Genomic DNA, 57,671 nt, shown 5'->3' with positions numbered 1-57,671 from the left:
TTTGGAGTGGGAATCTACTTATCTACTAATTTGCCAAGAATGCCATATGATGGCACAATGGTGGCCATCAGCCAGAGATTTAAGTTGAGCCTGCGTGTATCCCGCTTGATTTTAGAAGGATCGGCGGTGATCTTAGGAATCTTATTTGGCGGAACTATGGGGATTGGTACAATTGTGATTGTGCTGCTCATCGGAAGCATCATTCAGTTTTTTAATAAAATAGCTAATCAGATAGTAGACAGCAAGCTGATGTTCCGCACTTAATAGAGTATACACTCTCTAGCATTAGCAGAAGTTCGAACAGTAACATCCTAAAATTTGTAAAAACAATGGCAGCGTCAATGCCATTGTTTTTTTATAACAAAGTCCAGGATTTTGAAGAATCCAGGCAAACAGTTCAAACTTGGAGTCCCTTGGCCGATAAAATATAGAGACCACTAGCTGAGAGAGGACGATCTTCATGACTTTAAAAGATCTTTTATCAAATATCCAGAAATCTGTTGAGGAATTAGACCTTGTCCAAGCAAGAAAATATATAGAAGAAAACCTTGATATTTTACAAGAAAAAAGAAGTTTGCTGCACGGCAATGCCAGAGAACTGCTAGATATACTGGCCAGTCGGAAAGAGTTAGATCTAGTTCTGATAACAAAAGCAGAAATGGCAACTCTTCATGCGCTGAATTCCTATTCATCCAGGTTTGATCTTAGATCAATCAAACTCACTATAAAAGGCAAAGAGCAGCTCCTGCTAAGGAAAGATATTAAAGACTACCTGAATTCGGATGCAAAAATAGTTTTACAGAGCATGGGTGCATTAAACGGCTGAAGAATTGTTTGGTTGAATAATTTGTCTAAAAATATATAGTGTGGTACCGCCTGTACAATGAAGAGGTACACATATCTTTGATAGGAGAGATGTTATGAAGAAAAAATTAGGAGTTTTAGGTGCATGTTCTTTACTTACTTTCTCGCTGCTCACAGGTGTCAGCACCCAGCCAGCAAAGGCTGCTGAAGAGACGACGCACTATATGCTGGCCTACAAAGGAAAGCTGCCTGCAAACTTTTCAGCAACTATTTCTAAAGCTGGTGGAAAAGTAGAAAGAGTAGTAGAAGAAATAGGGATCGTAGAAGTTGCTTCAAATGACCCAGCATTTTTAACAAATGTGAAGAAAGATACTAATATCCAGTCTGCCGAAAAAGAGCTGGAGGCTTATCTTGAGCTGCAGGATCCTAGCTTTACGCCTGGCACTCCGAATGGACAGAAAGTAACATTGGATCCCAATGCTGCCAGCTACTGGGACAAGCAGTGGGATATGCAGCGTCTTACTAAAGTCGGGAAATCCTACGAGCTTAATGATGGTAATCAGGATACTGTTGTAGCTGTTATCGATACAGGAATTGACTTCAGCCATCCTGATTTAAAAGAGAATGCAGATCTTGCCGGCTCAAAGACATTCGTTCCGGGCACTACTGACGCTTGGGATAAAAATGGCCATGGTACCCACGTAGCGGGTTCAATAGCCGCGGATGGCAAGGTCAAGGGTGTAGGACCTGACCTGACTGTACGGGCATACCGTGTGTTCGGGGCAACAGGCGGTGCCCAGCAGTCTTGGATTACAGATGCAATTGTCGCTGCTGCAAATGATGGTGTTGAAGTCATCAACATGTCCATCGGCGGCTGGCGCTGGATGGCACACAACTTAGGTGAGAAAGGCGATTCAGCATCCATGGTTGCTTATCACCGCGCTGTTCAGTATGCAATCCAAAAGGGGGTTACGGTTGTAGTCTCGTCCGGAAATGACTCTAAAAACCTAAATGATCTTCATGATATGCAGTTATATTGGAAAACAACTTATGGTTTAGATATTAAAGGTCCATCTCGAGTTGCACCTGCTCAAGTTCCTGGCGTAATCACTGTTTCATCTTCCAATCAATGGTCTACTAATAATATTGCGTTTTACTCCAACTACGGCAGCGCAATAGATGTGGCCGGACCAGGGGGAGATAACGGACCAGTATATGATGGTCTATATCGACAAAATCCTACAGGCGACTATTTAAATAAACGTGACTTCACATACCGTACTCTATCTACTTACCCTACTTATCCAGTCGGTGCAAATGCTACAACTCAATTCTCAGACGGCAAATGGCACGGATACTCTTATTTACACGGAACATCCATGGCAGCACCAAAAGTAGCCGGAGTAGCAGGTGTTATAAAAGCAGCCCATCCAGAATACTCTCCTGCCCAAGTCGCCGCTGCAATCAGACAAAGTGCAATCGATTTTGGTAAAACAGGAACGGATCCTCTATATGGGGCTGGCGAAGCGAATATCTATAATTTTTTAGAGTCAGATAAATAACTAGATTTAGTTGAGCTTCACTCCCATTTTTAGGAGTTGAAGCTCTTTTTAATAGATTCAATGTCTTTTAAGCTGTTTCAACTATAAGAATCATCTTCACTATAGCAAATTTATAGAATCAAACAACACAAAATAATTAATCTCTTCTTTTTCATTTTCATCTCTAAACAACTTCGTTTTTCTAGCATGTGGATATGTTGACGAGTAACACAGGGTCTATTTAACAACAACCTGCATTCTACTAAACAACTATCCCATATTAATTGCATACTACTCCCGCTTCACACCTGATTTTTTTCTGCCATTCTCCTTTTAATAGGCATATATAACAAGCGTTTTTTTGTTTGTTGAATAATTTGCCTATAGGTGCTAAACCAATTGTCTGTGTAAAAGAGTAAGACAAAAGCCGTCCTTGTGTATGGAAATGAGGATAGAGGAAGGGGAGTGTGTAAAGAGAATGTTAACGTATGAAACATGGAACAATAATGCTTCCCTAATGCTGAATGGGAAGGACTATTTTGATGTTCTTAGATGGGCCTACCATCAATATGGGGACGAAATTGTTTATGCGTGCAGTTTTGGAGCTGAGGGGATTGTCTTAATTGATCTCATCTCGAAAATTAACCGTAATGCCAGAGTTATTTTCCTCGATACAGAACTTCATTTTCAGGAAACGTATGATCTTATCGACAAGATGAAAGCTAAATACCCTGCTTTGAAAATTGACCTCGTAAAGCCTGACTTATCCCTGGAAAAACAGGAAGAACGCCATGGGAAAGAATTGTGGAAGCATAATTCTAATCGTTGCTGCCATTTGAGAAAAATAGAGCCCCTTGCAGGACAGCTCTCAGGAATGAAAGCCTGGATTTCAGGACTCAGGAGAGAGCAATCTGTTACACGGAACCATGTAGAGTATCTCAATAAAGATGAAAAATTTAAGCTTATTAAAATTTGCCCCCTGATTCACTGGACCTGGGATGATGTGTGGACATATATTAGGCTGAATAATCTGCCATACAATAAACTGCATGATCAGAACTACCCAAGCATCGGGTGCCGCATGTGCACTCTTCCTGTAACGGACGGCTCTCATTCGAGAGGCGGAAGGTGGATTCATAGTGAAAAAACGGAATGCGGGCTTCATACATCTTCGTAGGCAATTGCAGGAGTGCAACAATGTTCAGTATGTAAATAAAGGGGAGAATGGTAATTGAATTCTTATACAACGCAGGCAGCTGTTTCTATTCAAGGGATGAAGCAATCAATGAAATTTAGGGGTGCAGAACATTATGGATAACATTGTATGGCATACATCTGCGATAACGAGAGAAGACCGGCACCATTTAAATGGCCATAAAAGCGGTGTTCTCTGGTTTACCGGCCTTTCAGGGTCAGGAAAATCCACACTCGCAAATGCTGTTGATGCTCGGCTGTACGAATTAGGGGTAAGGAGCTATGTTCTTGATGGAGACAACATCCGCCACGGTCTGAATAAAGGATTGGGATTCGGCATCGAGGATCGAATAGAGAATATAAGGCGGATTGGTGAAGTGGCTAAATTGTTTGCGGATAGCGGCCAGATTGTCAGTACCGCGTTTATTTCACCATTTCGGGAGGACCGGGAACAGGCAAGAAGGTTGTTTCGAAAAGGAGAATTCATCGAAATTTTTGTAGACTGTCCGCTTACAATATGTGAAAAAAGAGATCCGAAAGGGTTGTACAAGAAAGCTCGGAGGGGGGAGATCCGGGACTTTACCGGCATTGATTCACCTTATGAAGCACCCTCTAATCCGGAGTTAATCATTGAAACGTACCGGCATTCCATTCATAAAGCAGCGGAACTTGTTATAGCTTATTTAAGAGAGAAGAAGTTCATCCCTTTAGAACGTTGATTTTTCAACGTTCTTTTAATAATAAATCTATTCTTTTTTTTAAGAGGTCTTCGATTAAGGCCGTATGAATATGTCAGTAAGAAAAATGATTGTTGATCAATAAAAGAATGTATTAGCTTTAACAGTTATTGTTCAACTAACAAGGAAAGAGATAATTTTACCGAGGATTTATTTATTTATGTTAAAATTTACAAGTAAAAGAGAATTATATTCTTATAGAGAGAAGTGTAAAAAATGAACACCAAAAAGAAAATTAGATTTTGGGTTATTACAAGAAACGTTTTTTTATTTATTGTGGCAGTAGTTCTTATTTGGTTCGTTTTCCATCACTCTATGACAGCATATGAACAAAAAAAATATCCACCATTAGGACAATTAGTTGAAGTAGATGGAAAGAAAATGCATGTGTATACAAAAGGCGATGGAGAAAACACCATTGTCTTATTAAGTGGTTTAGGCACAGCGGCACCTGTTTTAGATTTCGAACCCTTAATAAATGAGTTAGCAAAGAATAATAAAGTGGTCATAGTAGAGAGTTTTGGATATGGATGGAGTGATATAACCAAAAAGGAACGCACAGTGGAAAATATAGTGGAAGAAATCAGAACTGCTTTAAAAGCAGCAAACATCGAAGCTCCATATATTTTAATGCCCCACTCAATTTCTGGGATATATAGTTTGTATTATGCTAATACATATCCAGATGAAGTTAAAGCGGTAATAGGGATTGATTTTACTTTGCCACAGGCTTTAGAGTATTTCGGTGAGTCCGCTCCCACAATGCCTGAATATTTGAGCTATGTTGCACCAACTGGAATTGCAAGATTAGCATTATATATGATTCCAGATAATTTCCTTCCTATAGCTGAGAAAGGTACTTATTCCGTTGAGAACTTAAACTTAACGAAAGCCATTTCCGGTTGGAAAGGCTATAATAAGAATATAGTTGATGAAGCAAATGAAATAAAAAATAATGTTCAGAAAACAGTAGATTTGACATTCCCAGCTGATATGCCTGTCTTAATCTTTACTCCGGAGAAAGATAAATTAAATGAAGATGGTAAATCCAAATTAACTTTTTATCATACGCAATTAAATAATAGGTCTTCAAGTAAAATAACTACTTTAAAAGGACACCATTATCTTCATTGGACCCGTTATAAAGAAATGAGCAAACAGGTAAATGAATTCATAGAAACATTTGCATGGGAGAAAGAATAAAATCAGTTTCACATTGTTTAATCCTTTCTCGACAACAGGTGAGGAATTAATGAATCAACCTATAATAAGGACCTTTTCAAGGAGGTCCTTTTTTTAAAAAATGCTTATAAAACGTAATGATTTCGTTTTCCAAATAGAGTAATATCTTTAAGGTTAGTTGTTTGAACGTAAAATTCTCATCCCAATTCTATAGGGGGTGGGATTTTTTTCGTTGATAATTCAAAACGAGTTAGACTTTGGTCGGATAGTACATTATATAGATGACCTTTTTAACTTTCAAATTCTAATAATTCAAAAAACAATACAATTGTCATCCTCCTTTTTACACCCAAATAAATACATAAATGGGTTTTATAGGGCTAATGCGCCATGGACGGTTCAGACTAAATTGATATAGTCTTAACATATATTGTAAGCGCTGTCTGGTAATGTGCAATTACAAATGATTTTACATATCCAAAAGGAGGATGTATGAAAAAGAAAGCACTCATTATTTCTTCGGTTTGTTCCGTATTTTTTGGAAGTACAGCTGCATTTGCTGATGGGGATACCTTTGCAGAACCTTCAATCGAAAAGCCTGAAAAAAAGTTTACTGCAGGCACTCATCCGCATCCGATTTTTTCCTGGAATTCACCTATTATGCCTGTATCGAACGTTTTGCATCCGGGATCTGCCCGTGGAGCCGGCATGGTGGAGGCTCCTTTATTGGAAATTGATACCATTATGAACACAGCTATATCTGATAAGGTAATGCCTGGCGCTGTAGCATTTGCAGCCAGGGGGGGACACATTGTTAAAAACAAAGCTTATGGATATGCTGTTCGATATTTGGATGGCTCTTTTACGGAATCTCCCAACCCGATTCAAATGCAGGAAAATACGATTTTCGACCTTGCTTCCATCAGTAAAATTTTCACTTCTACTGCCTTTATGGTGCTATATGAAAAAGGGCTGATTAAACTGGACGATCCGGTTATGAACTATATCCCTGAGTTTGCTCAAAACGGTAAGGAACACGTGACAGTGAGACAGCTTTTAACGCATACTTCCGGCTTTGTGTCCTGGATTCCTTTATACAGCAAGGGAAGCTCAAGGGAGGATAGAATGCGGCTCGTGTTCAGTCAGGCTCTGCAAAACCAGCCTGGCACCAAATATACTTACAGTGATTTAAACATGATTACCCTCGGAGCTATAATCGAGAGAATATCTGGCATGCGCCAGGATGAATTTGTTAAAAAATACATTACCGACCCTCTAGAGATGAAAGATACGATGTATAACCCTCCTGCTTCTCTAAAGAACCGGATTGCTGCAACCGAGTACCAAAAAGTTCCAAACCGAGGCCTCGTCTGGGGACAGGTCCATGATGAAAACGCTTGGTCCCTTGATGGAGTAGCAGGCCATGCCGGCGTGTTTTCTACGGCCTCTGATCTCGCCAAATTAGCTCATATCTTCTTAAATGAAGGAAGATATGGCGGAAAAAGAATTCTTGATCCAGAAACAGTAAAACTTCTGCTCGAGAACCAGAACCAGGCGTTTCCAGGTAATGACCACGGGCTGGGCTGGGAATTGGGACAAGGCTGGTATATGGATGCACTGTCTGACGGCAGCTCATTTGGACATACTGGCTATACCGGGACATCTATTGTGGTCAATCCGAAACTTAAAACGATTGCGATACTCCTGACGAACAGGGTTCATCCTACACGAGCCACTGTTTCAACGAACCAGACCAGAAGATTATTTGCTAGACAGGTAGCAGATGCCATTCCGGTTGCCATTCCTGGTAAAAAATCGGCGTGGTTCTCCGGGTACGGAGACAATCAAACAAAAATCTTGGAAGCAGACCTGGCTCTTTCCGAAGACGCTTCATTAACATTTAAAAACTGGTACAGCCTCGAGAAAAATGCAGATTATGGCCGTATTGAGATTTTGAAAAATGGCAGCTGGCAGAAGATCGCCGATTATACAGGCGGCGCGGGAGGCTGGGAAACTCAGGAGCTGCTTTTGCCTAAGGAAGCTGAAAAAATCCGTTTTATATATAAAACAGATGGCTCTGTAAATGGACGAGGCTGGTATATTCAAGATTCCAGGATAAATGATAAAGAGCTTTTCTTTTCAATCAATCAGTGGGAATCAAGAGATTATTAAACACACAAACCGAGGAGGTAAAGCATGAATAAGAACATGAAAAAAAAGCTGGCTACGGCTCTAGCTGCAGGATTACTGGTCACACAGCTTCCTATGCTGGGAGGAAAAGCTGCAGCTGCAGTTACATCCTCTACAAAAAACTTAATCATTGATCAAAACATCCCGGAGGTTAATAAGCAATTTAAGGGCAATAAGTTAGACCTGAATGCTCTCCATATTTACCAGGATGGCCACTTTATGCAGACATCTCAGAACCTGAAGTGGATGTCTTCTAATAAAAATGTAGCCACTGTAAATGAAGAGGGCATCGTAACGCTTCTTGGGCACAATGGGAAAACGTTTATCACGGTATCCGATGGAAATGAAAGCGACCGGATTGCTATTCAATATAAAGGAAACGAAGACGTAAAGATTAAGATAGAAAAGGCAGATGGCAGCCAATACGACGTGATTGATAATGCCATCTCACAAATGACAATGGAAGAAAAAGTAGGTCAGATGTTAATGCCTGACTATAGAACGTGGAAAGGGAAAAATGTGACGGAAATGCTTCCTGAGATTGCCCAGCAGGTGAAAGACTATCACTTGGGCGGCGTCATATTATTCGCTGAAAATGTAGTTGCTACTGAGCAGACGGCCAAGCTTGTAAATGCTTATCAGGAAGCCTCTGAAAAATATGGTTTATTAATGACAATTGACCAGGAAGGCGGAATCGTAACCCGTCTTCAGTCTGGAACCCATATGCCAGGAAATATGGCTCTAGGTGCTGCGCGGTCAGAAGAAATTTCTGAGAAAGTAGGCAATGCAATCGGGGAAGAGCTCAATTCCCTGGGAATTAATATGAACCTTGCACCAGTGCTGGATACCAATAATAACCCTGATAATCCGGTGATTGGCGTTCGTTCCTTCGGGGAAGATCCGGAGCTTGTTGCAAAACTTGGCAATGCCTATATTAAAGGGATGCAAAACAGCGGAATTGCGGCCACTGCCAAGCATTTTCCGGGGCATGGCGATACGGCAGTGGATTCTCACCTAGGGCTACCAGAAGTACCGCATGATATTGACCGACTTAAGAAGGTCGAGTTATATCCATTCCAGCAGGCTATGGATGCAGGAATTGATGCAATCATGACTGCTCACGTAACCTTCCCGAAGATTGACAACTCAAAAGCCATCTCCAAAAAGGATGGAACTGAAATTTCAATCCCTGCGACACTTTCAGAAAAAGTATTAACAGGTCTGATGAGAAAAGAAATGGGTTACAAAGGTGTGATCATAACAGATGCCATGAACATGCAGGCAATCAGTGATCATTTCGGCCCAGTAGATGCAGCAATCCGCGCTGTAAAAGCTGGTACAGATATTGTCTTAATGCCGGTAGGACTAAAAGATGTAGCGAAAGGCCTCTACGAAGCAGTTGAAACGGGTGAGATTCCTGAAGAACGAATTGAAGCATCCGTGGAGCGCCTGTTAACTCTTAAATTAAACCGAGGCATTGTCAAGTCGGAAACAGAAAAGAGCATCGATGAAAAAGTAGAAAATGCCCTTTCTGTAGTAGGTTCCGCTGAACATAAACAGGTTGAAAAAGAAGCAGCGGAAAAATCCATTACACTTGTAAAAAATAATGGAATCCTGCCTGTGAAAGCGGCAAAAGAAGATAAAATTGTTGTAATCTCAAACGCCTATAATGCCGACTTTTCGGCTCAGGTCAGGAAGCACCATGAAAACGTAAAGTCTATTACAGCCACAAAACCCCTGACTTCAGCGCAGCTGGCTGAAATTCAAGATGCAAAGTATATATTCTTAGGAACTTCAACTTCAAGCGTTTCAGGAAGATCTCCAAATAGTGATCTCATGAAGCTTGCAAATCAGCTGATAGACTTAAGTATCCCAGTAATCAGTCTAGGAATCAGAAATCCTTATGACATTATGGCCTACCCAAATACAGACGCCTATTTAGTCCAATACGGTTTCAGGCCGGCAAGCTTTGAAGCATCTGTTAACACTATTTTTGGAAAGAACAATCCATCTGGCAAGCTTCCTGTTACGATCTACAATGGCACAGGCGGTGTATTATACGGATTTGGCCACGGCTTAAGCTACTAAAAGAAAAAGAAAAGGGAGAGGGTATTAAGTGAAAAAATGGCTAGTCAGCATTATAACACTCCTGCTCATGTTTTCAGTCTTTACTGCCGCAATCGCCGATAATGACAATAAGTATGATAAAAATAAAAAGCACTCCAAGTTCCGTCTTGGTGTGGATGTTCTCCTTCAGGATAAAATCGACCTGCTTAAAGGCAAGCGGGTGGGCTTAATTACAAATCCAACCGGGGTGGATCAGCAGGTTAACAGTATTGTAGATTTACTATCGAAACATCCCGATGTAAATTTAACAGCATTATATGGCCCTGAGCACGGAGTCCGGGGAAGTGCCCAGGCAGGACAATATGTCGAATATTATACAGATGAAAAAACTGGGCTTCCAGTATACAGCCTGTATGGAAAAACAAAAAAGCCTACTCCTGAAATGTTAGAAAACGTTGATGTTCTCTTATTCGACATCCAGGACGTCGGTACCCGTTTTTACACTTACATCTATACAATGGCATTAGCGATGGAAGCGGCGAAAGAAAATAAAAAACAAATTATTGTACTGGATCGTCCAAATCCACAAGGCGGCGAAAAAGTGGAAGGCCCTGTATTGGAAGATAAATATTCTTCCTTTATCGGGGAGTATGCTATCCCAGTAAGACACGGAATGACCGTCGGTGAACTGGCTCTGTTATTCAATAAAGAATTTAACATCGGGGCCGACCTGACAGTTGTAAAAATGGAAGGCTGGAAGCGGGATATGTACTATGATAACACTCCTCTTGAGTGGGTCCTTCCTTCTCCAAACATGCCGACACTTGAAACGGCATTGGTATACCCAGGCGCGGCCTTAATTGAGGGAACAAATGTCTCTGAAGGAAGAGGAACAACAAAACCATTTGAATTAATCGGAGCTCCGTTCATCAATGGTGACGATCTGGCTGCGAAGTTAAATTCATTAGATCTTCCTGGAGTTCAATTCAGGTCAGCATCCTTTATTCCGACTTTTTCTAAGCATGTAAATGTCCTTTCTCATGGTATTCAAATCCATGTAACAGACAGGGAATATTACAAACCATTTGAAACAGGACTTCATATCGTCAAAGCTATCCACGATATGTACCCGGACAAATTTGCTTTCAGAACTCCTTCGTCTAACGGAATTTCATTCTTTGACAATCTTGTAGGAAATGGTTCCATCAGACAAGGAATTGAAGAAGGCAAATCTGTTAATCAAATGAAAGCTGAATGGGAGATTGGCTTGGAAGATTTTATGGATGTTAGGAATAAGTACCTTCTGTACAAGTAATAGCGTGACGGCTCCTTTAGAGGAGGTCACTGAATTTTAAGCAAAAAGGTATAATCCTTCATTAGTGAAGAGGTTATACCTTTTTTGCTGATGATTGTATAATGCTGCGAGAATCATCTGTTATACATTTCAGGTTGTTTCAAAGGTAAATTTCTTCATCATAATGCAGTAAAAAATTATTCTACTGAAAAGCACTTTTCTCCGCTTTTTTGTTAAGTTGTTTCATCGTGACCCAAAGTTATAACTACATTTCCCTTTTTGTGTCCTTTTTCTACATATTTATGAGCCTCGGGAATTTCTTCAAGCGGATAGCGTTTATCTATTACCGATTTAATTTTTCCCGTCTCAAGAAGCTCTTTTAGGAAAATTAAATCTTCCATACGTACCTTTGCAATTCCTTGCCCTTCAACTGAGATGTATGTCCCGTTTGACGTAAGTGCTTTCTTGCAATTTGTTTTCGAGCTTTTCCCAACTGCATCAAAAATGATATCATAACGATCTTCTCTTTTCGTAAAATCCTCTTTCGTATAATCAATTACCTGATCGGCTCCCAGCGATTTCACTAAATCAAAGTTTGCTGCGCTGCATACCCCGGTGACTTCTGTCCCAAAGTACTTGGCAAGCTGTACCGCAGAAGTCCCTACCGCACCGGATGCTCCATAGATAAGAACTTTTTGCCCACTTTTAATTTTTCCTTTTCTAAGAAAATGCAGTGCTGAAGTTCCACCAAAAGAAACGGCAGCGGCTTCTTCATAAGTCAGATTGGCAGGTTTTATTGCTTGTGCACCGTTTTCAGGCAAACAGGTATACTCGGCATAAGCCCCGAAATTCATTCCAGTCATAGCGAAAATTTGGTCGCCTTTTTTAAATTTTTTTACATTTTTTCCTATTTCCTCTATTTCCCCGGCTAACTCCACGCCAAGTATTGATTTTCTCGGTTTCCTAAGCCCCAAGAAGATTCGCATGGGAATCCATAACAAGAAAGGGCTATTGAAACTCCTAACTCTTAAGTCTCCTGAAGCTACTGTAGTCGCATGAACTTTTACGAGTATTTCATTGTCTTTAGGAGTAGGTTTTTCTACATCTTTGAGTTCTAAAACATCGGGAGATCCATATTTTGTGCATACAATTGCTTTCATAACTATCCTCCTTCAAATTTGATTCTCTTTTTAATCTTATGATGGAAGCTGCTAGATAAAACTACTTTGATAACGAAACTAGACCTTTAAAGAATTTACAGGGCCTTATCTGCTTTAGGAAAAAAGATCATTTTGACAAACTGATGGTCCATAAAAATTTTAAAGAGATGTTTCAATGTATCTTCAAATTAGCTCTAGGCTGTTGTTCTTTTATCAGGGTTAGTAAACATTGCCACCCACGAAAAAAGTCCCGCATATGTCCGTCATCTCTTTTCTAAACTGCTACGTATTCATCTGAGCAGGTAGGAATGATTTTAGCCTGCTATGTGCTACTATAAGTTAACGAAGAAAAAATGAGGTGTAGATATGAAGATTGAGGTTTGGTCCGATTTTGTTTGTCCGTTTTGTTATATTGGAAAGCGCCGGCTGGAAGAGGCACTTGCCCAGTTTCCTAATAAAGATAAGGTTGAGGTAGAATTCAAAAGCTTTGAACTTGATCCCAATGCAGAAAAATTTGCCGGCAAAAATATTCATCAGGCACTGGCAGAAAAGTATGGAATGACTATTGAACAAGCGAGAAACGCCAATGAGGGCGTAGGCCAGCAGGCTGCAAGTGTAGGACTGGCTTTTAACTTTGATGATATGAAGCCAACGAATACATTTGATGCACACCGCCTTGCTAAATTTGCAAAAACACAGGGGAAAGAAGCACAAATTACAGAAAAACTTCTATATGCATACTTTACTGAGTCTAAGGACCTTGGCAATTTGGAAGTACTTGCGGATCTAGCCTCATCAGCAGGCTTAGACCGGCACGAGACAATGCAGGTTCTGGAAGACAAGAATGCCTACTCAAATGACGTCCGGATTGACGAAGCAATTGCACAGCAATACGGCGTAACCGGGGTACCTTTTTTCGTTATCAACCAAAAATATGCGATATCAGGTGCACAGCCAATAGAAACTTTTGTTAATGCTATACAAAAGGTATGGCTCGAAGAAAACCCGGCCCCTAAATTACAGGATTTATCAGGAAACTCAAGCTTGAAAGCTAGTTGCACTGACGGATCTTGTGCGGTACCGAATAGTAAAGAATAAGTATTAGGAGAGCAGAAGCTGCTCTCCTTTTTATGTGGGTAAATCAGGTGGGCGTGGAGTTTTGCAGGATTTCAGTGATTTATGCGGGACTTTAAAAATTATGAAATATTCATTATCAGAACTCACTAAATAATATGATTATCTGGGAAAGCTTTGAATGGGGAAAGATGCATGTTCCTAAATATATGCTGGATAATGGGTACAAAGGCAGACTTAGGGATAGGCTGCCTTTTTTATTGTGAAAAAAAGGGTATAATACTTGAGGATGCTAACGGTGTATAATAGAAAATTTTATATATAGAATGAGGGTATAACATGAATAAAAGCAGTTTTAGCGAATTTAACCTAAGTGATGAGATTCAAAGAGCTCTCATGGATCTCAACTATGAGAATCCAACAGAGGTTCAGCGTAAAGTCATTCCTGTCGCGCTGGAAGATAAGGATCTTGTGGTGAAGTCCCAGACAGGAAGCGGCAAAACGGCATCCTTTGGTATTCCTATTTGCGAACTGATCCGATGGGAAGAAAACAAACCGCAGGCGCTGGTGCTTACACCAACACGTGAACTGGCAGCACAGGTGAGAGAAGATATAACCAATATAGGAAGATTTAAAAGAATTAAAGCAGCGGCTGTATACGGTAAATCTCCTTTTGAGAGACAGAAGCTTGAGTTAAAGCAAAAAACACATGTAGTGGTAGGTACCCCAGGGAGGGTGCTTGATCATATCCAGAAAGGGACGCTTACTCTTGAACAAATTAAGTATCTTGTTATTGACGAAGCAGATGAAATGCTTAATATGGGTTTTATCGATCAGGTAGAAGCCATTATTCATGAGCTGCCGACTAAGAGAGTGACCATGCTTTTTTCCGCTACACTTCCGGAAGATGTCGAGAATTTAAGCCATAAGTATATGCAGAATCCTGTTCAGATCGAGATAAAAGCCAGCGGTGTAACTACAGATAAAATAGAGCATTCCATAATAGAAGTAATAGAGGAAGAAAAAATTTCTCTGCTTAAGAATGTTACGATCGTTGAAAATCCTGACAGCTGTATCATTTTCTGCAGGACTCAGGAGAATGTCGATCAGGTTTTCAAGCAGCTGGACCAAGCCCATTATCCTTCCGATAAAATTCATGGAGGAATGATACAGGAAGATCGATTCGCAGTAATGGATGATTTTAAACGCGGGCTGTTCCGTTACCTGGTTGCTACAGATGTAGCTGCAAGAGGGATCGATGTGGAAAATATCTCACATGTCATCAATTACGATCTTCCTATGGAAAAAGAGAGCTATGTTCATCGGACGGGCAGAACCGGGCGTGCCGGTAAAACCGGAAAAGCTATCACATTTATAACTCCTTATGAACAGAAGTACCTGTCAGAAATAGAAGAGTATATTGGATTTCATATAACAAAAAAACTTCCTCCCTCACAAGAGGAAGTGAATAACGGGAAGGCTGCGTTTGAAGAAAAAATTCATTCCCGGCCTGCGGTCAAACGAGATAAAAGTGAACAGTTAAATAAAGAAATCATGAAGCTCTACTTCAATGGAGGTAAGAAAAAGAAGCTCCGAGCGATCGATTTTGTTGGTACAATCGCCAAAATCAATGGAATTAATGCAGAGGATATCGGCATAATAACCATACAGGACAACGTAACATATGTAGATATCCTGAACGGAAAAGGACCTCTCGTATTGCAGGCCATGAAGCATACAACAATAAAAGGAAAGCAGCTGAAGGTCCATAAGGCAAAAAAATAGCAGATCAGTCTAATAGCGGATGTTTTTTAGGGCAACCTAACCATGAGGTGAGTTAGAATGATGCGTAATGAAAAAAGACCCGTTTCCTATCAACAGACTTTAGGAACCATGACCGAACGCGCCCAGCTGCCCGAAGGCTACGATATATCCGCCTTTGATGAAGATAAGCCTGAAAATCCAACAAGAGAATCTAATGAACATACGAAACAGTAGGAACAATCACAGCCTGGGATATTAAGTCGTTCCATTTCTGTGAAGAACCTATATTTTTCAGCAGACCAAATCGCATACTGATTTGGTCTTTTATTTATCTTATAAAAAGCGATAGCGACTATCATACGAAATAACAGCGTGACAATTGCTATTTGTCAGCTTGCTATTTGGGTTGTTACATGGATTACTAATTATGAGGCTATTCCTGCCTTCTATTGAATATTGGGAAGGTGAATTGTGATTATTAAAGAAATGTCCTTTAAATTAATGCAGTTTAGTTTAAGAACAGTTATTGGTACCCAATGTTCTATTTATTTGTATTATTCGTATGCTATTAATAAATGTAACGAAGATTTTTTATTCAGCCATTCCAATCAGACTAAAAGCCTTCCATCCCCGGTTGTATTGAATTGGAAGAATGAGTAAACTAGTGGAGTGAAAATAATGGATAAGGGGGCGGGAATCATTGTTTCAGCTTAATATAGACAGGGATGTTTCCATACGTTTATTTAATGATAGAGATGCGGATGAGTTATTTCAATTAGTTATGAACTCTAGAGAATATCTGAGAGAATGGCTCGGATGGCTGGATTTTACACAGCGGGTAGAGGACTCAGCTGCTTTCATTAATGAAACGCTCAAAGCACTTGTTGATACAGGAGGGTATCCGAAATCAGCGGCTATTACTTATAAAGATGCGATTGCAGGTACAATCGGTTTTAATGAAATTAATAAATTTCACAAAATCGGTATAATAGGCTACTGGCTCGGAGAAGGATTCCAGGGCAAAGGAATTATGACCAAAGCTTGCCGTGCGTTAACGAATTACGGCTTCAAAACTGCAGGATTAAACCGAATTGAAATTAGAGTGGCAGAAGGTAATTTAAAAAGCAAGGCAATCCCTAAGAGGCTAGGTTTTACTGAAGAGGGGAAAATTCGGCAGGCAGAATGGCTGTATGATCATTATGTAGACCATATCTTATATGGGATGCTGGCCGAAGAATGGGAAAATAAGTAATAACAAAAGGTTCTCCATCAAATGTTGGGGTGATGACTTGAGTCGTCACCCCTATCCAATGTGAACTCCAATTCCTTTATACTGATGTGTTAATAAGATTTTAGCCCTAAAACGGTCGAAACTTCTAAAACCAAAGGCATTCCGTTTCAGCACCTTAGTTGAATTATTTATACCTTCTAAAAAACCATTGGAATAGGAATAAATAAAGCTGTTTAAGATTTCAGTCTGCCAGTTTTGCAAGGTTTTTATCGCCTTATTCATTTCAGGAATTTCTGATCTTCTTACCAGTTCATAAAATTCGTGTAATTCCTCTTTTACTTCTCTCATTTGGGTCCCTTTTTCCTTGGCATGTGAAAACCATGCCTGATAAGCTTCTTTTAATTCATAGGCTCTTCTGAGCTCTTTAGACATCTCCAAATAACGCTGTAAATGCCATCGTTCCTTTTCGTTAAGCTTTGTACTAGATTTATGGAATACGTGCTTCATCCGTTTACATTTCTTACGATCATAATCGTGAAATGACTGCTGGCACCGTCTTCTTACTCCATCAAGTGCCTAATGGATATATCGGCAGAAGTGAAAACGGTCGGCAATGATAACCGGACGTCCTAGCGCGGACTGGACAGCTGCCTTGAAGGACTGGCTCATATCCATGACGACCATCTGTACCTGGCTGCCATGTTTTTGCAAATAGTGCTTAATCGTCTTTTTATAACGATTAGGAAGAATGTCAATCGGTTTTCGAGTAACAGCGTCCGCAATGATCAGCTGATACTTTCCTTCGCGCGTGTCCCCTTTGTACTCATCTATGGCAATGACCGAAGGTAAGTCTTCCACAGGTCGAATTTCACTGAGTGCCAACTGGTCAAACCGACGAACAATCGTGGTAGCTGATACGCCATAGTTTTCACCTGTTTCCTTAAAGGTCTTTCCTTTTACAGCCCGAATCAAGATAGCCTGATTCCATTCAATGGAAGTACGTTGGTAGCGCTGAACAATCGGATTCTTCTCAGAAAATCTTTTGCCGCAGCTGCACGCATAACGTCTTCGTTTGTAAAAGATCTGGGTCTGCCTTTCGAACCACTTGAGGTGATGTATTTTTTGAATACGATAATCGTGCACACTGCTTGTTCTATTTTGACAAACAGGGCATCTTTGTACCTTCCGTTCTATCTCTGCATAAATCCGGATTACTCCTCCCACATCTTCAAATCTAGTTGGTATAACCCCTTTTAATCCCGGAATATTCATGATAAAATTCATTTGCACGCAACTTCATTCCTTTACTTGTTTCTCGACAATTCAAGTATAAAAGAAATGGAAGTTTGCGTGTTTTTTTATGCCACAAATTTTCCCTCGACCCCAACAAATATTATAGAGCCTAACAAAAAAGGTATCCGACAATGTCTGGAAACCTTTTTTAATTGAGAATAAGTTTTGAAATTGAGAATGAAGGAAAATATTACACGTTTAGTTCGATAGAAATTCCAAGGCCTTGGGCAATTCGAGCTCCGTATTCAGGATCAGCCTTTAAGAAGTGCTGAATTTGTCTAATCTTAATTTCTTCCAAAGCAACTGGCTTCATTGCGTTCACAATGTTATTTACAAGACGGGTGCGTTCTTCTTCGCTCAATAAGCGGTATAAGTCACCAGCTTGAGTGTAATGGTCATTATGATCATAAGCTGCACTGTCAGCCACACCGGATACAGCGAATGGAGCTGGTTTGTTTTCAGGAGTTTCAGTCGGGCCTCCAAAGCTGTTTGGTTCATAATATACGGAACCTCCGCCATTGTTATCGAATCTCATTTGTCCATCACGCTGATAATTATTGACTTCGGTTTTTGGTCGGTTGATTGGAAGGGCGTTATGGTTAGCGCCAACACGGTAGCGGTGTGCATCAGAGTATGCAAACAAACGGCCTTGAAGCATTTTATCAGGGGATACATCTACACCAGGAACTAGAGTACCAGGAGAGAACGTGGCCTGCTCTACTTCAGCAAAATAGTTTTCAGGGTTTCTGTCTAGTACCATTCGGCCGACTTCCATTAATGGGTAGTCTTTTTGAGACCATACTTTTGTTACATCAAATGGATCGAAACGGTACGTATTTGCATCTTCTAACGGCATAATTTGAACATAAAGCTTCCAAGCAGGGAAGTCTCCAGCTTCAATCGCATTGAAAAGATCTTCCGTGTGATAATCAGGATTTTCGCCGGCAATCTGTGCAGCAAGATCCACATCAAGGTTCTTAACGCCTTGTTCGGTTTTGAAATGATATTTAATCCAAGCGCCTTCTCCTTGTTCATTCACCCATTTGAAGGTATGGCTGCCGAACCCGTGCATGTGACGGAGAGTAGCAGGAATGCCGCGGTCGGACATCAAGATTGAAACCTGATGAAGAGACTCGGGAGAATGCGACCAGAAATCCCAAACGGCTGTCGGGTTTTTAAGATGAGTTTTTGGATCTCTCTTTTGCGTATGTATGAAATCAGGGAATTTAATCGCATCTCGAATAAAGAAAACGGGTGTATTATTACCAACGATATCGTAATTGCCGTCTTCTGTGTAAAATTTAACAGCAAATCCTCGTGGATCACGGACCGTATCAGCAGAACCAAGCTCGCCGGCAACTGTTGAAAAACGGATAAATAAAGGAGTGCGTTTGCCAACTCCGTTGAATACTTTTGCTTTTGTATATTTAGATAGATCTTGTGTTACTTCAAAATAACCGTGCGCGCCTGCGCCTTTCGCATGAACTACACGTTCAGGAACACGTTCTCTATTAAAATGAGCTAGCTTCTCGAGAAGATGTACATCTTGGATTAATGTAGGACCTCTGTGGCCTGCAGTCTGAGAGTTTTGGTTGTCGCCGACTGGAGCACCCCAGCTGGTTGTAAGTCTATTATTTGTACTCAAATAAATCCCCACCTTTTAAACTTTATTTTATTGCTATAATTAAATGATAACACCTTTCAATTAAAAATCAATATTTATTTATAATAATTATAAATAAAAAAATTGAAGCTTTTTTTCAAGGTGGAGTCTTTATTAAATTCTAGTTTAATCCACATTTTTCCTGCCGCTGGAAAAAAACAAATGGATAAACTCAGGGCAGTTTTTTCGAGCTGCTCATTCTTTCAATGTATAATAGATATGAGAGAAATTTCGAATAAGAACCAAAAACTGAATGTGACTGGAGGAAGAACCGATGCGTTTAAAAGGAAAGAAAGTGATTAGTCTAGTGCATCACGAATTTGAAGACCTCGAGCTGTGGTATCCAATTTTAAGGCTGAAAGAAGAGGGGGCCATCGTTGATCTTGCAGGGGAAAAAGCAAATGAAAAGTATATCGGCAAATATGGAGTTCCAGCCGTATCAGATTATGCTTACAGCGATATTAACGCGGAAGAATATGATGCGATTCTGGTACCAGGTGGATGGGCTCCTGATAAAATCAGGCGTTTTCCAGAAGTAATTGCCCTTGTCCAGGAAATGGAGAAAAGCCGTAAGCCGATCGGCCAAATCTGTCATGCAGGATGGGTTTTAGTGTCAGCTAAAATTTTACAAGGCAAAAAAGTGACAAGCACGCCGGGGATTAAAGACGACATGGAAAATGCCGGGGCGGTCTGGATTGATGAGCCGGTCGTTACAGACGGGCATCTGGTGTCAAGCCGCCGGCCGCCAGATCTTCCGGATTATATGAGAGAGTTTATTAAAGTGTTAGAATCAAAATCTTAAAATAGCAGCCGTAACTGGTTCCTCTTTTCGAAGGAATCAGTTTTTTTATTTTCTATATTTAATAATCTATGTTATAGTATGAACTGGTTTAAAATTAATCCGACTAATTTTATATGAATAGGAGTGAATCTTTTGGCGCAGCCTTCATTAAATACATCCGTCGTATCAACCAAAAAAGCTACGACTATAGTGGCCGATCTGAGTCCTGTACAAAAGCCTTTAGTCATCATCGGCGCCCTTGCAGCCATATTATTATTTAGCGTAATTATTAACGTATCGAACGTAACACAGGGTGTCCTGTTTATCATAGGTTTGGCACTTGGAGCAACTTTGCTTCATGCTCGATTTGGGTTTACATCTGCATTCCGACGACTTATGTCGGTAGGGAATGTTCAGGGCCTTCAAGCGCATATGCTTATGCTTGCTATTGCTTCAACATTATTCGCGGTTATTTTAAGCACCGGCTTTAGCTTTTCAGGCATAACTCCAAAGGGATATGTATCCCCTGTAGGTATGAGTGTATTGTTTGGTGCATTCATCTTTGGAATCGGAATGCAGCTGGGTAATGGCTGTGCGTCTGGAACCTTATATTCTATAGGCGGCGGTTCCTCATCCATGATTTTAACCCTTGTTTCCTTTATAGGAGGATCTACATTAGGAGCTTATCACTTTAAATTTTGGATGGAGGATACGCCTTCACTGCCTCCGATTTCCCTGGCAGAATCAACGGGCCTGGGCTATTTTGGTGCATGGGCCGTCCAAATGGTCTTGTTTGCCGTTATTTATTGGATAACGCTTTTGATTGCTAAAAAGAAGAACCCGCCAATGATGAAGCCGCTTCCGACCATAACAGGGTGGAAGAAGATCATCCGCGGATCCTGGCCGCTTTTTGCAGCAGCGATTGTATTAGCGGTATTAAACGCCTTAACTCTTACAATCAGGGGAAATCCATGGGGCATCACATCAGCATTCGCCCTTTGGGGAGGAAAGGCCCTCATGGCAGCTGGAATAGATGTTTCCAGCTGGAGTTATTTTACAGGCTCAAATGGAGCTGCACTTACTCAGACCGTTTTAGCTGATTCCACAAGTGTCATGAATTTTGGAATTATCTTAGGTGCCTTTATCTCAGCTGCTTCTCAAGGAACTTTCAAGCCTGGCAAAATTAAGCCTGGTGTAGCTGGAGCAGCGATCGTAGGCGGAATTATGATGGGGTATGGAGCCCGATTAGCATTCGGCTGTAACATTGGTGCTTATTTCGGCGGTATTGCATCTTTTAGTCTTCATGGCTGGGTTTGGATGGTTATGGCGATGCTTGGTACTTTCCTGGCTCTATTCATTCGGCCTCTCTTTGGATTGAAAAACCCTAAGCCGACAGACTCTATATGTTAATAAGTTTAAGCCTGGTATCAATGAATGCCAGGCTTTTTTAAATAAAAATAAGCAACAGAAAAAATTGAAATTACTTCTTAAATAAGAGTCCTGCAAACGATAAAAACCATTGCTCCTGAAATAAGAGCAATGGTTTCGTTTTATAGTTTGTTTACTTAATAAGAAAGCCCGTATCCATATTTGTAAAGTCCTTCTATGCTAACCGGCAGTTTTCCGCCAGGCTGTGTACCGAAGATGACTTCTACAGCCGCATTCCATGAAGTAGGTACAGGAGAACCCCATCTTTCCACCGCATAAGAAGCGATATAGGCTCCAACCTCAGGGTAGCTCTGTATGTCATAAGGCAGGCCCAGGGAAACAGCCACTACTGGTTTACCGCTTTGCTGAAGCGCTTTGACCAGTTTTGCCTGGCCAGCTGGCAGTCCGCTGGCAGAGAAAGTTGGAACAATAATTCGATCTGCTTTGGAAGCAAGCTGAAGGGCTTGGCCAATTTCAGTATCTGTTGAATCTGTTGCTGTGACGAAACTTGTTATCGAACCAGCCGATTTATCATCAGCGGCTTTTGCTATGTCTTCAATATAGGAAGTAGAGCCATAAATCTTCGGCCCGACTACAAGAGTAGTTTTGTTGTCTGAAGCATTAAATGGCAGCACTTTGTTATTTTTTAAAAGAGTAATGGAATTTCTGGCGACTTCAGCAGCAGTCTGCTTGTATGCAGGTGTACTAACGATTTTTGCTGCTTTGTCAGGGTTCGTATATCGGTCTTTAAAGAGCTTATATTTAAATAGCTTGGCATCAAATATGCGTTTTAACGATTCGTCTACCCGTTTTTCAGATAGCTGTCCAGATTTTAGAGCCTTGTTTAAAGCATCAAATGTTTCAAGCTGTTCTGGTAGTGTGCCAGTTGCCATGACGATATCAGCGCCAGCATTTACAGCCATCACAGCTGCAGGACCTGATCCCCATTCTTCCGAGATGGCATGCATACTCATTGCATCTGTAACGATTAATCCTTTAAAGCCCATTTCTTCACGTAGAAGTCCGGTAAGAACCTTTTTCGAAAGAGTAGCTGGGAGCTCAGGGTCAATGGCATTGATAATAACATGAGCGGTCATAATAGAATCTACACCAGCAGCGATTGCTGCCTTAAATGGCGGAAGATGCACTTCTTCAAGAGTTTTTCGGTCATAAGTAACGGCTGCAAGTCCAAGGTGGGAATCAACGCTGGTATCTCCGTGGCCCGGGAAATGCTTGGCTGTGGCGATTACTCCATTCTTCTGGTATCCCTTGATTTGAGCTACAGTCATTTGAGAGACAAGGTCTGTATTTTCGCCAAAGGACCGGACTCCAATTACAGGATTTGCAGGGTTTGTGTTGACGTCGGCGAGGGGCGAATAATTCCAGTTGAACCCGGTAGCTCTTGATTCTATAGCCGTGATTTTGGCAACTTCTTCAGCAGCTTTAAGATTTCTTGTGGCGCCGATTCCCATCTGTCTTGGAAAAATCGTGCCGTCCGTAACATGCTGAGCTGTCCCATACTCAAGGTCTGCTGATACAAATAGGGGGATGTGAGGCTTGGCCGCAGCTGCCCATTTTTACAGCTGGTTATTGTACCCAGCCGTCTTTCTTGCATTTCTCTCGCCATATACTATGACCGAGCCAGCCTTGTACTTTTGAATCAGTTCGCGTGTTTGTTCATTTGGCATCGAATTTGAATCATCATGAGTTGAAGGCATAACAAGCTGTCCAATCTTTTCTTCATCTGATAACTTTGAGATCATTTTATTAAGAATTATATTTTTTAGCTTTTTTGAGTTAGGATATCGTAGGTGGTCATCTTTGGAAGTATGGGCGCCTGCCGCGGCAGGAAGCAGGAGAGTGGATGCTAATACGATTGAACTTACAACTGCAGATAATTTTTTCATAACCTTCCTCCTTCGAATTTGTCCAACATTTTTTTTACTTGGTTCCTCCTTACTTATTATTAGTGAAATCGCTTTCAAAAACAGGTTAGCATCCACTTATGAATTAAGTCAAAGCATAGGGGAATAGATGGATAAATTTGGTTCTATCGGCATATTCTTTCGAGGTTCTAAATAAAAAAGCAGGCGGAAGGCAATAGGTGCAAGGAACCAGGAACTCAGCAGCAAACCGGACTTTACAATTGTCTAAAAAATGGCCGTGGTGCGTCTACCATCGGCTAGGGATCGCGAATAATTTTTGGAAAATCGCGCATAGGATAGACGGAATCGCGCGTATTTTTAGAAAATCGCGCATGAGGTAAACGGAATCGCGGGTATTTTTAGAAAATCGCGCATGAGAAATTAGGATCACGCGTATTTTCCGCTTAAACTCTTGGAAAGAGGGCATAGGATAACATTTTACCTCTGTAAATCCATGGGTTATAAAAAATTTTTTTCAGAAGGGTAAAAGGATAAGGAAATTGGGTAATAATGCTATAAAAAGCGAAGAGAGTTGATCCCAATGAAATTTAAATTAAATTCAATCAAACTGGGTGGACTTCTGTATACAAACAAAAAAGAAAAGGATAAATGGAATAAGGTTTTCAACAATTACTTTGTCTATCAAGGCGGTTATAAGAAGAAAGAGAAAACTTCATCCATGTAACCGAGTAATGTATAAATTTTGACCAAAAAGCAGCGGAAAAGCTGCTTTTTTAATTTGTACTAATTTTTTTATGTTGCTCCTGACAAAAAATCCTATTGAAGTATAAGGAGTTCTTTTTCTGATGAATGACCAAAGGTGAGCGGGATAGCCTTTTGATACGGTTAAAGGGAAAGAACTTGTGTTGGACCCGACATGGCCTGTCACCCTGATAAGCAATTCAATAAGGTTCTGAAAGATAATGAGATTTTGCCTAGATGGGTAGAAATTTGCAGAGAGGGTGATCATGTAAAGCCTAAACTAAAGATGTTTGATGAGAGGTATGATATTGATTGCATAATAAAAATGAGTATAGAAAAGTCATGGATCACAAAATGGGCTGACCCCAGAATGACGCAAAAGAGGGGCATTCGGCTGGATTGATATTTGAAGGAAAAAAGATGATAGAAGCTTAGCATGATTATAGAAACAAACTCTGTTTTACTGTTTTGAACATTGTGTGTTTTTTAGACGTTTAATCTTGTTAATTCTGGGTACTAGAGGGAATATCTATGATTTTCAAAAAGTGTAATTAACTAAGAAGGGGGGACGAGTTAAGATTGCCTCTGCTATGCTGCTAAACTATAAATAAACTACATACTCGAATCGCGATATCTATATCATAAAATTACTGATAGCGGTATTTACTATCAGCTTTCAGATTACACACTCTATTTCCTCAAGTATTATTTGCCTTAAGACTCTTCATCCTGTTTATCGGGATACGTGAATCTATTGAATTATTATACCATTAGGCCCTGTTTTTCAGAGATATTAGTTAGGTAATTAGTATGATTGTCCATATAGATAAAGTGTATTATTATGAAAAAATACTAATATTTATACATATAATTCAGGAGGAAAAAAGATGAATAAGAAAGCTATCACCGCTGGTATCCTTGCTGCCAGCCTTTTTACAACTGTACCTGGGACAATCCCATTAGCCGGATCTCCAAAATGGACGAATGTAAATGTATACGAGGAGCAGGATGGTTCAAAGTTTAATAGTGAAAACTATGACTTTCTGAAATTCTCAAAAATAGGGTCGAAGCTTCAGGAGATTGCTAAGCAATCTAATCGTGTAAAGGTAGAGATTAAAGGGAAGTCAGCAGACGGAAATCCTCTGTATGTAGTGACCATTGCCGATCCCAAAGCTCAAGGGAAGTTCGGACACAACAAGGCCTTAAGAAAACAAATGTTTAAAAACCCTCAAAAAGCCCAGGACTGGATTAAAAAAAATCCGGACTTTAAAGTTCCGGTTATGATAAACGGTTCGATTCACGGAACTGAATTTGTCGGGACAGATGCTGTTCTCCAGCTGATTGAACGTTTTGCTACTGGAAAAGATACTGAAACTACCAAGATTCTTGACAGCAGCATTTTGATTTTTAATGTCGTGCAAAATCCGGACGGCCGAATCAATGCGACCCGCTTTAACAGTGAGGGTATCGATTTAAACCGCGATTTCATCACACAGTCCCAGCCAGAAACACAGGAAACGGTAGAACTGATAAAAGAATGGAACCCCATGGTCTTTTTAGATACGCATGGCTATGTAAAGAACTATGCACCTAATAAGCAGGGGCTGATTGAGCCTTGTACGCCTCCGCACAATCCAAATTATGAATATGATTTGTATAATAAATGGGCTTACATCCAGGCTCAGGCTATGGAAAGTGAAATCCTGAAAAATAAAGGGGAATACAAGGGAAGCCTTTATCAAAGCATGGACGGCGCATATATACCTCAGCGTGATGATTCGGCCGGATGGGATGATTATCCGCCAATCTTTACACCAATGTACGCAATGTATCATGGAGCTTACGGACATACATTGGAAGCACCTACAAATGATTTAGATGGTGTCCGCTGGCAGTATGATGCCATCATGGGAGCTTTGAAATATTCCGCCGAACACAAGGATGAAATGATTACCGATCAAATCGAAGTCTTTAAACGCGGAATTAATTTTGATCATCCGTTCCATGAGGAAGGTTTCTTCCCGCATGCCTATGTACTTCCGGTTAACGAAGAAGATCCTACTGTTACCCAAAAAGCGGTCAATCATCTTCTTAAAAATGACATAGAAGTTATTAAGGCTTCTAAACCGTTTACTGCTGAAGGAAAAACGTATCCAGAGGGAACATATATTGTTCAAATGAATCAAGCAAAAGCAGGACTTGCGAATACAATGCTTTGGGATGGAGAGGACATTACCAATGATACACCTGCCATGTATGACATTTCAGCGTGGAGCCTTCCGGAATTATGGGGCTTTGAAGCGTTCCCTGTAAAAAGTGAAGTAGCAGTTAAGGGGCAGGCTGTGAAAGAGGCAGATTCTGCTGGTACTATCACAGGTAACGGGCCGTTCCTGATTCCGAACAGCTCAGTTAAAGCAGTCGAGCTCGTAAACAGCCTTCTAAAGAAGGGTATTACGGTAAAGCGCGACACCCAAGGGAACTTCTATGTACAAGGCCCTGTCAAAGCGATTGAAGGAGAAGTGATAAAGTCAGGTCTTAACATAGAAACGTCGTCTATTCCTGCTGGTGCAGTTTCACTTACTAAACTTAAGGTTGCTATTCTAAAAGATGGCGGCATGAATAAACAACAATCACATTCAGGAACAAAGCTTGCACTAAAACGTTTGGGCTTTGAGGTGACAGAAGTTAGTCCAGTGGAAGTTTCCCAGCAAGGATTAAATCCTTTTGACGTCTTTGTTTACAATGGTACTGAGAACTTAATTTCTACTAATCTAAATGCTGCCAACAAGGAATTCGGTCTGCAGGATGCATCACAATACACAGCCTTTAAAGCAAATGTTGCGAGTTTCGTAGAAAAAGGCGGTAAGTATATCGCCATCGGAACAGGAGCATCTCGTGCAACAAAAACACTTGGACTTACAGATGATGAAATTACAACTGGAAGCTCGAACAGCAATGGAATTGTTTCAGTTGACTATGAGGGAACTGGCGTCACTGCCGGGTACAAAGCCAACGATATCGGCTTCGTCTACCGTCCAGCATGGTATGGCGGTACGGGTACAGGCAATGATAGAATACTAGCTTCCTACGATAATTCTGCAGACTTCTTCCTGGCAGGGCACTGGAAAGATAATGGAAAAGCTCAAGGCCAGCCGGTTATCGTTCAGGAAAAAGATAAAGATGTAACACTTATCGGACTGGAGCCGGGATTCCGGGATCATACCGATTATCTATTCCGACTATTGTCAAACGCTATATATGAGAAATAACATCTTGAAAGACCCCGTCGCTGATGGGGTCTTTTTTGTCGTCTAATAAAGGCGCTAATTATGCTTTATAGATAAATTGCTTTGGGAAATAATCCGGGAAATGGGGGACAGTCCCCCACAATTATGGAAGCATGTAAATGGTGTTGTGCGGCGGCTGTTCTAATGTTGATGTTCGCAGGCGTCCTTCTTGTACTAGTTCTCCCAGTCCCTGTTCAATTTCGGTAATTGATCTTTCTAAGAGATCGGCAACTTTCACTGTGGAGATGCTCATGTATTTTGGCTTCTTTGACGAGGACATAATCATAGATTGAATTAGCTGTAAGAGTATTTCTTTTTCCATAGCTTCGGTTCTCCTGCCTTCTTATTGAATTCTTTATATAATGGGCAGATTTATTCGAACTCCGCCCTAAGGGTATTATCTCCTATAAATTTGCCAAAAAGGAAAGGATTGATACACAGAGATTAGTGAATAATTTTAAGGGCTGCTAAAATATTTTATTTTATTCATATCCATTTTGGGAATACTAGGGTAAATCAACAGCATTTAGCTGATGCATGGCTTAATTACTGAAAATTAAGTCTAATGGCAGCAAGATAGGAGGAAATCACATGTCTGAACATTCTTTTTCCATCCGCATCAACGAAAAAGAATTAACAGCACAGCCAGGTCAAACGATATTACAAGTCGCCCAAAGTCATGACTTGTATATTCCAAGCATTTGTTATCACCCGAACCTCGGAACGATTCAAACCTGTGACACATGTTTTGTACAGGCAGGAGGCGAATTGGTGCGTGCATGCTCGACTAAGGCGGTTGCAGGTATGACGGTTGATACATTATCAAAGCCTGTTAAGGACGCTCAATATGAAGCGATGTCGAGAATCCTTGAAAATCATGAACTATATTGTACAGTTTGTGATAATAATAACGGCAATTGTACCGTCCATAATACAGCTGAATACTTAGAGATTGAGCATCAGAAATATGAATTTAGAGAAAAACCTTACCCGCCGGATAATTCGCATCCTTTCTATAGGTATGAACCGGATCAATGTATATTGTGTGGCCGATGTGTTGAGGCATGTCAGGATTTACAGGTCAATGAAACCTTAACCATCGACTGGAGCAGGGAAAGACCAAGGGTTATCTGGGATAATGATGTTCCAATTGATGAATCGTCATGTGTATCCTGCGGGCATTGTGTAAATGTGTGCCCATGTAATGCCTTAATGGAAAAATCTATGCTCGGTGAAGCCGGATTCCTTACAAAGCTTCCGCCCCCAATCTTAGAGCCGATGGTGGATTTAATTAAAGAAGTGGAACCAGGCTATAAACAAATTTTTGCGATATCAGAAGTGGAAGCTGCAATGAGGCAAGCAAGGATTGAACGGACTAAAACGGTTTGTACATATTGCGGTGTAGGGTGCAGCTTTGAAGTATGGACAAAGGACCGGCAGATATTAAAAATTGAGCCGACCCACGAGGCTCCAGTTAATGGCATATCTACGTGTGTAAAAGGAAAATGGGGCTGGGATTTCGTTAATAGTGACCAGCGCTTAACCAAACCTTTAATCCGTAAAAACGGGGCTTTCGAAGAAGCAACTTGGGATGAAGCGTTAGATCTCATTGCAAGCAAGCTTACCGAAATTAAGGAAGAGCATGGCCCAGAGTCAATTGGAGTAATTGCTTCTTCTAAATGCTCGAATGAAGAAAACTTTTTGGCGCAAAAATTCGCACGTGCTGTTATTGGAACAAATAATATTGACAATTGCTCAAGATACTGTCAATCTCCGGCTACTGCTGGTCTGCTGCGTACTGTTGGCCTTGGCGGAGATTCAGGGACCATGCAGGATATTGAAACAGCAGATTTAGTTTTTGTAATTGGGGCGAATCCAGCAGAATCACATCCTGTTCTTGCAACGCGTGTAAAACGGGCTCATAAGTTGTATGGGCAGAAATTAATCGTGGCTGATATTAGAGAACATGAACTGGCACAGCGTGCAGATTTCCTCATGCATCCTAAGCCAAGCTCAGATTTAATCTGGCTTTCTGCCGTGACAAAATACATTATCGATCAAGATTGGCATGATAAAGAGTTTTTGGCCAAACGGGTGAGCAATGTAGAAGGTTATATAAAAACTTTAGATAAATTCACATTAGAATACGCGGAAGAAATGACCGGGCTATCGCAGGGGGACTTAATTAAAGCAGCTACCATGATTCATGAAGCTAATTCAGTTTGTATCCTCTGGGCTATGGGAATTACGCAGCATTCCGGGGCTACGGATGCCAGCACAGCGATTTCCAATTTATTGCTGATCACTGGAAATTATGGCCGTCCTGGAACAGGTGCATACCCGCTTAGAGGCCATAACAACGTACAGGGTGCTTGTGATTTCGGTACAATGCCTTCCTGGTTCCCCGGTTATGAGCCTGTAGGAAATTCGGAGATCAGAGAAAAGTATGAAAAAGCATGGGGCGTTGAAATTCCTAAGGACCCTGGAATGGACAACCACCACATGGTAGAGGCCATCCACAAAGGAAAACTAAAGTCGCTGTATCTATTCGGAGAAGAAATGGGGCTAGTGGATGCAAACTCGAACCATGTTCAGAGCTGTTTTGAAAAACTAGACTTCTTTGTCGTACAGGATATTTTCTTCTCGAAAACGGCACAATTTGCCGATGTAGTTTTACCGGCAGCACCTTCACTTGAAAAAGACGGCACATTTGTAAATACAGAAAGGCGGATTCAAAGATTCTATAAGGTGTTTGACCCGCTAGGCGATTCGAAGCCGGATTGGGAGATCTTCCAGGAAGTAGCGAACCGGATGGGTGCTGATTGGAATTACTCACACCCAAGTGAAATTATGGATGAAGCAGCCAGTCTTGCTGTTATTTTTGCAGGTGTGAGCTATGACCGTCTTGAAGGCTTTAACAGCCAGGTTTGGCCGGTTCATAAAGATGGAACAGATACACCGCTTCTATATGAAGATAAATTTGCATTTGCAGATGGAAAGGCCCGGCTGTTCGCGGTTGACTGGACGCCTCCTTATATGGCAGGAGAGGAATATGATCTTCATTTAAACAATGGACGACTGCTTGAGCACTTCCATGAAGGAAATATGACATACCGGTCAGAAGGTCTTACTCATAAGGTACCTGGCACTTGGCTGGAGGTTTCTCTCGAACTAGCCGATGAACGAAATCTCACTGACGGTACATTAGTTAGATTAACTTCACCATATGGACAAGTTAAAGTAAGGACGCTTGTTACGGACCGGGTTAAAGGCAAGGAAATTTATCTGACGATGAACAGTTTTGAAGACGACGAAGCAGTCAATTACTTAACAAGCAGTTACCATGATCTAGTGACACATACTCCAGCATACAAGGAAATCGGTGTGAAAATGGAGATTTTAGAAGCGACAGGTGAACCGCCATTGCCTAAGCACAACCACCGGTTCGGAAACAGGGTGCCGCAGATAAGCGTGCGGGTTGAGGAAAAATGGCAGCGCCCAGACTTTCAGGCGATAGAAGATTTATTCGGAAATGGAGGGGAAGCACTTGGCGAAAGCAATCAGGCAAATTAATAAGCAAATTCCTAATCCAATGGAAGAACAGGCCCAGGCCATTGGGGAGATATTAAAAGCCCTTGCTGATAACAAAGAAGGAATTCTATCTGCACTAGCCATCTTAAAGAATCTGCGGGAAATAGGAATTCTGGATGCCCTTCATGCTATTATGGAGAATCGTACAGACGTGGGTGTCATAGCAATGCAGCAAATTAACCAGCCGGGCATGCATAACACGATTAAAAATGCCATTTACCTGTTTAATTTCATGGGCACTCTAAAGCCGGAACAGCTGCAGGCTATAATGGGCGGTGTTACAAAGGGTCTCGATCGCATGGGAGAAAGTATTAAAAATCAAGAACAACACAGCTTATGGAAATTAGGGAAAAGCATGAGAGATCCTGAAATCAAAGCAGCGATGACAACCATGGTTGAATTCCTTCATGGCATGGGTGAATCATTTACACAGCATCCCTCACAGGAACTGCATTAAGAAGGAGGAAAGCGAAATGGAAGAGCAAAGTGTTATTAAAATACATGGACCCCTTTCTCAAAAAGACACCGACGAAATTGTTCATGCCTTAAACGGTGTTTGGGGCATTCTCCGTGCTGATGTAAATCAAGAAAGCGGAGAAGCAAGAATCGGCTATGATAAAAATGCCGCTTCCATCCAGGACTTTCAGCAGGCAATAAGGGACTCAGGATATGACATCAAAACGGATAACCAGGACTTACCTCATTAAAAAGGGAGGAAGATATATGCGTATTTGTGAATTATGCGGCAGCGAGCAGGAAATGGAAATAGAAGATACAGAATCTGAAAGAACCAGAATTCTGCATGTTTGTGAAAACTGCCAGAACGACAGAAGTGTTAACTATTTTGACATTTAAAAGCCGTGAGAAAAGGGAATCCGTTGTTGGATTCCCTTTTTTTATAGCCGGTGGACATATAAAATTAGACCAGCTGCCAGTTTGGCTGCATAGGGATTGAAAATTGGAACGGTAAATGGGCGGGTGCCATTGAGGAGCGAGGGAGCCACATGAATTGGCGAGTCAACAACACAGGCAGTGAGAGCGAGTACTTATTTATAGCTGAGATTCAGCCACATAAAGCCGCGAGATAGCCACATAAAAAAGTGTTTTAGCCACATAAAATTGCAGTTTGACCACATAAAAACTCCATTTAGCCACATACAGCCTTCCTCTGGCATCAGGCGAAGAAACTTAACAGTAAAATAACAAGTCGTTTTATTGTTTATGCTTAAGTTTTTGAATTTTATGCTTAACTTTTTACAATTTACGCTTAACTTTTTGCTTTTTATGCTTAAGATTTTAATGTTTATGCTTAGCTATGCTTTGGTTTATTGACTAATGCTTATCTAAGGGTACTAAGCTTACCTTACCGGTTTTATGCTTATGTTCATATTAAAAAAGACGATATAAAAATCTATATCGCCCTGCTCTTTATTGTGCATATTTATATAACACATCTTCTGCCAGTGACCGGAAAAGCTCTCCTACCAGAGAATCCTCGTCATATACGGAAGAGCCTGATGATTGCTCAGGACTTGCAAAGGGTACTCGTGCGATTACATTTGTTTTAAGCCCGGCAGCCAGGCGTTCACCGCCGCCTCTTCCAAACAGGTAGTTGCGTGAGCCATCGCTTTCTTCGTAATATGCCATATTTTCGATTACGCCTAATATGTCATGTTTCGTATGCCTTGCCATGACACCTGCTCTTGAGGCAACATGTGAAGCTACATTATGAGGAGTAGTCACAATTACTTCTTTTGCCTGCGGAATCATAGCAGCCACATCAATTGCCACATCACCGGTTCCAGGCGGCAGATCGAGAAGCAGATAATCCAGTTCACCCCAATGGGTATTGGCAAGGAAGTTCTGGATCCATTTATTCAGCATCGGCCCCCGCCACATAACGGGGTTATTATCCTCTGCAAAAAAGCCCATGCTCATTACTTTCACGTCATGACTGACAACCGGTATAACGGTTTTGTCAATCATGGTCGGTTTTTCATCTATCTGCATCATGGACGGGATGCTGAATCCATAAATATCCGCATCCAAAATTCCAACCTTTTTCCCCATGCGGGCAAGCGCAGCAGCCAGGTTGATCGTAACAGTCGACTTCCCAACACCGCCTTTCCCGCTTGTTACCGCAATAAAGCGTACCCCGGAATCAGGGCGGAGCAGCGACGGCATCCCGCTTTCCGTTGTAGAGTTCTTCTTCAGAACTTGAGTCAGCGAAGCTCTTTCTTCGGGACTCATGGCCCCGAAGATTACATCCACATTTACAGCACCAATACCTCGAAGAGCAGTTTCAACTTCATCTTTAATCTTCGCTTTTAAAGGACAACCCTGAATGGTTAACACAACCTCAAGCTGCACATCTGAATTTTCTATTTTTACACTTTTAATCATATTTAGCTCAATAAGGCTTTTATGAAGCTCTGGATCCTGCACATCGTTTAAAGCCTGCATCACTTGATCCTGTGTCAGCATTTTACAACATCCTCTTATGTTTTTATCCTCAGTATGGTCCATTTTTATAAAAAAAAGACTTAAAAGATCCAGCGGTCCTTCAAGTCTTTCATATTAGAGCCAGGCACAGAGTCAGAAAAGAGATAATAACACAATCACAAATGAAGCATATCTTCCTGACGATTTATATTTACAAACACAACATTATCTTCTGGAAAAGGAACCTTAAGCACATCAATCTCATCTAAAAAAACACGGATTTTCTTTATATCCTGGGACAAAATCTGCTGCATTTTCGGTAAACTCCTGCGATGGTAAAGAGCGAGAAGCGGATGGATTTTCTCTGCCTGAATGGGAACAATGGCATCATAGCTGCTCCCTTCAGCCAGGCTGATCATATAGCTTACAAAATCAGAAGTGACAAAAGGGATGTCACAGGATAATATAAAGTACCAATCCGCCTCGATGCTGTTCATCGCATGGTACATGGCAAATAAAGGTCCCAGATGGATTTCAGTTTCTTTTTCTATAATAAATTCCACTTCATCATCCCGTTTGAAATCCGGGATTAAATTCTGATTGGTAGCGATGACTAGGGGGGAAAGGGAATTTTCCTTACATGCATCAACGCTATATTCGTAAAAGTATTTCCCTTTGTACGTTTCAAACATCTTTGGCTTTCCAAATCGTGAAGACTTGCCGCCTGCCAGTATGATTCCTGCAATCGTCATTATTTCATCCCCTGCAAAAAGTATAGGTATCCATACCTTTATGTACCCAATCTTATTCTATATTATCAGCTTATCCCAGGTGACCTAGACCTTTAAAAAGTCTGCAAGCTGTGATTTCCCGATTTCCTGGTATTCTTTCATCATTTCGCGAGGCACCATATTGCCCCCTGTAGCCCAGGAAATATGGACCGCGTCAGCCATCCGTTCCTTCAGACCATGTTTTTTTATATAATCCTGTCCCGCTGGTTCCATACTTAATTGGATGGGACCGTACAAACCGGCCGCAGCAGAAGGCTCTACATACCTATTCTCTGAATCTGCCAGCATATTTAACAGCATATACAGCATTGAATCCTCTACGGTATAAACCGCGCTCAGCAGCTTCTCCAATGTTTTCCCTACAAAACCGGATGGCCGTCCAACTGCAAGCCCGTCTGCAGCTGTAATATTATCAATCCCAACATCTTGTACCGAAATTTGATCATGCAGCTCTGTCATCAATCCTAAAAGCATGCAGGGTGAATGTGTCGGCTCTGCAAAGAAACAATGAACAGAGTCTTTAAAGAGAAGCTTCAGACCAAAGGCCACTCCACCTGGACCGCCTCCGACCCCGCACGGAAGATAAACGAAAAGAGGGTGCTCCGGATCTACGAGGATATTCATCTCCTCCAGCTGCTTTTTTAATCGGAGGGCAGCGACCGCATAGCCTAAAAACAAAGCAGTAGAATTTTCATCATCGACAAAATAGCTGTTTGGATCGCTATCACTTTGTTTCCGGCCTTCTTCAACCGCTTTGCTGTAATCGGAGTTATACTCAACAACGACAACCCCTTTGCTTCGAAGCAGGTCCTTTTTCCACTGCTTCGCATCTGCTGACATATGGACGGTCACCTTAAACCCAAGCTTTGCGCTGATGATTCCAATGCTAAGCCCGAGATTGCCAGTCGAACCGACCGCAATAGAATATTGAGAATAAAAGTTCTTAAAATCTTCATTTGCAAGAATAGAATAATCATCTTCAAAACGGAGCATTTTGTGTTCCAATGCTAAGTTTTCCGCATGCTTCAATACCTCGTAAATACCGCCCCTGGCTTTAATTGAGCCAGAAATAGGGAGTTCGTTGTCACATTTCAGCATGAAAGTTCCTTCTATTTTTGTCCGGAAAATAGATTCAGCTGTGTTATGAAACTTAGATATTCCAACGAGAGGTGATTCGATGATCCCATTTGTTTTTTTCGTTTCCGGAAATACTTTTGCTAGATATGGAGCGAAACGCAGCAGCCTTGCCTCAGCATAGATGACATCTTTTTCAGTTAAAGAAATATTCTCTGCTGCTTCTTGAAACGAACGGTATTTTGGATTGTTCCAGAATACTTCTTTCAATACCATTAAGTCTTCGATTAAGGGGTATTGATTTTCCCATTCGGTTAACGGTTTACCTGCAATTAATTCTGTTTCCATATTCAGCCTCCTCAAGCCAGCATATTTGCCTTTGTACACTATTATAGATGAGTCTGCAGAAATGAAATAGAGTGAAGGAGAAAAGGAGGTGGGCAGAAAAAATTTTTATGACGAAAAAAAACCTGCAAAGGCGACAGTCTACTTTTTATGGCGGAAAAATGGAAGGGAATAAACGTGAAGATTCTCTGGTGATAAATAAAAAAGACTCCTATAAAAGGAGCCTGATTACTGTCATTATATGCTGTGGTTTAACGGTTTGTTGATTCCTTTAGCAACGAAGCTGCTTGCCAGATAAATAATCCCGAGAAGGATGATTAAGATACTGGAATATCCGTATGTTGCATTATAGCCTATATGGTGTACAACATTTCCAAGTGTACCGGCTCCAATAGCCATCCCTAAGTCCATAAAGCTTAGGGACATGGCGTTAGCGGTTCCTTTTTTTTCAGGGGAAACGCGGCTGACAGCCCATGCCTGGAAGGTTGGCTGCATGACGCTATAGGCTACTCCGTAGAAAATGGCTGCAATGCAAAGCAGAGAGAAGCTGTGTGTAAACGTTAATATCAAGAGACCGATTATTCCGGAGATGCTGGCTGGGTAGATAAGGAATTTATGGCCCATCCGGTCGTATATTTTACCTGAAAGTGGACGTGTTAAAATCATCATGCCGGCAATAATAAGGAAGAATATCGACACTTTGCCTCCAAAATGATTGGCACTTCCAAGGCCGTCGATAAAGTTAACAATCCCCGAAAAGGTAATATAAAACAAACAAACCAGAATACAGGGAAGAAACGCCCGTTTATCAAAGGCATAATTTAATAGAGACCCTGATTTTACAGGTAGTACGGCTGGCGCTTTTTCTTTATTTATAATAAATAAGCTTCCTGCAATGGCAAAGACCATTAATCCGAATGTAAGAGCCAGGAGATTATTAAATGAAAAGGAATGCACCAATGTAAGAGCGACCATAGGTCCAAAAGTGGTCCCTAGGCTTGTTGCCATTCCAAAATATCCAATCCCTTCACCAATTTTATCATTTGGAATTAAATTAGTAGCGAGCGTTGCCAGAAGGGTAGTAATGATGCCAAATGAAATTCCTTGAAAGATCCTGAGGAGGATCAACACAGAAAAGGTTTCTTGGCCGAAGCTGATCGCGATGGTCGCCATCACGAAAATCATAGTGAAAATTAATGTTTTTTTAACATTCAATTTATGCATCAATATGCCGATGAAAGGCCGTGTGAAAATGGCGGCAAGCATAAAGGAAGTGGTCATAAGCCCGCCCTTTGAAGGATCCTCCGTTATGCCGGCAACAAACGCCGGAAAACCTCCCAGCAAAGCCTGCAGGCTGAGGAAAAATACAAAGGTTGTAATTATAATTAGCGTATACTGTAAAGTCCATAATTTTGTTGTGCCCTGTTGTTCCAAATGTAAATCCTTCTTTCTGCTCTTATGATTATTTAAGCTTTTTGATATTACTCTGAATTTGCTGAAGTGTATTCATAAATGTTTCAACTTGTTCAGATGACAAATTCAGCAGGATGTCGTCATACAAGCTTTCAATTAAAGGCATAGCTTCCTCCACAAGCTTTTTTCCCTGCTCTGTAATTTCAACAAAATAAGAACGCCGGTCGTCTGGATTTGGAAGACGGGCTGCAAGCCTGTGCTGTTCCAACAAATCCAGGATTTTAGTTAATGTGGCTTGATCTTTATCCGTGCGTTTTGATAAATCTTTTTGATTTATATGGCTCACAAAGGACAAATGCTTTAACACAGTCCATTGTTCGGCTGTTATACCAAACGGTTTAAGAGTGGTGTTCACTAATCCCCGTATCATCTTGCTGGTTGTTGAGGCTGTAAACCCAATATGATCCTTTAGCAATGTATGATTCATCTCCATTCGTCTACCTTAATGAGTATACTCTTCTTAATTGTTTGTGTAAATATAATTTGTATACAAACTAATTTAGGTTCGAAAGGTGATCTACTGATTCTGTACATTTCAAAATCCTGCATAAATTCTGGGAATACTGCAATAAATTAATAAATCCTGCAAAAAAATCAGAAATCCTGCATAAATTCCTAAAATCCTGCAAATGGGCTAGACACAGCCCAGCCTAATCTACTTAAATGGTAGTGAATGAGAGAAGGCTGTGATAAGCTAATTATTCCGCAGGAAAAATCGATACATTAAAGGATGGAAATTTCATTGACTAACGAGAAACAGAAACCGGCATTTATATATACATATGTGTGCAATGATGAGGAACGCTCTTTATGCCGATTAGAGATGCGTTCGTTTTTTGGGAAAGACGCTGCTTCAAACATTCTTACGAGTTCTATTAACATCGACCCAAGCAGAAGTCCATTTATGAAAGAGCGAATTGAAGTACTATATGAAGGAGACAGTGTGGACGATATTCTGGAGCAGGCTGAAAAGCTGGATATGGGCGATTCTACCTTTAAGGTACAATTCGCTAAAATATATGAATTGGCTCCTAATGAAAAAATCGGATATCAGGAGCGCTTGAAAATTGAAAGAGATATCGGGTGGAAGATAGCCGGGGAAGCTGATATGAAGAACCCGCACCAGCTGCTTTGCATTATGCCTCTTAAGGGAAAGTGGTATTTCGGTAAACTGAAAAAGAGTGAACCGATCTGGCTTCATCATTTAAAAAAGCCGCGGGAATACTCGACTGCGCTGAGCACCCGGGTAGCGAGGGCAGTAGCCAATATCGCCGTTCCTCATCCAGAAGGAATTAAAGCGATCGATCCGTGCTGCGGAATTGGCACTGTCCTCGTGGAAGCATTGTCCATGGGTATTGATATTGTGGGACGTGACATCAATTACTTAGTCACTGACGGTTCGCGGGAAAATATAGCCTACTTTGGGTTAAAAGGCGAGGTCACAACAGGGCCTATTTCAGAAGTAACCGAAAACTATGATGCTGCGATCATTGATATGCCATACAATTTATACACCCATGCTACTCCAGAGGACCAGCTTTCCATCCTAAATTCTGCCCGCCTGTTTGCCAAGAGATTGGTCGTCGTGACGATTGATACGATCGATCACATGGTAGAAGAAGCAGGTTTTCAAATCAAGGACCGCTGTGTAGCACGAAAAGGGGTATTTTCAAGACAGATATTGGTCTGTGAATAATATTAAAAAAGGAACTCTGCTAAACCGAGTTCCTTCTATTATCAAAACATAGTCAAAGCAGTATAGATACATGCAATAGAAACGACCCAAAATATAAATGGGTGAAGCAGTATATTTCCAAACCGTCCTGTCAGCCTGCTAAGGAACGTCCTTGGGGTCTTAAAAGTTATTGAAATCAAAAGCAGGGCAAGACACGCCACTTCTAGAACAGACATCCCGGGCAGGGAAGTAATCAATATTGGAGAAACGGTAACGATACATACGCCTGCTAATAGATTTATGGAGAAATTGTTTTGTTTTTGTGTTTCGTTCATTGCCACACTCCCTTTTACAAAATTCTACCATAATACAGAATGTCTTGGATGAAATATTTCTGTAATGCTGTTATTATAAGTTTTATCTTTTATGAAGGGGTTTAATAAATGAAAAGCAGAACTACTGTAATGATCAGTATTGTCCTGGCTATGCTGGTTGCATCCATTGATACAACGATTATGAATACAACCATGCCCATCATAGCTGAGGAGTTAGGAAGACTTGACCTCTATGCTTGGTCGTTTGCTTCTTATATGATCACAACTACTATACTTTCGCCTGTTGCCGGCCGTTTGTCGGACATGTTCGGCAGAAAACGGGTCTTTGGGTTTGGAATGATCCTGTTTTTAATTGGATCATTTCTTTGCGGATTGTCCGCAAATATGATTCAACTAGTAATCTTCAGGGCCGTTCAGGGTATTGGAGCAGGCTTTATGATGCCTTTCCCGGCCATCATTGCCGGCGACCTCTTTCCGATTGAAAAGAGGGGGAAGATTCAGGCACTGTTTACCGGCATGTGGGGGCTATCAGCTATTCTAGCGCCGATGCTGGGCGCATTTTTTGTACAATATATGAGCTGGAGATGGATCTTTTTTATCAACCTTCCAATCTGCATTATTGCCTTTGTAGCTCTATTGCCTTACCAGGAAAACTATAAGCCGAAACGAGCAACTGTCGACTATATTGGGGCCCTTCTCTTTGCTGCGGGGATTACCTTCCTGCTTCTTGTCACAGTGGTGGAAGATCATAGGGTCCTATACGGCATGCTTGGTTTAATATTAATCATAATCTTTTATTTATTCGAGAAAAAGCAGACGTCTCCCATCGTCCCGTTATCCATGTTTAACAATAAGACCATTTCATGGATTAACATAAATGCCTTTATCGGGACACTTGCGTTATTTGGGACCTCAAGCTTTATCCCCTTATTCTTGCAGGAAATAGCAGGTTTAAAAGTATTCATATCCGGAGTTGCCCTGCTTGGTTCAGCCATCGGCTGGATGGCAGCCGCGGTTCCAGCTGGAAAATGGATTCTTAAATATGGATACCGTAAATTATTAATTATCGGGAATAGCTTTTTAATTATTTCAGGATTATTGCTTTTGCTTTTAAATGAAAACCATGGCTTCGTATATGTGTTCTTTGTGATGATTGTTCAGGGGCTGGCCTTCGGGTTACTTTCAACGGTAGGGATGATAGGTTCGCAGCAATTAGTAGGAGGGCATGAAAAAGGCATCTCCACATCGTTCTTCATGTTCTGCCGGAATATGGGTACTGCCATAGGAGTCACCATTATGGGGGCATTATTAGCTGCCGGGTCTACCTCTATGGAAGGAATTCATCATTTATTTATATACGGCTTTATCGGCAGTATTGCAGCATTATTAACGTCATTCTTAATTAAAAATGAAAGTCCTGAATTGGGCAGGAAAGTGCCTGGGACTGTTAGTTAAATAGGAAGGTATAGCAGGGCTCCTTGATAAAAGGGAGCCCTGCTTTTTTTAATCTTCCGCTAGCTTGAACGATTGGATTTCCTTTTTGATCCTAATTGGGAGCCAGTAGGGTAAATTAGGTATGTAGTTTGGTCAATTTCTTACTATTCTTTGTTTAACTGCGTGGGTTTTTGCCTATTCTCATAAGTTTTTGGACAGGGTTGGAGTGTTTAGTTCCAATTGCCGTTGGGTGATCAGCTTTTATGCTTGAGTTATAAAGATTTATGCTTAATATCTGCAGCTTTTGCTTAGGTTGTTAGGATATATGCTTATGTTTAATCTACTTATGCTTATCCCAAAAAAATCTATGCTTAGCATATTGGATTTATGCTTAAGTAAGGAGCTGTATGCTTGTTTCCACAGCTTTATACTTATACCAAATATCAACGTATTAAAATGCCGATCTTCTTAGTTAATACAAGTATAACTATCCGGCTAAACCGTCGTTTAAAAGTCATACATGCATATTTGTAGACTAAAAGACTAGTGATCATCTATCCAAGTTTAAATCCAATTCTACAGCCTTTTTTTATACCTGATTGAAAGAGTTCTGAAAATTTGTTAGTTTTTTTGAATAAATGTCTAGACATTTAAGATTAAAAGAATATAATAATAAATGTAAGCGGTTTTTGTAAACGCTTTTAGTAGAAATATAAATTAACTAAAAACTATTAAGGAGTATGATTATAATGAAAAAAATTCTATTAGCTTGTAGTTCAGGTATGTCAACAAGTCTTTTGGTAACAAAGATGGAAGCGCATGCAGCATCCATCGGAGAGGAAGCTAAAATTTGGGCAGTAGGACAAGATCAGGCGAAAAAAGAAATGGCTGATGCAGATGTAGTATTAATCGGGCCGCAAATGAGCTTTTTGAAAGGCGAATTCCAAAAAGAAGCTGCTAAATACGGCATTAACGTGGATGTAATCGATATGATGGCTTATGGATTGGCAGATGGCAAAAAAGCTTATGAGCAGGCTTTGAAATTAATGGGGGATAAATAATGGAAAATATTGACTTGGATACATTGACCCCAGAACAAATCAACTTTATGCTAATTCTTCACAGCGGCAATGCGAGAAGTAAGATTATCCAGGCAATCCGCGAGTACCGTGAAGGAAATGTACAGGAAGCTGATTCTTTATTAGCACAATCAGAAGAAGACTTAAAAGTGGCTCATGAAATTCATTTCAAAATGGTCCAAAAGGAAGCTTCTGGTGAAAAAGTAGATTTTGCTTTACTTCTCATGCACGCAGAAGATCATCTAATGTCTACTTTAACAATGAAAGAACTTGTTAAAGAACTGCTTGAGTTATTTAAACAAAAGAATTTATAAGATTGCTAGACAGATAAAAGGGGGAAATTACATTGTTTGAAAAGCTGAGTCAATACCTCGTTCCTATAGCTGGGAAATTGAATAACAATCGTTACTTAGCTGTACTGCGTGACGCCTTTATGCTGGCGTTCCCGCTGACTATTTTCGGTTCCATTTTCGTTGTATTAACAAACCTTCCGTTTCTGGATAAGATCATGAGCGAGGAATCGCTTAATACGTTCAGGACGCTGTTTGGAAACGCTTCACCTGCAACAATGGGGATAATGAGTGTGTTCGTAGTATTCGGTATCGGATATTACCTATCAAAAAGCTATGATGTTGAAGCCGTATTCGGAGGTGCCATTGCACTTGTCTCCTTCCTACTGTTAACTCCATTTGTGCTTCAGCCGGAGAATGGAGAGGCCATACAGAATGTTATTCCGTTAGACCGCCTTGGTGCAAAAGGGATGTTCCTTGGAATGATCACAGCTTTTCTTTCTGCAGAGATCTATCGAAAAGTGGTTCAGAAAAACATTACCATTAAAATGCCTCCAGGTGTACCGCCAGCTGTGGCGAAGTCTTTTGCAGCATTAATTCCAGCACTTATTACACTGACTGTTTTCTTATTGATTAATGTTTTTGTGACAGCTGTATTTGATACAAATATGCATGATGTCATTTATAAAGCGATTCAGGCTCCGCTAGTTGGTCTTGGAAGCGGCATTATCCCAACATTGATTGCCGTATTCTTTATCCAGATTCTATGGTTCTTCGGTCTTCATGGCCAGATAATCATCAACTCTGTAATGGATCCAATCTGGAATACACTTCAGGTTGAAAACTTAAACGCTTACACAAACGGGGATCCGGTTCCTCACATTATATCTAAGCCGTTCATGGAAATCTATACAGTGGGTATGGGTGGAACGGGGATGACTTTAGCTGTTGTGTTTGCCATCCTACTATTCATGAAGAGCAGACAAATGAAGCAGGTTGCTAAGCTTGGCCTTGGACCTGGTATCTTCAATGTTAACGAACCGATTATCTTTGGTCTGCCAATCGTAATGAATCCATTGATCATTGTGCCTTGGATTCTGTCTCCAATGATCGTGACGCTCGTTTCTTACTTTGCAATGTCTTCAGGTATGGTTCCGCCGCCGACAGGTGTAACGGTACCATGGACTGTGCCTGTATTCATTAATGGTATGATGGCAACTAACTCCATCGCTGGAGGATTGCTGCAGCTTGTGAACATGGCCATTGTATTTGTCATCTGGTTCCCATTCCTGAAAGTAATCGACCGTGTGAATGTGAAAAAAGAACAGGACGAAATGAACAAAGCTTCCTAACATCGAAAAAATGCAATGGGCAGGCGGTTAATCGGAGAAAGCGCTGTAAATTTGCAGTACCGTATATCCCTGCTCTTCATTTTTTAGTCAGCTTACAGTCATGAAAGGGGAAATAAACATGTCTAATGAAATTCAATACCGCTTTCCAGATGGATTCTGGTGGGGTTCTGCAGCATCTGCTACACAAACGGAAGGTGCAGCTGATATAGATGGAAAAGGTAAAAACATTTGGGATCATTGGTATGAAGCAGAACCAAACCGCTTTTTTGAAGGAGTAGGACCGCAGGATACGTCCCAATTCTATTATAAGTATAAAGAAGATATTACATTGATGAAGGAAATTGGGCATAATTCATTCCGTATGTCGATTTCATGGTCACGCTTGATTCCAAACGGCATCGGTGAAGTGAATCCAAAGGCAGTTGAATTCTACAATAATGTTATTAACGAATTCATTGAGAACGGTGTAGAGCCTTTCGTTGGATTGTTCCATTTTGATATGCCGATGGAATTGCAAAATATAGGTGGCTGGGCGAACAGAGAAGTTGTTGATGCGTACGAAACATATGCAAGAACTTGCTTTGAATTGTTCGGGGACCGAGTGAAGAAATGGTTCACTCATAACGAGCCAATAGTACCGGTGGAAGGCGGATACCTGTATGACTTTCATTACCCTAATGAAGTTGACTTTGGGAAAGCAGTTCAAGTGGGCTATCATACGCTGCTTGCAAGTGCAAAAGCAATTAAAGGGTATAGAGAATCAGGCCAGGATGGCAAAATCGGTATTGTGCTTAACTTAACACCTTCTTACCCAAGAAGCCAGCATCCAGCTGATGTCAAAGCATCGATCTTGGCTGATGCGATTTTCAACAGATCATTCCTGGATCCTTCAGTAAAGGGTGAGTTTCCAGCGGAGCTGGTCCAAATCCTTAAAGAAGAAGGCTTTATGCCGGTAATCGTAGACGGGGATTTAGATATTATTAAAAATAATACCGTTGATATATTAGGAGTTAACTACTACCAGCCAAGACGTGTGAAAGCAAAAGAAAATATGCCAAACCCTGAAGCGCCATTTATGCCGGACCGTTATTTCGATAATTATGTCATGCCTGGCCGTAAGATGAATCCGCACCGCGGCTGGGAAATATACGAAAAAGGTATATATGACATCCTTACTAATCTCAGAGAAAACTATGGTAATATTGAGTGCTTTATTTCCGAGAATGGTATGGGTGTTGAAGGCGAGGAAAAATTCCGAGATGAAAATGGAATCATTCAAGATGACTATCGAATTGAATTCATTCAGGAACATCTAAAATGGGTTCATAAAGCCATTCAAGAAGGCTCAAGTGTGAAAGGCTATCATTTATGGACTTTCATGGATAACTGGTCTTGGTCAAATGCATATAAAAACCGTTATGGTTTCGTTTCTGTTAATCTTAATAAAGATGGCGAACGTACCATTAAGAAGAGCGGACAATGGATTAAGACTGTTTCTGAGAATAACGGGTTCTAAGTAGAAGATGGTCAGGACTGACCATCTTCTTTTTCAAAATAAAAAGGTAAGCGTTTTACAAATTATATCTAATATTCTATTATAATAAAATTGTATATACTCTTGTAGGGTGGTTCGGTTATGAACAAATATGAAATAATTTCAGTAGAAATGAGACGCAGAATAAAAGAAAATCATTATCCGCTTGATCAGCCCATACCTGACGAGATATCGCTTTCTAAAGAATTTAACTGCAGCCGGATGACCATGAAACGTGCACTCGATATACTAGTCATGGAAGGTCTTCTGTTCAGAAAAAGAGGGCATGGAACCTTTATTGTTAAATCTGCTATCCAGGATAGCCGCATTAACGTTGTGAGCAATGAGGTGCTCGGGTTTTCAAAGCTCATCAATAACGATAAAATTACCAGTAAGGTTATTAAATTCGAAGTTCACTTTCCATCAGAGGAAGTAGCGGCCCATCTAGCTATCGATATCAAAACGCCGGTATATTTTATTATCCGCCTGCGGATGGTTGACGGCGAGCCGTATGTTTTGGAAAAAACGTACATGCCGACTACGCTCATTCCAGGAATTAATGATGAAATTCTCCATGGATCGGTTTACGACTATATCATGAATACACTTGATCTTACCATCGCTGGATCTCACCGAAAGGTAAGGGCCTGCAAATCAGACACGCTTGATCAGGAACATCTTGTCTGTCAGTCTGATGATCCAATTCTTGAAGTAGAACATGTAGGATTTTTAAATAACGGTGTTCCATTTGAATATTCATTCTCGCGCCACCGTTATGATAAATTTGAAGTAACAACCGTAAATTTAAGGGGATAAGTGGGGGAAGAGAGATGTTAGGTGCTATTGAAGCAGGAGGAACAAAATTTGTGTGTGCAGTTGGAGACGGATCCGGCCAAATTCTCGAGCAAATTACGATTCCAACAACAGTACCTGAGGAAACGATGACTGCGGTTATTGATTTCTTTGGCCAGTACGAAATAGAAGCAATTGGAATCGGATCATTCGGCCCCATCGATGTGGATACAGAAAGTGCGACTTACGGCTATATTACCTCAACTCCTAAAACAGCCTGGAAGAACTATCCTCTTGTACAGGCGATAAAGGAGGCTTTTCCAGTGCCAGTTGGATTTAATACGGATGTGAATGCCGCTGCATTGGGTGAAGCTGCCTTCGGTGCTGCAAAAGGTCTGGACAGCTGTTTATACATCACTGTAGGTACAGGAATTGGAGCAGGGGCTGTCGTTCAGGGTAAATTGGTTCAGGGATTCTCCCATCCGGAAATGGGACATATCTTAGTCCGGCGCCACCCAGAGGATTCTTACAGTGGCAAGTGCCCATATCATAAAGATTGCCTGGAAGGTCTGGCAGCAGGTCCTGCCATTGAAGAAAGATGGGGCGAAAAAGGGTTCAACCTAGTGGATCGTCCTGAAGTGTGGGCTATGGAAGGCTATTATATAGCACAAGCGCTGATGCAGTATATATTGATTCTATCACCGAAAAAAATCATTCTTGGCGGCGGGGTTATGAATCAAAAACAAATCTTTGCATCTATTAATAAGTATTTAGTAGAGTTAGTAAATGGGTATGTTAACTTGCCGGAGCTTTCCGATTATATCGTCAGCCCTGGTTTAGGAGATCGTGCCGGGATTACAGGATCCCTTATGCTTGCAAGCCTTGCCTTGCAGGAATCTGATCATCAATAAGCACATGGAGGGTTTATTTTGCAGCCATTACTATTAAAACCGGTATTTAAGGAAAGAATCTGGGGCGGAACCGCCTTAAAAGACGAATTCGGATATGAAATTCCGAATGAGAAAACAGGCGAGTGCTGGGCGATATCTGCACATCCAAACGGTCCGTCAGTAATTGAAAACGGTCCATATGCCGGAATTACATTGGACAAGCTTTGGAAAGAACATCCTGAGCTGTTTGGCAATCCAACTGAAGAAGTTTTCCCGCTTTTAACAAAAATATTAGACGCAAACATGGATTTATCTGTACAGGTACATCCAGATGATACGTATGCAAAGGTGCATGAAAATGGAGAGCTTGGCAAAACAGAATGCTGGTATATTATTGACTGCAAAGAAGACGCAGACATGATATTCGGCCATAATGCCGGCTCAAAGGAAGAATTCATCCAGCAAGTGAATGAAGGCAATTGGAATGAACTGCTCCGGAGAGTAAAAATCATGCCGGGAGATTTCTTCTATGTACCAAGCGGAACGATCCATGCATTATGTGAAGGAACACTGGTATTAGAAACCCAGCAAAGCTCAGATACAACATACCGGGTTTACGATTATGACCGGAGAGATGACAAAGGAGAACTGCGGGACCTTCACCTTGAAAAGGCCATCGAAGTGACCACGATTCCGCACCGGGATGCCGAAAGCACTCCTTCCGTCGTACAGCAGGAAAATGTAGATGTTACGACGTTTGTTCAATCAGAATTCTTCTCCGTATATAAATGGGAGGTAAGCGGGAAGGCGGCTTTTTCCTTTAATGAGAAATACCTGCTTTTAAGTGTCATCCATGGGGAAGGAACACTTACTCATCAAGATGAAAACTACGCATTGGAAAAAGGAACTCACCTGATTGTCCCAGTGGGAATAGGGGAGTTTCATATAGAAGGAAATTGCCAATTAATAGTTTCCCATGCATAAGGCAGGAGGACAGCCTGATGAAGAAAAATGAGAAGCTTTTATTCATAGGCGACAGCATCACAGAGTCTGGAAGATATGAGGATAGCGAAGAAATTGGCTATGGATACGTCCGGTTAATCCGTGATTTCCTACAGATTACATTTCCTGATCAAAGTCCTATAGTCATAAATCACGGAATAAGCGGCAATCACATTACCGATTTAGTTTCAAGATGGGATCGTGATGTGATTTCTGTGAACCCGGATTATGTTTCCATTTCTATCGGCATCAATGATGTGTGGCGGCGCCTCGGCCATTCAGAGAAAGAACTCGTCTATCCGGACATGTATGAAGAAATCTACCGCAGCCTGATAGAAGAAGTTCAAAGCAAAACAAAAGCAGGGATCATTTTAGCGGAACCTACCATACATGGCGAAGATATCCATTCCAAAGGTAACAAGATGCTGCTGCCCTACGTAGAAGCAGTTCGAAAGCTGGGAGCTGAATATAAAGCCATATTGGTGCCTGCCCACCAAGCTTTCATGGAATACCTGAACCAAAGACGGCAGAGAAGCTGACCACAGATGGCGTTCATATGAACTCAGCGGGGAATATGTTAATGGCTAAAACCTGGATTGAGGCTTTTCTTTCGACTATAAAAGAATAATAGATTAGAAAATGCAGGCTACGGGGCCTGCATTTTTGTGTGCAGGGGATGACTGTGATAATTTCAGCGATTTTCTATTTGGAGGGAGCGGCTTAATTAGTCTGGTTAGCGACATGAATTAGCTAGCGGTACGGCGCAATCCTTGGAGGTTATGGCTTAATAAATTGATAAAACAGCTTAATTAGCTTTAATACAATTCTTATGATAGGTCAGCCATTGGTGGTTTTATAGAATCCTGCATAAATTAAATTTTTCCTGCAAATATTTTTATAATCCTGCCAAAAAGTTCAAAAATCCTGCATAAATTAAAATAATCCTGCAAATCTAATAAATGCGATGAAACGCGGTAACACAAACATTCCTTGAACACAGTAGAACCATAGAACATAGCAAAATCTTAACCTCGCAGGACCATAGAATAACAGTAGAAACCCAGAAGTCGGCGGAAACATAGAATAATAGTAGAACCCCAGAATTGAGTGGGATCTTTAGAATTGCAGTAAAACCTCATGTATGCTCGAACTGCATATCTTCCTAGTTATAATAAAACCCTTCTAAACGTCATCCCGTACCATTGACCCCAAAAAGCATTAAGTATATAATAGGTTATCGGTAAAGTAAAAAATGATAACGTATACATATTTAGCTTTTTGAGGGGGATTTACATGAAGTTTGATATGCCGTTGGATCAATTAAAGGAGTACATGGGCACTAATCCGAAACCTATAGATTTTGATCAGTTTTGGGATAGAGGTTTAAGAGATTTAGAGAATCAATCTATGGTATATGAGCTGGTTCCTTCTGAGTTCAAGAGTGGAATTGCAGATTGTTTCCATCTTTATTTTACTGGTGTGGGCGGGGCGAGAATCCACTGTCAGCTGGTGAAGCCTAAAAATCAAGAAGATAAAGGGCCGGGACTGATTTGGTTTCATGGATACCATGTCTCGAGCGGAGATTGGGTAGATAAACTTGGGTACGCAGCTGAAGGGTTTACAATCTTAGCAATGGACTGCCGCGGACAGGGCGGTCTGTCAGAAGATCACACACAGGCTAGAGGCACGACATTAAAAGGGCATATTATCCGGGGGATTGAGGAGGATAATCCTGAAAAGCTTTATTATCGGAATGTCTTTTTAGATACAGTTCAAGCGGCTAGGATCCTATTTTCAATGGAAAATGTGGATGAGGAGAGAGTTGGGGTTCAGGGTGCCTCTCAAGGCGGGGCGCTGGCTGTTGTGTGTTCTGCTCTAGAACCCAGAATCAAGAAAACCGCAGCTGTTTACCCGTTTTTATCGGATTACAGACGTGCATGGGATTTGGATATCGGTAATTCGGCATATGAAGAGATCCACTACTATTTTAAGTTTATTGATCCCACTCATAAACGAGAAGCAGAGCTGTTTAATAAACTTGGCTATATTGACATTCAGCATCTGGCCGGCCGAATTAAATCAGAGGTTTTATGGGCAGTAGGGATGGAGGATAATATTTGTCCGCCTTCTACTCAGTTTGCGGCTTACAATAAGATTACATCACCGAAGCAGCTTGCTGTGTTTTATGAGTATGGACACGAGCATCTGCGGACCTTTGGCGACCGGGTTCACTCCTTTTTCTTTGAACTTATGAATACCTAAAAGGTTATTGCAAAATAACGTTAAGTCAGAGATAATGTTTGGTGAAGGTATAGGAATCGGAGGAATTACTGTGAAAAGCAATGTTACGATGCGTGACATCGCAGATAAATTAGGTGTGAGCAGTGTGACTGTTTCGAAGGCACTTAATGATAAAGAAGGAGTAAGCGGCGAATTAAAAGAAAAAATTAAGATAGTAGCTGCTGATATGGGCTACCGTTTCAATACCCATGCCAGATCAATGAAAGAAGGACTTTCGTATAACTTGGGAATTGTGATACCAGAACGGTTTACTGGCTCTACTCAGGCTTTTTATCTTCAATTCTATCAGCTGCTTTCCAAAGTGTTGGACAGTTTTCATTATTCGGGCATTCTGCACATTTTAAGCCAGGAAGATGAAGATCAGCTGGTTCTGCCGCGGATTTATAACGAGAAAAAGGTGGATGGATTTATAATCCTTGGCCAGATCGGGAAGGATTATGTTAATGAAATCCAGAAAATTGAGAGTCCTGTTATTTTCTTGGATTTTTATACAGACCAAAACGAGATTGATTCGGTTCTTTCTGATAATTTCTACGGGGTATATGAAGTTACGAATTATTTAATCCGTAATGGACATCGAAAAATCGCCTTTGTTGGAAATGTGCATGCAACGAGCAGTATTCAGGACAGGTTTCTAGGCTATTATAAATCATTACTTGAGCACCGGATTGACTTGAACAATGAATATGTGATCAAAGACCGGGATGATCTGGGTAAGTACATAGACCTTGATGTTCCGGAGGATATGCCGACTGCCTTTGTGTGCAACAATGATGAAGTAGCATATAACCTGATTAATACGCTTCAAAAAAATGGGATCAATGTTCCTGGAGATTGTTCTGTTGTCGGATTTGATAATTCCATTTTTTCTACCTTAACAGATCCTGCTTTAACAACGGTCGAAGTTGATATGGAAGAAATGTCAAAGGTGGCAGTGAAGTTTATAATGGAGAAATTGAATAATCCGCAAAAGAAATACGGAAGAACGTTTATCAAAGGGAATATTGTGTACAGGGATTCTGTAAAACCGATAAAATAAAGCAGCAGCTTCTGCCTTATTTTATTGCATAAAAATAGCTGCCTGCTTATGCCGGCAGCCTCGTAACAAGGCAGCATTCCTGTCTTGTTTTATTTTTTGGCTATGTTAAAGTTCTTGTTAATTATGATACTGTGTTGATTAGAACGGATACGCTAGACTGTTTCTAGCTGGTCAAGGGAGGACCCCGCAGGCGTAAAATTTCGGGAATCCCTGGCCGCAGTGCCCGCAGCGGAAAACAACAGGCAATTTTAACAGTGCTTATTTATTAGATATTAGGAACATAGCTGGTTTCCTGGCACTGCAGGAAATGATACAGGGCTCCAAGGAGATTCGCATCATTTTTATATTGGCAGGTTTCAATAACCGGGCGCACTTTTGCAATTTTTATCGAGCCTATTATGAGATCCAGCTTTTTATAAATTTCATCAATTAAATCTTCACGGCTGCTGATGGCACCGCCAAGAATAATTTTTTCTGGATCATATACATATTGGATATTGTAAATCCCCTGGGCTAATGATAAATAAAACTCATCAATGGCTTTTCTGCAATCTTCGTCCCCAGCTTCAGCTGCCTCAAAAATCTTCTGGCCGTTTAATTCATGTGCCTGTAACCCCTTAATTTTAGCGACTTTCTTGACAAGGGAGCCAGTTGCAGCTAATTCGCTCCAAGTTTTAAAAGTATATTCACCATTTTCATCAATCACATTCAAGACCATATAACCGATTTCTCCGCCGTGCAGGTTTGCACCTTTATGGATTTTGCGGTCTTTGATTACAGCGCCGCCGATTCCAGTACCGATCACGGTAAACATTACATTCTGGTTTTCGCTGGCTGCCCCTTTCCAAACCTCTCCCAATGCAGCGCAATTGGCATCGTTTTCAATTTCTACAGGCAGACCCGCTGCGAAACCGAAAATTTCTTTGAAATTAGGTCCGTGGATGCAGGGAAGGGCGCTTGCTCCGCCGATTATCCCGGTATCGCTGTCAACTCCACCAGGGCAGCTGAACGCTATGCCCTCTATATTAAAGAGTTCCTTATTTTTCAGTGTGACTTCTATAATATCTGTCTGAAATTGTTCAAAGTCATTCTGAGCTGAAGGGTAATCTCCCTTAAATAGAAAATCGCCATTTTCATTAATAACTGCATATTTAACCTTACTGCCCCCAACATCATATACCATATAATTTTTCATAAGCAGCCTCCTTGAATGATTAATCTCTTAAGTTGTGACTTATACTTCCTGCAAAACAAATAGTTTAGAAGAAAAATCTCCTGGTTTTTCCCGCTGCCAATATTCTGAGGCCCTGTCAGTAAAATCTTCTGCGAGTACGATCCCTACATTCATTAATTCATCGCCGTAATGAGTAGTTTCAATCCCTTGGATGGCATAAAGCTTATCCGCATCCAAGCCTGTTAATTTAATGCGGTAATACTTATCATTAGGCGTTGCTAAAACTTTATAATATCCTACAATAGCCTCTGTTTTATCTTCTGATACAACCATCCATGAAACTTCATTTGATTCAAAAGGATTTAACAGCCGGTAAAATTCTCCACTGCGGATCAGATTTCTTTTTTCTTTGAAAAATGTTATCTGCTCTTTTATTTTTTCCTTTTCTTCGTCACTTAATTTGGTGATATCCAGTTCGTATCCAAATGTACCAAAGTATGCAACATTTGCTCTTGTTTCAATTGGAGTCATTCTTCCTACCTGATGGTTCGGAACCGCTGATATATGGCTTCCGATGGAACTTAGTGGATAAACCATGGAGGTGCCGTACTGAATTTTCAGCCTTTCCGCTGCATCCGTATTGTCACTGGCCCACGCCTGTGGAGCATAATAGAGCATGCCTGGATCAAAACGGGCACCGCCGCCTGCACAGGATTCAAATAGAATCTCTGGATATTTTTCTATCAATCTTTCATATAGTCTGTATACTCCTAAAATATAGCGATGGGCTGTTTCTCCCTGACGGTCAGGTTCCAGACTTCTAGAATATGTTTCTGTCATATACCGATTCATATCCCATTTAATATAGGAGATTTTAGATGTGGAAATGATATGATCCATTAACGTAAAGATATGATCGACCACTTCTTCACGGGAGAAATCCAGGATAAATTGATTCCGGCCATGTGAAGCACGGCGGTCAGGGGCTGCGAGAATCCAATCTGGATGTTCTTTGAATAATTGGGTATCCTTACAGACCATTTCAGGCTCAAACCAGAGGCCGAATTTCATTCCCATATCATCGATTTTTTCAGACAAGCCTTTGATGCCATTCGGAAGTTTTTCTTTGTTTTCGAACCAGTCACCTAACGAGCTTGTGTCGTCATGGCGTTCTCCGAACCATCCATCGTCAAGGACGAATAATTCGATTCCCAAACTCTTGGCTGTTTTCGCAATGGTTAAGATTTTTTCTTCATTAAAATTAAAGTAAGTTGCTTCCCAGTTATTTATTAAGATAGGACGGACTTTATCACGCCAATATCCTCGCGCCAGGCGGGAACGATACAAGTGATGATAGGTCTGGCTCATTCCGTTTAATCCTTGATCAGAATAAACCATAACGCATTCAGGTGTTTGGAAGGATTCTCCGGGATTCAGCTTCCATTTAAACTGGAGGGGATTGATTCCCATCAATACACGGGTCACATCGTATGTATCGACCTCTACCTGGCCTAAAAAGTTACCGCTGTACACAAGGCTGAATCCAAAAACTTCTCCTGTATGTTCAGTCGCGTCAGGTCTTTTTAGAGCCAGAAATGGATTATGGGCATGGCTGCTAGCACCTCTTACGCTGTAAATGGATTGAATGCCTCTAGACAATTTCTGAACCTCAACATGCGCTTCGCGTGCCCAGGCTCCGTTTAGATGAAGCATTTCAAACTGGGCGTCAGGGAAATCTACGCTCGCGCTCATAGCATTCTCTAGATGAAAAGAATGCTCACCCTCATTGATGAATAGCGCATTCCGGCAAACAACATTACGTTTCGCATAGATGGTATAGCTGAGGATTAATCTGCTCTGCAGCACTTCATCTCTTAAAGTGATTTCTAGAGTATCAGCCTCAGAATCATCTTCCACATATACAGCCGGCAGGTTAGGAAGTTCCGGTTTTCCAGGAATGATTTCATATGAAAGAAATTGATAATTACTCACAGTGCTCCCATTCTTATCGGATATCATGTGAGCAGGATAGCGGTAATCTGTTGTTCCAAAGCTTGGATATTCTTGTTTAATATGTTCAAGTGAAGAAGTATGGTCCCCTTCGAACATATTACAGGATGGCCTGATTTCACGTTCGATTAAGTGTTTAAAAGAATCGCGGTGTTTAATTCTTTTTCCATAATACAAATGTTCTAACTGGCTGCTTTTTTCAAGCACTCTAAATATGTAGCTGATCTCTTCATTAAACAAGTGGAACTCTTTTGTTTTTGCATTAACCTTAATCGTCAAATGAATTCACCTCTTAATATAAGTAGCAAGATATATATCTGAAAACCCTTACAATTAACTTCACTTTAAATTGTAGCAAGTTCAGGAATTCATTACAAGATTTTATTAAGTAATCGATAAATTAATAGTAAGTTAGTTTATACTTTCCGTTTAGCAGGATGAATTCAGAGAGATGAATAATATCTAAGGAGTAAAGCATCCAAGATGGAAAGAAAGATTGAACTCGATGTTCATTAAGAGGAATTCAGGCGTCACCTTTTTTTGAAAAAAGAGGAATAAAGTATAGACAATTAAGAATATTTGGATATATAATCACCTTATTAAGTTAAATGATAAACTTTTGTAAAGTAAAAAAGTTTATTTTATTGACATAAAGCTTAACTATTTAACTTAAAATTATATTGCAAATGTAAAACAATGGAGTTAAGATAAAAGTGTAAATTGAAAAGGCTTTCATAAGATACCACAGATAATGATCACATAATCTCTGAGGCTTGTTATACCAGGAAGCTTGCAATTAACTCATTTAATACTTTCTTAACTTAATATGATCAACGTGGGGGGTTGTTACTTATTAAATTATGAAAAGGGTTACAAGTGGGATTTGTGAAAAAGAAACTTTTTGTTTATCTAGCAGGGAAGGCAGGGAGGCAGATGAATAAATCTAGAACATTTTTGTTTTATATGTTCATTTTACCGTGGTTAATTGGTTTCTTTATCTTTACAGCTGGCCCCATGATTTACTCTTTGTATATGTCTTTCACTGATTTTTCGGGGCTGGGCGCAGCAAATTGGGTAGGGTTAGAGAACTATAAAAAACTGTTTACAGGAGATCCGTTGTTCTGGCAGTCATTATGGAATACGATTTTTTACACAATCTTCGGTGTTCCGCTTGGTCTGGTAGTGGGGTATATGCTGGCAGTATTATTGAATGCAAATGTTAAGTTCATGGGCGTTTTCAGAACAATCTTTTACTTGCCATCCTTAGTGCCGACAGTAGCGAGTTCCTTACTATGGATCATCATCTTCCAACCTGATTTCGGTATCGCAAATGCTATATTGGACTTTTTCCATCTTCCTACATCTAATTGGCTGTTAAGTGAAGAAATGGTTAAACCTTCATTGATCATTATGAGTCTTTGGGGAGCGGGCGGCGGTATGGTGATTTATTTAGCCGGACTGCAGAGTGTTCCTGCCTCATTGTATGAAGCAGCTGAATTAGATGGAGCTGGAAGATTCAAAAAGTTTTGGCACATTACAATTCCAATGACTTCAAATGTTATCTTCTTCAACTTAATAATGGGGCTTATCGGCTCATTCCAGATCTTTACCCAGGCATATGTAGTCTCAAGCGGTAATGGCGGACCAAACTATAAATCTCTATTCTATGTATTCTATTTATACCAGGACGCATTTAAATTCTTTAAAATGGGTTACGCTTCAGCATTAGCATGGATATTATTTATCATTATCTTAATCTTTACTTTAATTCAATTTAAAGTATTCGGGAAAAAAGTCTACTACGAATACGATGAATAAGGGAAGGGAGGAGGACAAGCATGGAAATCGCAGAGGTAAAAGCAGCATCGCCCGTAAAGGAAAAGAAGACCCGCAGTATGAAGGTAGGAAAACGTATTGAGAGAATCTCTACATACGCGTTACTGGTTATTTTATCCACAGTTTTCATCTTTCCATTTTTATGGTTGATAGGAACCTCGTTAAAGCCGGAAAACGAGGCGATGACATTTCCGCCAACATTAATTCCAAAAGTATGGGATTTTGCTAATTATAAAGATGTGTTTACTCTCGTAAGTTTCGGTAAGTATTATCTTAACTCTATTATTGTCTCGTTCTTTGTGGTGCTGGGTACGGTTCTATCTTCGACTATCGTCGCGTATGGGTTCGCCCGGATCAAAGGTAAAGGGAGAAACTTCTGGTTCGTTATTTTGCTCGGAACGATGATGCTTCCTCCGCAGGTAACGATGATTCCGGTGTATATGATTTTCTCTAAGCTTGGCTGGATCAATACCTTTTTACCATTAATAGTTCCATCATTCTTTGGTAGCGCTTACTTCATTTTCTTGCTGCGCCAATTCTTTAAAACAATTCCAAAAGAACTTGAAGAATCTGCATATCTGGATGGATGCGGCACATTCGGTATCTTCTGGAGAATCGTTCTCCCGCTGTCCGTGCCATCCGTTATAACAGTAGCATTGCTAAGCTTTATGTGGACTTGGAATGATTTCCTATATCCGCTGATTTATTTAAATGATGATGCAAAATATACTCTTGCTCTTGGTATCCTGCAGTTTAAAGGTGCTTTATTAATTGAGTGGGGTCCAATGATGGCTGCAAGCGTCCTTATCATCCTGCCATTGATCATTCTCTTCTTCGTTGGTCAAAAATACTTTGTCCAGGGAATTGCGACAACAGGTGGAAAAGGGTAATTTTCTCTCATGCAGGTTTCTTAATGGGTACATACATTGATATTTATCCATTTGAAATATTTTTAAACTATATTACCTGGGGGGTAACTATTTAATGGGAAAGAAAAAAGGCTTAGGAATTTTAGTATTATCTTTAATTCTAGTTCTCTCTGCTTTCTTGACAGGCTGTTCAGGGTCAAGCTCTGATTCGGCGGGGGGCGGCGATTCCAAGTATGTAACACTTCGTATCCTGGTATGGAATAACAATCCTGAAGGAACAAAATTAGAAGGGGAAATTTTCAAAGCTTTTGAAAAGGAAAACCCTGGAATTAAAGTAAAGCAAGTATATGCGCCATATGATAAATTCAATGATAAATTCTTGACGATGTCTGCCGGCGGCGACCAGCCTGACCTGGTATGGATTCAGCCAGCTGCATTTGGACAGTTCGTTGGCAAAAACGTATTGATGGATCTTTCTGATAAGAAAATTGATAAAGATGCTTACATGCCAAACGTTCTTGAACTAGGGCAAGTAGAAGGTAAACAATTCGCGCTGATCCGTGATGCTTCTACTTTCCAATTAGGTTACAACAAAGATATGTTTGACGCTGCTGGTGTTCCTTATCCTAAAGATGACTGGACTTGGGATGACTTCCTGGCTGCAGCTAAGAAGTTAACAAAACAGAAAAATGGCAAGACTGTTCAATTCGGTATGGAAAACTTCTATACAAATGAACTGCTTGTTGAAAATGGCGGAGGCTTCGTGAGCCAGGATGGCAAAAAAGTAATCGTGGATTCTCCAGAGTCAATTGAAGCAATCCAATTTGGTTCAGATTTAATCAATAAACACCGTGTACAGCCTACTTCTGCACAGTCTCAAGGTTTATCAAATATGTTCCTTGCAGGCCAGGCAGCTATGAAAATGATGGGGCCATGGGATTGGGCGGATACTGCTAAAAATGCAAAATTCAAGTGGGATGTTGTTCCTCTTCCAGCAGGAAAAGCAGGGAATGTGTCAGCTGCTGC

General features: G+C 40.8%; 49 protein-coding genes and 1 pseudogene (2 of these 50 cut by a window edge). 36 read left to right on the top strand and 14 right to left on the bottom strand.

Annotated elements, in window-relative coordinates:
• From JOC77_RS07355 to JOC77_RS07315, 9 genes are all read left to right on the top strand, one after another.
• Positions 1-264: the 3' end of a YczE/YyaS/YitT family protein gene (locus JOC77_RS07355; RefSeq protein WP_204540956.1), read on the top strand. The gene continues 354 nt to the left of window position 1, outside the view; 264 of the gene's 618 nt are visible here — the last part of the coding sequence; its start codon lies off the left edge, out of view; the stop codon is at positions 262-264.
• Positions 265-460: 196 nt separating this feature from the next.
• Positions 461-826: a hypothetical protein gene (locus tag JOC77_RS07350; RefSeq protein WP_204540954.1), complete on the top strand. Its 366-nt coding sequence runs from the start codon at positions 461-463 to the stop codon at positions 824-826.
• A 94-nt stretch (positions 827-920) separates the two neighbouring features.
• Positions 921-2,366, top strand: coding sequence for a S8 family peptidase (locus JOC77_RS07345; protein WP_204540950.1), 1,446 nt, complete (start codon positions 921-923; stop codon positions 2,364-2,366).
• A 457-nt stretch (positions 2,367-2,823) separates the two neighbouring features.
• Entirely contained in the window at positions 2,824-3,522 is a 699-nt protein-coding gene (locus tag JOC77_RS07340; RefSeq protein WP_204540948.1) for a phosphoadenylyl-sulfate reductase, read from the top strand.
• Positions 3,523-3,655: 133 nt separating this feature from the next.
• The gene (cysC, locus tag JOC77_RS07335; RefSeq protein WP_204540945.1) at positions 3,656-4,258 is read left to right on the top strand and encodes an adenylyl-sulfate kinase; all 603 of its coding nucleotides are present in this window, start codon (positions 3,656-3,658) and stop codon (positions 4,256-4,258) included.
• Between the two features lie 234 nt (positions 4,259-4,492).
• A complete protein-coding gene (locus tag JOC77_RS07330; protein ID WP_204540942.1) occupies positions 4,493-5,479 on the top strand; it encodes an alpha/beta fold hydrolase in 987 nt (328 codons plus the stop codon).
• A 471-nt stretch (positions 5,480-5,950) separates the two neighbouring features.
• Complete coding sequence (locus JOC77_RS07325; RefSeq protein WP_204540939.1) at positions 5,951-7,630, top strand: serine hydrolase domain-containing protein; 1,680 nt, start codon at positions 5,951-5,953, stop codon at positions 7,628-7,630.
• 24 nt (positions 7,631-7,654) lie between these two features.
• Positions 7,655-9,736: a glycoside hydrolase family 3 N-terminal domain-containing protein gene (locus tag JOC77_RS07320; RefSeq protein WP_204540936.1), complete on the top strand. Its 2,082-nt coding sequence runs from the start codon at positions 7,655-7,657 to the stop codon at positions 9,734-9,736.
• A 28-nt stretch (positions 9,737-9,764) separates the two neighbouring features.
• Positions 9,765-11,030 (top strand): exo-beta-N-acetylmuramidase NamZ family protein, encoded by a 1,266-nt coding sequence (locus tag JOC77_RS07315; protein ID WP_338047196.1) that lies wholly within the window; start codon positions 9,765-9,767, stop codon positions 11,028-11,030.
• Positions 11,031-11,242: 212 nt separating this feature from the next.
• Here JOC77_RS07315 and JOC77_RS07310 read toward each other — a convergent pair whose 3' ends face one another.
• On the bottom strand, positions 11,243-12,169 hold the full coding sequence (locus JOC77_RS07310) for an NAD(P)-dependent alcohol dehydrogenase (protein WP_204540933.1): 927 nt from the start codon (positions 12,167-12,169) through the stop codon (positions 11,243-11,245).
• Between the two features lie 366 nt (positions 12,170-12,535).
• On the opposite strand from JOC77_RS07310, the gene JOC77_RS07305 reads away from it, so the two are divergent.
• From JOC77_RS07305 to JOC77_RS07290, 4 genes are all read left to right on the top strand, one after another.
• A complete protein-coding gene (locus JOC77_RS07305) occupies positions 12,536-13,267 on the top strand; it encodes a DsbA family oxidoreductase (RefSeq protein ID WP_204540930.1) in 732 nt (243 codons plus the stop codon).
• 315 nt (positions 13,268-13,582) lie between these two features.
• Positions 13,583-15,028, top strand: a complete 1,446-nt coding sequence (locus JOC77_RS07300; protein WP_204540927.1) for a DEAD/DEAH box helicase — start codon at positions 13,583-13,585, stop codon at positions 15,026-15,028.
• A gap of 57 nt (positions 15,029-15,085) precedes the next feature.
• Entirely contained in the window at positions 15,086-15,241 is a 156-nt protein-coding gene (locus JOC77_RS07295) for a hypothetical protein (RefSeq protein WP_204540924.1), read from the top strand.
• 466 nt (positions 15,242-15,707) lie between these two features.
• Positions 15,708-16,259, top strand: coding sequence for a GNAT family N-acetyltransferase (locus tag JOC77_RS07290; RefSeq protein ID WP_204540921.1), 552 nt, complete (start codon positions 15,708-15,710; stop codon positions 16,257-16,259).
• Between the two features lie 51 nt (positions 16,260-16,310).
• Here the strand turns inward: JOC77_RS07290 and JOC77_RS07285 are convergent.
• Positions 16,311-17,522 (bottom strand): annotated as a pseudogene (locus JOC77_RS07285) (ISL3 family transposase).
• A gap of 199 nt (positions 17,523-17,721) precedes the next feature.
• A complete protein-coding gene (gene katA, locus JOC77_RS07280; protein ID WP_204540918.1) occupies positions 17,722-19,176 on the bottom strand; it encodes a catalase in 1,455 nt (484 codons plus the stop codon).
• Positions 19,177-19,468: 292 nt separating this feature from the next.
• On the opposite strand from katA, the gene JOC77_RS07275 reads away from it, so the two are divergent.
• Together JOC77_RS07275 and JOC77_RS07270 are read left to right on the top strand one after the other, a co-directional pair.
• Entirely contained in the window at positions 19,469-19,996 is a 528-nt protein-coding gene (locus JOC77_RS07275) for a type 1 glutamine amidotransferase domain-containing protein (RefSeq protein WP_204540915.1), read from the top strand.
• 132 nt (positions 19,997-20,128) lie between these two features.
• Positions 20,129-21,385 carry a YeeE/YedE family protein gene (locus JOC77_RS07270; protein WP_204540912.1) on the top strand — a complete coding sequence of 419 codons (1,257 nt, stop codon included), beginning with the start codon at positions 20,129-20,131 and terminating at the stop codon, positions 21,383-21,385.
• A gap of 155 nt (positions 21,386-21,540) precedes the next feature.
• On the opposite strand, the gene JOC77_RS21580 is transcribed toward JOC77_RS07270, so the two are convergent.
• Entirely contained in the window at positions 21,541-22,953 is a 1,413-nt protein-coding gene (locus JOC77_RS21580; protein WP_338047200.1) for a glycoside hydrolase family 3 protein, read from the bottom strand.
• Between the two features lie 27 nt (positions 22,954-22,980).
• Complete coding sequence (locus JOC77_RS07260; protein ID WP_204540906.1) at positions 22,981-23,310, bottom strand: hypothetical protein; 330 nt, start codon at positions 23,308-23,310, stop codon at positions 22,981-22,983.
• A 559-nt stretch (positions 23,311-23,869) separates the two neighbouring features.
• Between JOC77_RS07260 and JOC77_RS07255 the strand changes: the two genes are divergently transcribed.
• Together JOC77_RS07255 and JOC77_RS07250 are read left to right on the top strand one after the other, a co-directional pair.
• The gene (locus JOC77_RS07255; RefSeq protein ID WP_204540903.1) at positions 23,870-24,013 is read left to right on the top strand and encodes a hypothetical protein; all 144 of its coding nucleotides are present in this window, start codon (positions 23,870-23,872) and stop codon (positions 24,011-24,013) included.
• A gap of 904 nt (positions 24,014-24,917) precedes the next feature.
• Positions 24,918-27,299, top strand: coding sequence for a M14 family zinc carboxypeptidase (locus JOC77_RS07250; RefSeq protein ID WP_204540900.1), 2,382 nt, complete (start codon positions 24,918-24,920; stop codon positions 27,297-27,299).
• A gap of 121 nt (positions 27,300-27,420) precedes the next feature.
• Here the strand turns inward: JOC77_RS07250 and JOC77_RS07245 are convergent, their stop codons facing one another.
• Entirely contained in the window at positions 27,421-27,639 is a 219-nt protein-coding gene (locus JOC77_RS07245) for a hypothetical protein (protein ID WP_204540897.1), read from the bottom strand.
• Between the two features lie 269 nt (positions 27,640-27,908).
• Here JOC77_RS07245 and fdhF point away from each other — a divergent pair, with 269 nt between their 5' ends.
• Genes fdhF through JOC77_RS21575 form a run of 4 tightly spaced genes read left to right on the top strand, consistent with a single transcriptional unit; the run spans position 27,909 to position 31,763 of the window.
• Positions 27,909-30,890, top strand: a complete 2,982-nt coding sequence (fdhF, locus tag JOC77_RS07240; RefSeq protein WP_204540894.1) for a formate dehydrogenase subunit alpha — start codon at positions 27,909-27,911, stop codon at positions 30,888-30,890.
• Complete coding sequence (locus JOC77_RS07235; RefSeq protein WP_204540891.1) at positions 30,865-31,365, top strand: helical membrane plugin domain-containing protein; 501 nt, start codon at positions 30,865-30,867, stop codon at positions 31,363-31,365. Before fdhF ends, JOC77_RS07235 begins: the two co-directional genes overlap by 26 nt.
• A gap of 16 nt (positions 31,366-31,381) precedes the next feature.
• A complete protein-coding gene (locus JOC77_RS07230) occupies positions 31,382-31,615 on the top strand; it encodes a heavy-metal-associated domain-containing protein (RefSeq protein WP_204540888.1) in 234 nt (77 codons plus the stop codon).
• A gap of 16 nt (positions 31,616-31,631) precedes the next feature.
• Positions 31,632-31,763, top strand: coding sequence for a hypothetical protein (locus JOC77_RS21575; RefSeq protein ID WP_275585059.1), 132 nt, complete (start codon positions 31,632-31,634; stop codon positions 31,761-31,763).
• A gap of 573 nt (positions 31,764-32,336) precedes the next feature.
• Here the strand turns inward: JOC77_RS21575 and JOC77_RS07225 are convergent.
• From JOC77_RS07225 to JOC77_RS07205, 5 genes are all read right to left on the bottom strand, one after another.
• The gene (locus JOC77_RS07225) at positions 32,337-33,392 is read right to left on the bottom strand and encodes a P-loop NTPase (protein ID WP_204540885.1); all 1,056 of its coding nucleotides are present in this window, start codon (positions 33,390-33,392) and stop codon (positions 32,337-32,339) included.
• Between the two features lie 134 nt (positions 33,393-33,526).
• A complete protein-coding gene (locus JOC77_RS07220; protein WP_204540882.1) occupies positions 33,527-34,102 on the bottom strand; it encodes a molybdenum cofactor guanylyltransferase in 576 nt (191 codons plus the stop codon).
• A gap of 84 nt (positions 34,103-34,186) precedes the next feature.
• Entirely contained in the window at positions 34,187-35,563 is a 1,377-nt protein-coding gene (gene dsdA / locus JOC77_RS07215) for a D-serine ammonia-lyase (RefSeq protein WP_204540879.1), read from the bottom strand.
• A gap of 234 nt (positions 35,564-35,797) precedes the next feature.
• Positions 35,798-36,994: an MFS transporter gene (locus tag JOC77_RS07210; protein WP_204540876.1), complete on the bottom strand. Its 1,197-nt coding sequence runs from the start codon at positions 36,992-36,994 to the stop codon at positions 35,798-35,800.
• A gap of 28 nt (positions 36,995-37,022) precedes the next feature.
• A complete protein-coding gene (locus tag JOC77_RS07205) occupies positions 37,023-37,460 on the bottom strand; it encodes a MarR family winged helix-turn-helix transcriptional regulator (protein WP_204540874.1) in 438 nt (145 codons plus the stop codon).
• Positions 37,461-37,775: 315 nt separating this feature from the next.
• Here JOC77_RS07205 and JOC77_RS07200 point away from each other — a divergent pair, with 315 nt between their 5' ends.
• Complete coding sequence (locus JOC77_RS07200; RefSeq protein ID WP_239558651.1) at positions 37,776-38,729, top strand: TRM11 family SAM-dependent methyltransferase; 954 nt, start codon at positions 37,776-37,778, stop codon at positions 38,727-38,729.
• Positions 38,730-38,770: 41 nt separating this feature from the next.
• Here the strand turns inward: JOC77_RS07200 and JOC77_RS07195 are convergent, their stop codons facing one another.
• Entirely contained in the window at positions 38,771-39,043 is a 273-nt protein-coding gene (locus JOC77_RS07195) for a hypothetical protein (protein ID WP_204540868.1), read from the bottom strand.
• A 108-nt stretch (positions 39,044-39,151) separates the two neighbouring features.
• Here JOC77_RS07195 and JOC77_RS07190 point away from each other — a divergent pair, with 108 nt between their 5' ends.
• The 11 genes from JOC77_RS07190 (at position 39,152) to JOC77_RS07140 (ending at position 50,756) form a co-directional block, all read left to right on the top strand.
• A complete protein-coding gene (locus JOC77_RS07190) occupies positions 39,152-40,498 on the top strand; it encodes an MFS transporter (RefSeq protein WP_204540865.1) in 1,347 nt (448 codons plus the stop codon).
• Between the two features lie 728 nt (positions 40,499-41,226).
• Positions 41,227-41,538: a PTS sugar transporter subunit IIB gene (locus JOC77_RS07185; RefSeq protein WP_204540862.1), complete on the top strand. Its 312-nt coding sequence runs from the start codon at positions 41,227-41,229 to the stop codon at positions 41,536-41,538.
• Positions 41,538-41,870: a PTS sugar transporter subunit IIA gene (locus JOC77_RS07180; RefSeq protein WP_204540859.1), complete on the top strand. Its 333-nt coding sequence runs from the start codon at positions 41,538-41,540 to the stop codon at positions 41,868-41,870. The genes JOC77_RS07185 and JOC77_RS07180 overlap by 1 nt, the downstream gene beginning before the upstream one ends.
• A 32-nt stretch (positions 41,871-41,902) precedes the next feature.
• The gene (celB, locus tag JOC77_RS07175; protein WP_204540856.1) at positions 41,903-43,198 is read left to right on the top strand and encodes a PTS cellobiose transporter subunit IIC; all 1,296 of its coding nucleotides are present in this window, start codon (positions 41,903-41,905) and stop codon (positions 43,196-43,198) included.
• A gap of 118 nt (positions 43,199-43,316) precedes the next feature.
• Positions 43,317-44,714, top strand: a complete 1,398-nt coding sequence (locus JOC77_RS07170) for a glycoside hydrolase family 1 protein (RefSeq protein WP_204540853.1) — start codon at positions 43,317-43,319, stop codon at positions 44,712-44,714.
• 120 nt (positions 44,715-44,834) lie between these two features.
• Positions 44,835-45,548, top strand: a complete 714-nt coding sequence (locus JOC77_RS07165) for a GntR family transcriptional regulator (RefSeq protein ID WP_204540850.1) — start codon at positions 44,835-44,837, stop codon at positions 45,546-45,548.
• Between the two features lie 14 nt (positions 45,549-45,562).
• Positions 45,563-46,435, top strand: coding sequence for an ROK family protein (locus JOC77_RS07160; protein WP_204540847.1), 873 nt, complete (start codon positions 45,563-45,565; stop codon positions 46,433-46,435).
• 15 nt (positions 46,436-46,450) lie between these two features.
• Positions 46,451-47,398, top strand: a complete 948-nt coding sequence (manA, locus tag JOC77_RS07155; RefSeq protein ID WP_204541259.1) for a mannose-6-phosphate isomerase, class I — start codon at positions 46,451-46,453, stop codon at positions 47,396-47,398.
• Between the two features lie 17 nt (positions 47,399-47,415).
• Positions 47,416-47,955 carry an SGNH/GDSL hydrolase family protein gene (locus tag JOC77_RS07150; protein WP_338047195.1) on the top strand — a complete coding sequence of 180 codons (540 nt, stop codon included), beginning with the start codon at positions 47,416-47,418 and terminating at the stop codon, positions 47,953-47,955.
• Positions 47,956-48,709: 754 nt separating this feature from the next.
• Positions 48,710-49,678: an acetylxylan esterase gene (locus JOC77_RS07145; RefSeq protein ID WP_204540845.1), complete on the top strand. Its 969-nt coding sequence runs from the start codon at positions 48,710-48,712 to the stop codon at positions 49,676-49,678.
• Positions 49,679-49,748: 70 nt separating this feature from the next.
• On the top strand, positions 49,749-50,756 hold the full coding sequence (locus JOC77_RS07140) for a substrate-binding domain-containing protein (RefSeq protein WP_338047194.1): 1,008 nt from the start codon (positions 49,749-49,751) through the stop codon (positions 50,754-50,756).
• Positions 50,757-51,021: 265 nt separating this feature from the next.
• Here JOC77_RS07140 and JOC77_RS07135 read toward each other — a convergent pair whose 3' ends face one another.
• Positions 51,022-51,951 (bottom strand): ROK family protein, encoded by a 930-nt coding sequence (locus JOC77_RS07135; protein WP_204540838.1) that lies wholly within the window; start codon positions 51,949-51,951, stop codon positions 51,022-51,024.
• Between the two features lie 39 nt (positions 51,952-51,990).
• Positions 51,991-54,219, bottom strand: a complete 2,229-nt coding sequence (locus JOC77_RS07130) for an alpha-galactosidase (RefSeq protein ID WP_204540835.1) — start codon at positions 54,217-54,219, stop codon at positions 51,991-51,993.
• 654 nt (positions 54,220-54,873) lie between these two features.
• Between JOC77_RS07130 and JOC77_RS07125 the strand changes: the two genes are divergently transcribed.
• The 3 genes from JOC77_RS07125 to JOC77_RS07115 all read left to right on the top strand — a co-directional run.
• Positions 54,874-55,758 (top strand): carbohydrate ABC transporter permease, encoded by an 885-nt coding sequence (locus tag JOC77_RS07125; protein WP_204540832.1) that lies wholly within the window; start codon positions 54,874-54,876, stop codon positions 55,756-55,758.
• A 20-nt stretch (positions 55,759-55,778) separates the two neighbouring features.
• A complete protein-coding gene (locus JOC77_RS07120; protein WP_204540829.1) occupies positions 55,779-56,666 on the top strand; it encodes a carbohydrate ABC transporter permease in 888 nt (295 codons plus the stop codon).
• A gap of 94 nt (positions 56,667-56,760) precedes the next feature.
• Positions 56,761-57,671, top strand: the 5' portion of a protein-coding gene (locus JOC77_RS07115; protein ID WP_204540826.1) for an ABC transporter substrate-binding protein. Its footprint extends 367 nt past the window's final position; 911 of the gene's 1,278 nt are visible here — the first part of the coding sequence; the start codon lies at positions 56,761-56,763; its stop codon lies beyond the right edge, outside the window.

Source organism: Peribacillus deserti (assembly GCF_016909175.1).
Lineage (GTDB): Bacteria > Bacillota > Bacilli > Bacillales > DSM-1321 > Paraperibacillus > Paraperibacillus deserti.
The sequence above is the reverse complement of the archived record's forward strand: the minus strand, read 5'-3'. Positions and strand labels throughout refer to the sequence as shown.

What these genes read in the sequence shown, in the direction of transcription:
- JOC77_RS07350 (WP_204540954.1), top strand. Translation starts at nt 461, where the DNA reads ATGACTTTAAAAGATCTTTTATCAAATATCCAGAAATCTGTTGAGGAA.
- JOC77_RS07345 (WP_204540950.1), top strand. Translation starts at nt 921, where the DNA reads ATGAAGAAAAAATTAGGAGTTTTAGGTGCATGTTCTTTACTTACTTTC.
- JOC77_RS07340 (WP_204540948.1), top strand. Translation starts at nt 2,824, where the DNA reads ATGTTAACGTATGAAACATGGAACAATAATGCTTCCCTAATGCTGAAT.
- cysC (WP_204540945.1), top strand. Translation starts at nt 3,656, where the DNA reads ATGGATAACATTGTATGGCATACATCTGCGATAACGAGAGAAGACCGG.
- JOC77_RS07330 (WP_204540942.1), top strand. Translation starts at nt 4,493, where the DNA reads ATGAACACCAAAAAGAAAATTAGATTTTGGGTTATTACAAGAAACGTT.
- JOC77_RS07325 (WP_204540939.1), top strand. Translation starts at nt 5,951, where the DNA reads ATGAAAAAGAAAGCACTCATTATTTCTTCGGTTTGTTCCGTATTTTTT.
- JOC77_RS07320 (WP_204540936.1), top strand. Translation starts at nt 7,655, where the DNA reads ATGAATAAGAACATGAAAAAAAAGCTGGCTACGGCTCTAGCTGCAGGA.
- JOC77_RS07310 (WP_204540933.1), bottom strand. Translation starts at nt 12,169, where the DNA reads ATGAAAGCAATTGTATGCACAAAATATGGATCTCCCGATGTTTTAGAA.
- JOC77_RS07305 (WP_204540930.1), top strand. Translation starts at nt 12,536, where the DNA reads ATGAAGATTGAGGTTTGGTCCGATTTTGTTTGTCCGTTTTGTTATATT.
- JOC77_RS07300 (WP_204540927.1), top strand. Translation starts at nt 13,583, where the DNA reads ATGAATAAAAGCAGTTTTAGCGAATTTAACCTAAGTGATGAGATTCAA.
- JOC77_RS07295 (WP_204540924.1), top strand. Translation starts at nt 15,086, where the DNA reads ATGATGCGTAATGAAAAAAGACCCGTTTCCTATCAACAGACTTTAGGA.
- JOC77_RS07275 (WP_204540915.1), top strand. Translation starts at nt 19,469, where the DNA reads ATGCGTTTAAAAGGAAAGAAAGTGATTAGTCTAGTGCATCACGAATTT.
- JOC77_RS07260 (WP_204540906.1), bottom strand. Translation starts at nt 23,310, where the DNA reads ATGAAAAAATTATCTGCAGTTGTAAGTTCAATCGTATTAGCATCCACT.
- JOC77_RS07255 (WP_204540903.1), top strand. Translation starts at nt 23,870, where the DNA reads ATGAAATTTAAATTAAATTCAATCAAACTGGGTGGACTTCTGTATACA.
- JOC77_RS07250 (WP_204540900.1), top strand. Translation starts at nt 24,918, where the DNA reads ATGAATAAGAAAGCTATCACCGCTGGTATCCTTGCTGCCAGCCTTTTT.
- JOC77_RS07245 (WP_204540897.1), bottom strand. Translation starts at nt 27,639, where the DNA reads ATGGAAAAAGAAATACTCTTACAGCTAATTCAATCTATGATTATGTCC.
- fdhF (WP_204540894.1), top strand. Translation starts at nt 27,909, where the DNA reads ATGTCTGAACATTCTTTTTCCATCCGCATCAACGAAAAAGAATTAACA.
- JOC77_RS07230 (WP_204540888.1), top strand. Translation starts at nt 31,382, where the DNA reads ATGGAAGAGCAAAGTGTTATTAAAATACATGGACCCCTTTCTCAAAAA.
- JOC77_RS21575 (WP_275585059.1), top strand. Translation starts at nt 31,632, where the DNA reads ATGCGTATTTGTGAATTATGCGGCAGCGAGCAGGAAATGGAAATAGAA.
- JOC77_RS07225 (WP_204540885.1), bottom strand. Translation starts at nt 33,392, where the DNA reads ATGCTGACACAGGATCAAGTGATGCAGGCTTTAAACGATGTGCAGGAT.
- JOC77_RS07220 (WP_204540882.1), bottom strand. Translation starts at nt 34,102, where the DNA reads ATGACGATTGCAGGAATCATACTGGCAGGCGGCAAGTCTTCACGATTT.
- dsdA (WP_204540879.1), bottom strand. Translation starts at nt 35,563, where the DNA reads ATGGAAACAGAATTAATTGCAGGTAAACCGTTAACCGAATGGGAAAAT.
- JOC77_RS07205 (WP_204540874.1), bottom strand. Translation starts at nt 37,460, where the DNA reads ATGAATCATACATTGCTAAAGGATCATATTGGGTTTACAGCCTCAACA.
- JOC77_RS07195 (WP_204540868.1), bottom strand. Translation starts at nt 39,043, where the DNA reads ATGAACGAAACACAAAAACAAAACAATTTCTCCATAAATCTATTAGCA.
- JOC77_RS07190 (WP_204540865.1), top strand. Translation starts at nt 39,152, where the DNA reads ATGAAAAGCAGAACTACTGTAATGATCAGTATTGTCCTGGCTATGCTG.
- JOC77_RS07185 (WP_204540862.1), top strand. Translation starts at nt 41,227, where the DNA reads ATGAAAAAAATTCTATTAGCTTGTAGTTCAGGTATGTCAACAAGTCTT.
- JOC77_RS07180 (WP_204540859.1), top strand. Translation starts at nt 41,538, where the DNA reads ATGGAAAATATTGACTTGGATACATTGACCCCAGAACAAATCAACTTT.
- JOC77_RS07170 (WP_204540853.1), top strand. Translation starts at nt 43,317, where the DNA reads ATGTCTAATGAAATTCAATACCGCTTTCCAGATGGATTCTGGTGGGGT.
- JOC77_RS07165 (WP_204540850.1), top strand. Translation starts at nt 44,835, where the DNA reads ATGAACAAATATGAAATAATTTCAGTAGAAATGAGACGCAGAATAAAA.
- JOC77_RS07160 (WP_204540847.1), top strand. Translation starts at nt 45,563, where the DNA reads ATGTTAGGTGCTATTGAAGCAGGAGGAACAAAATTTGTGTGTGCAGTT.
- JOC77_RS07150 (WP_338047195.1), top strand. Translation starts at nt 47,416, where the DNA reads ATGAAGAAAAATGAGAAGCTTTTATTCATAGGCGACAGCATCACAGAG.
- JOC77_RS07145 (WP_204540845.1), top strand. Translation starts at nt 48,710, where the DNA reads ATGAAGTTTGATATGCCGTTGGATCAATTAAAGGAGTACATGGGCACT.
- JOC77_RS07135 (WP_204540838.1), bottom strand. Translation starts at nt 51,951, where the DNA reads ATGAAAAATTATATGGTATATGATGTTGGGGGCAGTAAGGTTAAATAT.
- JOC77_RS07125 (WP_204540832.1), top strand. Translation starts at nt 54,874, where the DNA reads ATGAATAAATCTAGAACATTTTTGTTTTATATGTTCATTTTACCGTGG.
- JOC77_RS07120 (WP_204540829.1), top strand. Translation starts at nt 55,779, where the DNA reads ATGGAAATCGCAGAGGTAAAAGCAGCATCGCCCGTAAAGGAAAAGAAG.